Annotated in this window: 58 protein-coding genes and 1 tRNA gene (2 of these 59 running past the window's edge); 15 read left to right on the top strand and 44 right to left on the bottom strand. The window is 30.9% G+C overall.

The features are described from left to right. The 8 genes from GQS57_RS03710 to GQS57_RS03675 form a co-directional block, all read right to left on the bottom strand. On the bottom strand, window positions 1-1,112 hold the 5' portion of the coding sequence (locus GQS57_RS03710) for a multidrug effflux MFS transporter (RefSeq protein WP_165731218.1). Its footprint begins 82 nt before the window's first position; the window shows 1,112 of its 1,194 coding nt (coding positions 1-1,112); its start codon is at window positions 1,110-1,112; its stop codon lies off the left edge, out of view. Window positions 1,113-1,215: 103 nt separating this feature from the next. Continuing rightward, complete coding sequence (locus GQS57_RS03705) at window positions 1,216-1,620, bottom strand: DUF805 domain-containing protein (protein ID WP_165731217.1); 405 nt, start codon at window positions 1,618-1,620, stop codon at window positions 1,216-1,218. Window positions 1,621-1,643: 23 nt separating this feature from the next. Continuing rightward, window positions 1,644-2,027 carry a DUF805 domain-containing protein gene (locus GQS57_RS03700; protein ID WP_165731216.1) on the bottom strand — a complete coding sequence of 128 codons (384 nt, stop codon included), beginning with the start codon at window positions 2,025-2,027 and terminating at the stop codon, window positions 1,644-1,646. 248 nt (window positions 2,028-2,275) lie between these two features. Further along, window positions 2,276-3,610: a DUF58 domain-containing protein gene (locus GQS57_RS03695; RefSeq protein WP_205860185.1), complete on the bottom strand. Its 1,335-nt coding sequence runs from the start codon at window positions 3,608-3,610 to the stop codon at window positions 2,276-2,278. A 148-nt stretch (window positions 3,611-3,758) separates the two neighbouring features. Continuing rightward, the gene (locus GQS57_RS03690; protein ID WP_165731215.1) at window positions 3,759-4,763 is read right to left on the bottom strand and encodes a MoxR family ATPase; all 1,005 of its coding nucleotides are present in this window, start codon (window positions 4,761-4,763) and stop codon (window positions 3,759-3,761) included. A 3-nt stretch (window positions 4,764-4,766) separates the two neighbouring features. Beyond that, window positions 4,767-5,975, bottom strand: a complete 1,209-nt coding sequence (locus tag GQS57_RS03685; RefSeq protein ID WP_165731214.1) for a DUF4350 domain-containing protein — start codon at window positions 5,973-5,975, stop codon at window positions 4,767-4,769. Next, complete coding sequence (locus tag GQS57_RS03680) at window positions 5,975-6,691, bottom strand: DUF4129 domain-containing protein (protein ID WP_165731213.1); 717 nt, start codon at window positions 6,689-6,691, stop codon at window positions 5,975-5,977. The genes GQS57_RS03685 and GQS57_RS03680 overlap by 1 nt, the downstream gene beginning before the upstream one ends. Then, window positions 6,691-7,656, bottom strand: coding sequence for a stage II sporulation protein M (locus GQS57_RS03675; RefSeq protein ID WP_165731212.1), 966 nt, complete (start codon window positions 7,654-7,656; stop codon window positions 6,691-6,693). The genes GQS57_RS03680 and GQS57_RS03675 overlap by 1 nt, the downstream gene beginning before the upstream one ends. A gap of 22 nt (window positions 7,657-7,678) precedes the next feature. Between GQS57_RS03675 and GQS57_RS03670 the strand changes: the two genes are divergently transcribed. Continuing rightward, window positions 7,679-8,491: an RDD family protein gene (locus tag GQS57_RS03670; RefSeq protein ID WP_165731211.1), complete on the top strand. Its 813-nt coding sequence runs from the start codon at window positions 7,679-7,681 to the stop codon at window positions 8,489-8,491. Between the two features lie 1,302 nt (window positions 8,492-9,793). Here the strand turns inward: GQS57_RS03670 and GQS57_RS03665 are convergent. Continuing rightward, window positions 9,794-10,462, bottom strand: coding sequence for an alpha/beta fold hydrolase (locus tag GQS57_RS03665; RefSeq protein ID WP_165731210.1), 669 nt, complete (start codon window positions 10,460-10,462; stop codon window positions 9,794-9,796). A 23-nt stretch (window positions 10,463-10,485) separates the two neighbouring features. Next, window positions 10,486-11,139 (bottom strand): oxygen-insensitive NAD(P)H nitroreductase, encoded by a 654-nt coding sequence (nfsB, locus tag GQS57_RS03660; protein ID WP_165731209.1) that lies wholly within the window; start codon window positions 11,137-11,139, stop codon window positions 10,486-10,488. 259 nt (window positions 11,140-11,398) lie between these two features. On the opposite strand from nfsB (GQS57_RS03660), the gene GQS57_RS03655 reads away from it, so the two are divergent. Next, the gene (locus GQS57_RS03655) at window positions 11,399-11,788 is read left to right on the top strand and encodes a helix-turn-helix domain-containing protein (RefSeq protein WP_165731208.1); all 390 of its coding nucleotides are present in this window, start codon (window positions 11,399-11,401) and stop codon (window positions 11,786-11,788) included. A gap of 54 nt (window positions 11,789-11,842) precedes the next feature. On the opposite strand, the gene GQS57_RS03650 is transcribed toward GQS57_RS03655, so the two are convergent. Next, a complete protein-coding gene (locus tag GQS57_RS03650; protein ID WP_165731207.1) occupies window positions 11,843-12,004 on the bottom strand; it encodes a hypothetical protein in 162 nt (53 codons plus the stop codon). 201 nt (window positions 12,005-12,205) lie between these two features. Then, a complete protein-coding gene (locus tag GQS57_RS03645; protein ID WP_165731206.1) occupies window positions 12,206-13,108 on the bottom strand; it encodes a LysR family transcriptional regulator in 903 nt (300 codons plus the stop codon). A 93-nt stretch (window positions 13,109-13,201) separates the two neighbouring features. Between GQS57_RS03645 and GQS57_RS03640 the strand changes: the two genes are divergently transcribed. Then, window positions 13,202-13,798 (top strand): NAD(P)H-dependent oxidoreductase, encoded by a 597-nt coding sequence (locus GQS57_RS03640; protein ID WP_165731205.1) that lies wholly within the window; start codon window positions 13,202-13,204, stop codon window positions 13,796-13,798. A 167-nt stretch (window positions 13,799-13,965) separates the two neighbouring features. Here GQS57_RS03640 and GQS57_RS03635 read toward each other — a convergent pair whose 3' ends face one another. The 9 genes from GQS57_RS03635 to GQS57_RS03595 all read right to left on the bottom strand — a co-directional run bounded on the left by GQS57_RS03635 (window position 13,966) and on the right by GQS57_RS03595 (window position 22,923). Then, window positions 13,966-15,906 carry a DUF3732 domain-containing protein gene (locus GQS57_RS03635; protein ID WP_165731204.1) on the bottom strand — a complete coding sequence of 647 codons (1,941 nt, stop codon included), beginning with the start codon at window positions 15,904-15,906 and terminating at the stop codon, window positions 13,966-13,968. After that, complete coding sequence (locus GQS57_RS03630) at window positions 15,903-16,379, bottom strand: three component ABC system middle component (protein WP_165731203.1); 477 nt, start codon at window positions 16,377-16,379, stop codon at window positions 15,903-15,905. The genes GQS57_RS03635 and GQS57_RS03630 overlap by 4 nt, the downstream gene beginning before the upstream one ends. Next, window positions 16,366-17,478, bottom strand: coding sequence for a hypothetical protein (locus tag GQS57_RS03625; RefSeq protein ID WP_165731202.1), 1,113 nt, complete (start codon window positions 17,476-17,478; stop codon window positions 16,366-16,368). The genes GQS57_RS03630 and GQS57_RS03625 overlap by 14 nt, the downstream gene beginning before the upstream one ends. A 388-nt stretch (window positions 17,479-17,866) precedes the next feature. Further along, window positions 17,867-18,157: a putative quinol monooxygenase gene (locus tag GQS57_RS03620; RefSeq protein WP_165731201.1), complete on the bottom strand. Its 291-nt coding sequence runs from the start codon at window positions 18,155-18,157 to the stop codon at window positions 17,867-17,869. A 121-nt stretch (window positions 18,158-18,278) separates the two neighbouring features. Then, window positions 18,279-18,755: a cupin domain-containing protein gene (locus GQS57_RS03615; RefSeq protein ID WP_165731200.1), complete on the bottom strand. Its 477-nt coding sequence runs from the start codon at window positions 18,753-18,755 to the stop codon at window positions 18,279-18,281. A 30-nt stretch (window positions 18,756-18,785) separates the two neighbouring features. Continuing rightward, window positions 18,786-19,793 carry a zinc-binding alcohol dehydrogenase family protein gene (locus GQS57_RS03610; protein ID WP_165731199.1) on the bottom strand — a complete coding sequence of 336 codons (1,008 nt, stop codon included), beginning with the start codon at window positions 19,791-19,793 and terminating at the stop codon, window positions 18,786-18,788. 11 nt (window positions 19,794-19,804) lie between these two features. Then, window positions 19,805-20,464: an oxygen-insensitive NAD(P)H nitroreductase gene (gene nfsB, locus GQS57_RS03605; protein WP_165731198.1), complete on the bottom strand. Its 660-nt coding sequence runs from the start codon at window positions 20,462-20,464 to the stop codon at window positions 19,805-19,807. A gap of 267 nt (window positions 20,465-20,731) precedes the next feature. After that, window positions 20,732-21,361, bottom strand: a complete 630-nt coding sequence (locus GQS57_RS03600) for an alpha-ketoglutarate-dependent dioxygenase AlkB (protein ID WP_165731197.1) — start codon at window positions 21,359-21,361, stop codon at window positions 20,732-20,734. Between the two features lie 50 nt (window positions 21,362-21,411). Beyond that, complete coding sequence (locus GQS57_RS03595; RefSeq protein ID WP_205860184.1) at window positions 21,412-22,923, bottom strand: BCCT family transporter; 1,512 nt, start codon at window positions 22,921-22,923, stop codon at window positions 21,412-21,414. A gap of 669 nt (window positions 22,924-23,592) precedes the next feature. On the opposite strand from GQS57_RS03595, the gene GQS57_RS03590 reads away from it, so the two are divergent. Next, complete coding sequence (locus GQS57_RS03590) at window positions 23,593-24,300, top strand: ZIP family metal transporter (protein ID WP_165731196.1); 708 nt, start codon at window positions 23,593-23,595, stop codon at window positions 24,298-24,300. Between the two features lie 247 nt (window positions 24,301-24,547). Here the strand turns inward: GQS57_RS03590 and GQS57_RS03585 are convergent, their stop codons facing one another. Then, window positions 24,548-25,600, bottom strand: coding sequence for a hypothetical protein (locus GQS57_RS03585; protein WP_165731195.1), 1,053 nt, complete (start codon window positions 25,598-25,600; stop codon window positions 24,548-24,550). A 270-nt stretch (window positions 25,601-25,870) separates the two neighbouring features. Here GQS57_RS03585 and GQS57_RS03580 point away from each other — a divergent pair, with 270 nt between their 5' ends. Then, window positions 25,871-26,332, top strand: a complete 462-nt coding sequence (locus tag GQS57_RS03580) for a hypothetical protein (RefSeq protein WP_165731194.1) — start codon at window positions 25,871-25,873, stop codon at window positions 26,330-26,332. A gap of 331 nt (window positions 26,333-26,663) precedes the next feature. Here the strand turns inward: GQS57_RS03580 and GQS57_RS03575 are convergent. From GQS57_RS03575 to GQS57_RS03545, 8 genes are all read right to left on the bottom strand, one after another. Beyond that, a tRNA-Tyr gene (locus GQS57_RS03575) sits at window positions 26,664-26,745 on the bottom strand. Window positions 26,746-26,995: 250 nt separating this feature from the next. After that, entirely contained in the window at window positions 26,996-27,910 is a 915-nt protein-coding gene (locus tag GQS57_RS03570) for a bifunctional UDP-sugar hydrolase/5'-nucleotidase (RefSeq protein WP_165731193.1), read from the bottom strand. Next, a complete protein-coding gene (locus GQS57_RS03565; RefSeq protein WP_165731192.1) occupies window positions 27,910-28,656 on the bottom strand; it encodes a 5'-nucleotidase C-terminal domain-containing protein in 747 nt (248 codons plus the stop codon). The genes GQS57_RS03570 and GQS57_RS03565 overlap by 1 nt, the downstream gene beginning before the upstream one ends. Window positions 28,657-28,806: 150 nt before the next feature. After that, complete coding sequence (locus tag GQS57_RS03560) at window positions 28,807-29,718, bottom strand: GTP-binding protein (RefSeq protein WP_165731191.1); 912 nt, start codon at window positions 29,716-29,718, stop codon at window positions 28,807-28,809. A gap of 23 nt (window positions 29,719-29,741) precedes the next feature. Beyond that, window positions 29,742-30,275 (bottom strand): PhoX family phosphatase, encoded by a 534-nt coding sequence (locus GQS57_RS19110; RefSeq protein WP_368855178.1) that lies wholly within the window; start codon window positions 30,273-30,275, stop codon window positions 29,742-29,744. 23 nt (window positions 30,276-30,298) lie between these two features. Further along, window positions 30,299-31,417 (bottom strand): PhoX family phosphatase, encoded by a 1,119-nt coding sequence (locus tag GQS57_RS19105; protein WP_262887611.1) that lies wholly within the window; start codon window positions 31,415-31,417, stop codon window positions 30,299-30,301. 52 nt (window positions 31,418-31,469) lie between these two features. Then, window positions 31,470-32,135, bottom strand: coding sequence for a GTP cyclohydrolase I FolE (gene folE, locus GQS57_RS03550; RefSeq protein WP_165731190.1), 666 nt, complete (start codon window positions 32,133-32,135; stop codon window positions 31,470-31,472). After that, window positions 32,125-32,529 (bottom strand): MerC domain-containing protein, encoded by a 405-nt coding sequence (locus tag GQS57_RS03545; RefSeq protein ID WP_165731189.1) that lies wholly within the window; start codon window positions 32,527-32,529, stop codon window positions 32,125-32,127. Before GQS57_RS03545 ends, folE begins: the two co-directional genes overlap by 11 nt. An 80-nt stretch (window positions 32,530-32,609) precedes the next feature. On the opposite strand from GQS57_RS03545, the gene GQS57_RS03540 reads away from it, so the two are divergent. Beyond that, on the top strand, window positions 32,610-32,990 hold the full coding sequence (locus tag GQS57_RS03540) for a Fur family transcriptional regulator (RefSeq protein WP_165731188.1): 381 nt from the start codon (window positions 32,610-32,612) through the stop codon (window positions 32,988-32,990). Between the two features lie 244 nt (window positions 32,991-33,234). On the opposite strand, the gene nfsB (GQS57_RS03535) is transcribed toward GQS57_RS03540, so the two are convergent. Continuing rightward, on the bottom strand, window positions 33,235-33,900 hold the full coding sequence (nfsB, locus tag GQS57_RS03535) for an oxygen-insensitive NAD(P)H nitroreductase (protein WP_165731187.1): 666 nt from the start codon (window positions 33,898-33,900) through the stop codon (window positions 33,235-33,237). A gap of 231 nt (window positions 33,901-34,131) precedes the next feature. Between nfsB (GQS57_RS03535) and GQS57_RS03530 the strand changes: the two genes are divergently transcribed. Next, a complete protein-coding gene (locus tag GQS57_RS03530) occupies window positions 34,132-34,482 on the top strand; it encodes a helix-turn-helix domain-containing protein (RefSeq protein WP_165731186.1) in 351 nt (116 codons plus the stop codon). Between the two features lie 230 nt (window positions 34,483-34,712). On the opposite strand, the gene GQS57_RS03525 is transcribed toward GQS57_RS03530, so the two are convergent. The 5 genes from GQS57_RS03525 to GQS57_RS03505 form a co-directional block, all read right to left on the bottom strand. Further along, complete coding sequence (locus GQS57_RS03525) at window positions 34,713-36,002, bottom strand: APC family permease (RefSeq protein WP_165731185.1); 1,290 nt, start codon at window positions 36,000-36,002, stop codon at window positions 34,713-34,715. 34 nt (window positions 36,003-36,036) lie between these two features. Further along, window positions 36,037-38,661 (bottom strand): TonB-dependent receptor, encoded by a 2,625-nt coding sequence (locus GQS57_RS03520; protein ID WP_165731184.1) that lies wholly within the window; start codon window positions 38,659-38,661, stop codon window positions 36,037-36,039. Between the two features lie 104 nt (window positions 38,662-38,765). Beyond that, on the bottom strand, window positions 38,766-40,148 hold the full coding sequence (locus GQS57_RS03515; protein WP_165731183.1) for a YgcG family protein: 1,383 nt from the start codon (window positions 40,146-40,148) through the stop codon (window positions 38,766-38,768). 143 nt (window positions 40,149-40,291) lie between these two features. Continuing rightward, window positions 40,292-42,784 (bottom strand): FtsX-like permease family protein, encoded by a 2,493-nt coding sequence (locus GQS57_RS03510; RefSeq protein ID WP_165731286.1) that lies wholly within the window; start codon window positions 42,782-42,784, stop codon window positions 40,292-40,294. A gap of 37 nt (window positions 42,785-42,821) precedes the next feature. Continuing rightward, the gene (locus GQS57_RS03505) at window positions 42,822-43,517 is read right to left on the bottom strand and encodes an ABC transporter ATP-binding protein (protein WP_165731182.1); all 696 of its coding nucleotides are present in this window, start codon (window positions 43,515-43,517) and stop codon (window positions 42,822-42,824) included. 111 nt (window positions 43,518-43,628) lie between these two features. On the opposite strand from GQS57_RS03505, the gene GQS57_RS03500 reads away from it, so the two are divergent. From GQS57_RS03500 to pepT, 3 genes are read left to right on the top strand one after another with little or no spacing between them, the layout of a single operon-like run. Further along, entirely contained in the window at window positions 43,629-44,288 is a 660-nt protein-coding gene (locus tag GQS57_RS03500) for an arylesterase (RefSeq protein ID WP_240915417.1), read from the top strand. Between the two features lie 42 nt (window positions 44,289-44,330). Beyond that, window positions 44,331-44,888, top strand: a complete 558-nt coding sequence (locus tag GQS57_RS03495; protein ID WP_165731180.1) for a hypothetical protein — start codon at window positions 44,331-44,333, stop codon at window positions 44,886-44,888. 1 nt (window position 44,889) lies between these two features. After that, a complete protein-coding gene (gene pepT, locus GQS57_RS03490; RefSeq protein WP_165731179.1) occupies window positions 44,890-46,131 on the top strand; it encodes a peptidase T in 1,242 nt (413 codons plus the stop codon). A gap of 148 nt (window positions 46,132-46,279) precedes the next feature. Here pepT and GQS57_RS03485 read toward each other — a convergent pair whose 3' ends face one another. Next, window positions 46,280-46,819, bottom strand: a complete 540-nt coding sequence (locus tag GQS57_RS03485; RefSeq protein WP_165731178.1) for a 1-acyl-sn-glycerol-3-phosphate acyltransferase — start codon at window positions 46,817-46,819, stop codon at window positions 46,280-46,282. 85 nt (window positions 46,820-46,904) lie between these two features. Here GQS57_RS03485 and rmuC point away from each other — a divergent pair, with 85 nt between their 5' ends. The 3 genes from rmuC (at window position 46,905) to GQS57_RS03470 (ending at window position 48,858) form a co-directional block, all read left to right on the top strand. Next, complete coding sequence (rmuC, locus tag GQS57_RS03480; protein WP_165731285.1) at window positions 46,905-48,251, top strand: DNA recombination protein RmuC; 1,347 nt, start codon at window positions 46,905-46,907, stop codon at window positions 48,249-48,251. Between the two features lie 92 nt (window positions 48,252-48,343). Then, on the top strand, window positions 48,344-48,559 hold the full coding sequence (locus GQS57_RS03475) for a hypothetical protein (protein WP_165731177.1): 216 nt from the start codon (window positions 48,344-48,346) through the stop codon (window positions 48,557-48,559). A 113-nt stretch (window positions 48,560-48,672) separates the two neighbouring features. Next, entirely contained in the window at window positions 48,673-48,858 is a 186-nt protein-coding gene (locus GQS57_RS03470) for a CsbD family protein (protein WP_165731176.1), read from the top strand. A gap of 144 nt (window positions 48,859-49,002) precedes the next feature. Here GQS57_RS03470 and glyA read toward each other — a convergent pair whose 3' ends face one another. Further along, complete coding sequence (gene glyA / locus GQS57_RS03465) at window positions 49,003-50,277, bottom strand: serine hydroxymethyltransferase (protein ID WP_165731175.1); 1,275 nt, start codon at window positions 50,275-50,277, stop codon at window positions 49,003-49,005. Between the two features lie 196 nt (window positions 50,278-50,473). On the opposite strand from glyA, the gene fahA reads away from it, so the two are divergent. Then, window positions 50,474-51,751 (top strand): fumarylacetoacetase, encoded by a 1,278-nt coding sequence (gene fahA, locus GQS57_RS03460; protein WP_165731174.1) that lies wholly within the window; start codon window positions 50,474-50,476, stop codon window positions 51,749-51,751. A 58-nt stretch (window positions 51,752-51,809) separates the two neighbouring features. Here the strand turns inward: fahA and GQS57_RS03455 are convergent, their stop codons facing one another. The 3 genes from GQS57_RS03455 to GQS57_RS03445 are packed head-to-tail and all read right to left on the bottom strand — an operon-like array spanning window position 51,810 to window position 54,356. Further along, window positions 51,810-52,139 (bottom strand): hypothetical protein, encoded by a 330-nt coding sequence (locus tag GQS57_RS03455; RefSeq protein ID WP_165731173.1) that lies wholly within the window; start codon window positions 52,137-52,139, stop codon window positions 51,810-51,812. 8 nt (window positions 52,140-52,147) lie between these two features. Continuing rightward, window positions 52,148-52,996, bottom strand: coding sequence for a sulfurtransferase (locus tag GQS57_RS03450; protein ID WP_165731172.1), 849 nt, complete (start codon window positions 52,994-52,996; stop codon window positions 52,148-52,150). Between the two features lie 31 nt (window positions 52,997-53,027). Next, window positions 53,028-54,356, bottom strand: a complete 1,329-nt coding sequence (locus GQS57_RS03445) for a dicarboxylate/amino acid:cation symporter (protein ID WP_165731171.1) — start codon at window positions 54,354-54,356, stop codon at window positions 53,028-53,030. A gap of 120 nt (window positions 54,357-54,476) precedes the next feature. On the opposite strand from GQS57_RS03445, the gene GQS57_RS03440 reads away from it, so the two are divergent. Continuing rightward, window positions 54,477-55,115 (top strand): DUF937 domain-containing protein, encoded by a 639-nt coding sequence (locus GQS57_RS03440; RefSeq protein ID WP_165731170.1) that lies wholly within the window; start codon window positions 54,477-54,479, stop codon window positions 55,113-55,115. Between the two features lie 58 nt (window positions 55,116-55,173). On the opposite strand, the gene bshA is transcribed toward GQS57_RS03440, so the two are convergent. From bshA to GQS57_RS03425, 3 genes are all read right to left on the bottom strand, one after another. Beyond that, on the bottom strand, window positions 55,174-56,310 hold the full coding sequence (gene bshA, locus GQS57_RS03435) for an N-acetyl-alpha-D-glucosaminyl L-malate synthase BshA (RefSeq protein ID WP_165731169.1): 1,137 nt from the start codon (window positions 56,308-56,310) through the stop codon (window positions 55,174-55,176). Window positions 56,311-56,486: 176 nt separating this feature from the next. Further along, window positions 56,487-57,332 (bottom strand): transketolase, encoded by an 846-nt coding sequence (locus tag GQS57_RS03430; RefSeq protein WP_165731168.1) that lies wholly within the window; start codon window positions 57,330-57,332, stop codon window positions 56,487-56,489. Window positions 57,333-57,462: 130 nt separating this feature from the next. Beyond that, window positions 57,463-57,671, bottom strand: the end of a protein-coding gene (locus GQS57_RS03425) for an asparagine synthetase B (protein ID WP_165731167.1). The gene runs 976 nt beyond the window's last position; 209 of the gene's 1,185 nt are visible here — the last part of the coding sequence; the start codon falls outside the window, past its right edge — the gene reads right to left on this strand; it ends in the stop codon at window positions 57,463-57,465.

Below are 57,671 nucleotides of genomic sequence, written 5' to 3'. Positions count from 1 at the left end.
GCGGTGTCTGTAATATAACTACCAATAAAAGTTGCAATTGGCACTGCCATAATAGTAGAAACAAAACCATTAATAGCCGCTCCAACACCTGCAATATGGCCTATAGGTTCCATTGCTAAAGCTCTAGTATTACCAAATAAAAATCCGATTGAAAAGAATTGCAAACCAAAAAATATCAATAAGACATAAATATTCGGATTCGTATCTCCATAAAAAAAGAGAATGTAGATTAGTGAAACTACCGTAAACATTATTGTAAAAAAGGAAACTAGTTTAAACATTCCCATTTTTACGACAAGCTTTCCATTTAAAAAAGTAGCCATTCCAATACTAATTGCCAAACAAGCAAAAATAAAAGGAAACTCTTCTTCTAAGTGATACTGTTCTACAAAGATATGTTGACTAGCACTTAAATACACCATAAAAGACCCTGTAATAAAACCAGAGAATATGGTGAAAATTACAGCGTATTTATACTTTACAAATTCTTTAATTCCTTCTACAAATAGTGCTAACTTAAATTTCTTTCTTTTTTCTACCACTAAAGTTTCAGGTTGTCTTTTCCAGACCCAAAGCATAATGAAAACACCTATAATTAACTGACTGTAAAAAATAGATTTCCATCCGTAAGCATCTAATAATATTTTACCTAAAGCAGGAGCAATAACAGGCACTAAAAGAAAGATTACCGTAATAAAAGACATAACTCTCGCCATATAATTACCGCTAAAACGGTCTCTAACCATAGCAATACTTATGGTTCTTGGGGCAGATAAGCCTATTCCTTGTAAAAACCGACCAACAATCATCATTTCTAAATTAGTGGCAAAAAGACAAATAAAACTAGCGAGTACAAAAACACTAAAACCAACATAGATAATAGGTTTTCGACCAAAACTATCAGATAATGGACCTGAAATAAGCTGCCCAAAACCAATTCCTAAAAAAATCATGGTTATAAATAACTGATTGTTTTTTGGGTCTATAATATGAATTGTTTCACTAATATCTGAAATAGCCGGTAATAATGCATCAATTGCAAAAGCAACTAAAGACATTAATGAAGCCATTACAATAATAAATTCCGATTCTGATTTTTGTCTAATTTTCACAAGGCAAAAGTAGTTTTATTTAGGGGTTAAAGTTGAGAAAAATAAACAAAAAAAAAGGTTGCTAAATAAGCAACCTTCTATTGTATTTTAATATTTGAAAGAGTTATTCTCTACCTATTTCATTTATAGCAGAATTATTTCCAATTCCCTTAGGATTTTCACCCCATTTATTTGCACCAGAAACACTATCTGTACACAATACTACCAATAACCAAATAGAACCAATTAACGGTATTAGAACTATAAAAAAGAACCAACCACTTTTTCCTGTATCATGTAATCTTCTTACAAGAACAGCTAAACTTGGTACTAAAACTGCCAAAGTATAAATATAGCTTAACCCGCCTAATAAAGGCGACTCTAAAGCGATACCAATCCCCGCAAACACAAAAGTTATTACAATAGAAATTATTGCATTAAATAATGTAAACATCCAATACTCTTCTCTTCTTGCTCTACCGTTAAAATCTGCGTAATGCTCTTTTACTGCTTTTAAATACCAATTCATTTTTTTAATTTTTAATAATTATACTATTCTTGACCTATTTGATTAATTTCTGAACTATTTCCTTCACCTTTTGGGTTTTCTCCCCATTTATTTTCACCATTCTCACTATTTGAACAAGCTAAAATTAAATTATAGATTGGTATTAACATATACCAACCACTTTTTCCAACATCATGCATTCTTCTTGCTGTAACAGCTAAGTATGGCACTAAAACAGCTAAACTATAGAATGTTTCAAGGTAACCGTCTTCACCAAATTCTCCGTAATTTGTACCAAAAATTTTGTCCATAAACATAAAACCGATGGAAATAATCGTGTTTATTAAAACAAACATCCAATATTCTTGACGTCTTGCTCTTCCTTTAAAGTCTGAATACTGTTTTATTACTTTTATATACCAATTCATTCTCTAATGTTTCGTTTTTTTAATAAGCGCACAAATATATTATTTATTCTTTACCAACAGCATTAATCTAATTATTTTTACACTTGTTTTAAGTGTTAGGCCTTATGAATTATGCATAACTGTTTTCCTTAATATAATTTTCTACTAAAATAAAGCTCATAGAAGTGATGAATTTCACAAACGATAATTACTTGATTTACTTAACCCATATCTTTCCTATTCATCGTTTTCCTTTACGATATCTTATTCTAAAATAATCCTCTAGATTTTAACTCCAAATACTTGTTAATGGTATCACCAGTTAAGTTTTCTGGTTTTGTTAAAACAGCCTGAATTCCGTATTTTTTGAGTTCTTTTACAATACTTTTCTTTTCGTACATGAATTTTTCTGCAATAATACTATCATAAACCCCTAGAACATCTTCACTTTGTGTTGTGGTTAAAGCTTCTAATGCAGTATTTTCAAAAAAGACCACCAAAACCAAATGGTTTTTAGCCAACGCCCGTAAATAGGGGAGTTGCCTCTTTAAACCATCCATAGTTTCAAAATTTGTATAAAGAATAAGTAAACTTCTTTGTGTAATTTTTCTTTTAACAACGGCATATAGAGTACTAAAATCCGACTCTGAGAAATCTGTTTTAATATTGTGTAATGCTTCCGAAATTAAACTCATCTGAGAGTTTCTTTTTTCTGCAACTACCCAATCTTCCAACTTTGTTGAAAACGATAACATGCCAGCTTTGTCTTGTTTTCTTAAAATAACATTGCTAATTGCCAACGTAGAATTGATTGCATAATCTAACAGACTTAAATTATTGAAATGCATTTGCATAGCACGACCTTTATCGATAATAGCATAAACAGGTTGCGATTTTTCTTCTACATATTGATTGATCATCAACTGGTTTCTCTTTGCAGTGGCTTTCCAGTTTAAAGACCGAATATCATCACCAGAAACATATTCTTTAATTTGTTCAAATTCTAAGGAATGACCAATTCTTCTTACTTTTTTTGTTCCGTAAGAAACAGCATCATTGTTAAAAGCTTTAAAATCGAATTCTCTTAACTTTAGGAATGAAGGATAGCATTTCACCTCTTTTTCTTCTCCTAAAACGTGTTTTTTAGTTGCTAATTGCAACGGAGAACTTGCGTACACATTGATGTATCCGAATAAATAAACACCTCTTTCTGTCGGAATTAAATCGTAATGAATGGTTTTTTCTTCTTTTTTTGATAGGATAATATTGAAGATAAAATCTCTTTTTTGAAATTGAAACGGAATTTCTTCTATAATAGAAAGATGAGCTTTAAAACCGTATAAGCTTTGCAATTGCATCGATATTTTATTTACATCTCCATTAGACAATCGCTCTGGTAAATAGCGATTCACCGTAATTGCATTTTTGGTGTTGTATAAAATAAAAACATCAACCAATAGTAACACCACTAAAACAAAAAGCAATACTTTTGAAACCACAAAAAAGAAAGGAATGAAAAATCCAACCACAAAAAGAGCTGCGATGGTTCCTAAAATGTAGAAAAATCGATTGTTTAAGAATAAAGTGTTGTAAAAATGTTTCAATATTTTGTGTAATTGTGTTTTTTATTTGTTTTGTCATTTCGACCTTTTGGGAGAAATCTCATAACAGTGAGAACATAAAAGTGAGCTACTTTATGTGATTTCTCCTAGCGTCGAAATGACAAAAGATAGTGAAATTAAAAGCATATTTTTACCTCGGAATTTCCACTGCCTCAATAATTTGCTCTATAATCTGCTTGCTTGTTAAACCTTCCATTTCTCTTTCTGGCGTTACAATAACTCTGTGTTGCAATACCGGTATTGTGGCTCTTTTAATATCTTCTGGAGTCACAAAATCTCTACCTTCAATGGCTGCAAACGCTTTTGAAGCTCCTAAAATAGCAATACTTGCTCTTGGAGAAGCGCCTAAATATAAAAAGGAATTCGTTCGTGTATTCACTACAATATTCGCAATGTATTTTAGTAAATTTTCTTCAATTTTTATCTGATTGACTAAATTTCTAAATTCATTTATTTTAGCTCCAGAAATTACTGTTTCAATTTTACTTGCTTTTGTGGTGTTTTCTAAAGCTTGCTCTTTTAAAAGAATTTGTAATTCTTCATCTGCATTTGGGTAATCGACATTAATTTTGAATAAAAAACGGTCTAATTGTGCTTCCGGCAAACGATACGTTCCTTCTTGTTCTATAGGGTTTTGCGTTGCTAAAACTACAAAAGGTTCTTGTAATTGAAACGTTTGTCCGTCTATAGTAATTTGTTTTTCTTCCATCACTTCAAACAAAGCAGCTTGTGTTTTTGCAGGTGCTCTGTTTATTTCATCGATTAAAATCATGCTCGAAAAAATAGGCCCTTTTTTAAACTCAAATTCAGATGTTTTTACATTAAAAACTGAAGTTCCTAAGATATCTGAAGGCATTAAGTCTGGCGTAAACTGTATTCTACTAAAGCCAACATCTATAGTTCTTGCTAGCAATTTAGCAGTAATCGTTTTAGCAACTCCAGGTACACCTTCTATTAAAACATGACCATCTGCAAGCAGTGCAACAATCAATAAATCCATCATGTCTTTTTGACCTACAATTACTTTTTGTAGTTCTTTTTTTATCTTAAAAACACTCTCTTGTAATTCAGATAAATCAATTCTATTTTCAAAAGAGATACCTTGTTGTACTTCTTCGTTATTTGGTGCTTCCATATCTTATTTATTTAAGAAATTTTCTATCATTTTATGTAAGACAATCAATTCTTCCTCAAGGCATTCTACCTTCTTATTTAAAGTAATAATTGTATTTACTAAATATTTTGTTCTCTGCAAATCATTACCAGATTTAGCCGCTAATTTCTCTATAAAATCAGCATTTAAATTACTGGTATCTAAAAGGTATTTAGAACGAACCTTCTCTAAAAAGTAGGCTATTTTTTTATCAACTAAATTCTTATGATCTTGTTCTTTTAAATACAAATTGGCAATGGTCTGAGTAAATTCTACTGTCGAATTTTGTAAGGGTTTTATAATAGGAATCGGACGTTGTTTTCTTCTTGCATTGAAAAGCATAAACAATAATAATCCTATGAATGAAACAAATAAAAACCAGGTTAACGTTGGATGCTCTAAAAAGAATTTAAACACATTATTATCATCCTCTTTTTTATCTTCATATTTACTAGATTTTATCTGCGGATCCCAAATTACGTCTGCATTTGGTAAATACGAAAATACATTGGCTGCATATTCCTCATTACCGTTTAACAAATAATAATTGGTAAAGGCAATGGGTTGTGTGTGTAAATAAAAAGCTCCTTCTCCATAATGAATTTTGATAAAATTAGGCACTTTTTCTCCATCAACAGCAAAGGTTCCTAAAATACTGGTGGTGTTTTCATTGTATTGTAAAAAGTAGTTTCTTCTAATATTTCTATCAAATGAAAATGACGTTTTAGAAAAAGCTTTGTTATTCAATTCAAAAGTTCCTTCTAACTTTTTTAAACCCTTTACATCATATACATCTTTATCTAAATTATTGGTGGTAAACCTTAAAGAGGATTTTAAACTGTCTTTAAAACTATTAAATGCTAAAAATACGTTATTTCCTTTAGAGACAAAGTCTAAAAGCTCGGTAACACCAGTATTTGTCAGTTTATAAGCACCATGTTTTATCGCAACATAATTGTGCGTTTTTGTGCTATCATACGCTGAATTAAAGGCTAAATAGTCATAAATATTTTCCTTTAACAAGTTTACTTTTTGATTCTTAAACAGCGTTCCAGCTTCATTATAAATAATATAATTGCCAAACGGACTTTTCTCTTTCTCTTTAAAATTCTCACTCCAATCTGTTTTATCACAACCAATTAGTAGAAACAAGAGCAGGAGAGGAGCGTATTTTTTTAAATGTTGTAGTATCATTATTTTAAAGTGTTTTTAAAAGATTGATACTTGCTTTCTGCCAATTTAAAATTGGTTTCATCTATCGGGAAATCTCCATACCATACATAAGAATAAACGTACGATAAATACGAAAAATCAGTTCTTGTAGTGGTGTTTTCTATTTCAAAAAGGTATTCTGAATTGGTTTTATCTTTATGATAATCAATTAGTTTCTTATCTGATAGCGTTTTTAAAACTGATAAATAATAATAACGAATTGCCAATCGATATTCCTTATTTTGAATAGCATTTTGTAACAATCCGTCAATATCTGTTTCATGAATATCTTCATCTTCATAAATCAGTTTTTTTGCCACTTTCTTTTTAGACTTTTTAAAATTCCAGAAATTGGTTTCTGTGCCTAAAAAGGTTTTTAAAATAATAAATATGATAATTCCCCCTAATATGAAAGGAAAAATATTACTGATAAAAAACAAAAATGCTCCAACAAATGCAGATTCTCCTACAGAAGGTTTTAATGGCTCTGCCTCTTCAATTTCTTCTTCTGTATATTGAAACTCTTTGTCGTTATATTTTTCTTTTATATTTTCTGTAAACGCTCTTTTTTGCGCATAATCAATAGACTTCTCATAATGAACAGTGTCTTTCTCTAACAAAAGAAGACTATCGTTTTCAACCAGTCCATAACTAATGGAAGTAAAAAATAAGACGAAAAGAAATACCTTTTTTTGCATTAACGTAAATGATGTTTATTAGCTACCTTAAAAGGTAAAATTAAGTAGTAATAACTAATAGTAGCTAAACTAAAACCAATGATTGCAAAACACAAAACGGTAGGCATAATATTAGAATATCGGGTAATATAACCTTCTAAAAAAGCGGCTGCTAAGGTAAACGGAATCGTACTTATAAAAATATAAAACGCTGCTTTCATCCCTATTTTAAAGGATTCGAAGCGTTTGTATGCTCCTGGAAACAAAATACTAGCTCCAATAATATAACCAGCTGCTGCTTCTATGATCATACTAAAAATCTCGTAGGTTCCATGAATCCAAATTCCTTTTAAACTGTCGAACAAACTATTATTTTGATAAAAGAATGCTTGAAAAACAGCTACCATAATGGCATTATATACTACGTAAAAACCGGTACCAATACCTATAAATAAACCAGATAAGAACATTTTTAAGCCAACGCGTTGGTTATTGTCGTAAATACCAATAAAAGTTCCCCAATTGCTGCCTCCTTTATAAATTGCCATGGCATCGCCACTTTCTATGTTTTCTAGCGTTTGATCTATATAATTGTTCCCTAAAATCTGTCTTGCAAAAGAAGTATCGTTTAATGTTGATAACAAACCGATGAAAAAACAAGCAAAAAAGACAATAAAAGACAAATAAATATATTTTCTGTATTGGTAGGCGAGTAGTGGTACTTTGTCAAAAAAGAAATATAATAAAACATTTTTGTTGCGTCTTTTTGAGTGATATACCTTGTCAAAACTAGACTTTGCCAACTTATTTAAATACTGAGTAACTTTACTTTTAGGGTAATAGGTTTGCGCATATACCAAATCATTCATGATTTTTATATGCAGGTTTGCAATGTCGTCTGGACTTTTTTTCTCTTTATTTGAAAAACCTTGTTCAAATTCGAGCCATTTTTCTTTATTTTGCTTTATAAAAGCGACCTCTCTCATACAGAGCGAATTTAACCATTGCATGAAAAGACTCCAAATAAAAACAGCACAAAATGTAAACATCAATTTTACCCTTGCAAATGTTGGCCAAAGGCTATTTGCATTTGGCGTAGATAATGTTATAAAATTTGCATATCTCTATTTTGCCATTGAAATTTTAGACTTTAGAATGTTTCAAACTGCACTAGAAGGAGATTCTTGGTCTTTACGTGCCATAGATGTATTAATCTTTCTACCGGTTACTTTTTATTCTTTGTATTCGGAAATACTCTTAAACGGACAAACAGTTGGTAAAAAATTATTGCATTTAAAAGTTATTAATATTGATGGTTTTAAACCTTCTACAACAGATTTCATTATCCGTTGGTTTTTAAGAGTGGTAGATTTTAACCTTTTTACATTACTATTTGTTTATGTGGCTTCATTAGGATTAGACGATGAAATAGCTTTATTAATGTTGCTTTTTTTCTTTGGAAAAATGATTGGTTTTTTATTGATATTATTCACCGATAATCAACAACGTTTTGGAGATATCATTGCCAATACGGTTGTTGTTTACCTAAAGGATGATGTACAGTTTTCTGAAACTATCTTAGAAAATATTTCCAACGCATACGTACCAACATATCCGAATGTTATTAAACTGTCTGATAACGATGTGCGTATTATTAAAAACACGTTTAATTCAGCAAAAAAATATAATGACTTTAAAACCTTGATAAAACTAAGGTCTAAAGTTTTGGAAGTAACCGGAATTAAATCTATTCATAAAACAGATAAAGAGTTTATAGATGTTGTTTTAAAGGATTATAATTTTTACACTCAGAATATGTAATAGGATGTATTATTTCTTGAAAAAGAGTAAGAGGTGTTGTTTGTTAAAAACTCTATTTAACATAATATAAATTATAATACACTTGTATAATAATTTCTGTATAGCCGTTTTTCACGGATTTTTACACATAATATAAGATATAACACCTTTAGGTTTAAATCGTCCGATATTATGTTAAAAGAAATTATGGGTTAATTTACTTCTAAGATTTAATTGATAGATATCTTTCTCTATAATTATTAACATTACAAAAATATTCCTTTAGATGTGTTTTATAATTCTTCAACACTTTTTTATTTTAATTCCGTAGAATCTATTATTTGGTACTATGTAGAAATATTTTTTAAATACACGATTCTCAGAAACCGCATTTTTAGTTAGAAAACAGATTGCCAGTTCGAGTGATTTCGATTTTTTATAGAAATTGTATCGAGAACCTTTTTTTATGCAATGTTACTTATGGAAAAAAATTCTCCGTCATTCTATCAATATAAATGTTGCTGTATATTTGTTAATAATAAAACATTCTTCTATTTCTCTGCTTTTTATAATATAGCGTTTACTCTAGTGTTAACTTTATTATGTTAAATACAAAATAATTGATAAAGTTAATCAAATATAGGATTAAGCTATTTCAAATAGTAATTCAAAATTGTAACTATTAATTTTTTATTATTTTCTTTTTTTTCTTGACCTTTCGACTTCGCTCAAGATAAATTCAAAAGAAGCAAAAAAATCAAGATACACATATAATTTTGGAAACAATAACGGCTCGTTTCTCTATGTTTTAGGTTATTTAGCGTTCAAAAAATGTACACAAAGTACATTTTTAGTTAAATATTATTTTAGTTAATTTTTATAAATAACTACAATCATCAACTGGATAATTATATTTATGTAGTCTAAAATATTACGTTCCACTCCCCTATGGTTTTGTTAAAATTATAATAGGTCCAGTAAAATTTAATAAACTAAATATACTTTTTCATATAATTTTCTAATTCTTTAAAAGCTAAAGGAAACTTCTTTTTTCTTTCCGAAAATTCATATGGAATTATTGGGTCATCTCCTAAATATCGTTCTAAAATTCTATCAAAAATCTTATTTTTCGCTGTTTTGTGAATAATTGGTGATTCTCTTATAAAATTAACTATTGGATATTTGTTAAGGAATTCAGTACTAATTGAGCTTTCGACTGGTTTACCGATTTTTATTGAAACCCAAGCTTTATATTCATTTTCTTTGACATAAATATTATAAATATATCTAGAAAATCTATTTGTTTTATTTATAAATAAATGATTAAATTTTACTGTTATTCACGGTCGCAATCATATAGTTCGCTATTGGCCCTGGAAGGTTTGGTACTTTGTAAAAAACACGTTGAAGCACAACATTTAACTCTTCTTTATTTTCGATTTTTTTACCAAAACCACCATACACAACGTGGCCATCTATTTTTATACCCGCAGCATCTAATAATATTAAATTTTTAACATCATTAGGGTATTTTATAGTGTAGGCAGCAGCTGTATGTCCGCCCATTGAATTACCTATTAGATTAAAGTTTGTTACGCCAAGTTTAGTTAAAAACGATTTTAGAAAAGTGGCTTGTCCATTAATAGAATAGTCCAGTCCCTGTTTTCTTTCATTATCGCCGTGTCCAGCTAAATCAGGAAGAATTAGATGATAATCACTCGATAAGAATTTAGCAGTTTGTAAAAAGCTACTTTTATCATCTGCCATTCCGTGAAGCATTACAAAGTCCGGTTTATCTTCATTCGCTTTACTCTCGTAAAAATGTACGGTGTATCCATTTATTTCCACCGTTTTCTTTTCTAAGTTTGCTGCATTGGCATAACTAACATTTGTTTGATCTACCAACACTTTTGGAAAAAAGAAAAATACAATAACTCCAATTACTATTAAGCCAGCGATAATACCTCCAATTATTTTAAAGAATTTTTTCATAAGTTATATGATTTTTATAAGGTTTATAATTTGGTAATAATGGTCTCTTCTGAAAATCTAGATTTTGGAAGTTTAGAATTGAAATCGGTGTCTTTTCTGTATCCTAAAGACACTAAAGCTAAAGCCGTATATCCTTTTTCGTGTAAGCCAAACTCTTTATCTAAAGCTTTTACATCTACGCCTTCCATTGGGCAAGCATCTATACCTAAAACTGCAGCTCCTGTTAGCAATGACCCCATATTAAGGTATACTTGTTTTTCTATCCAAGGTTGTACATCCTTTAGGTCATATCGATGCAGGTTTGCAAACATCATACGTCCTGCATAAGCTTGGTCTTTATATTCTTGTTTTGCATAACGCCCGTCTTCGTCCTCTTTATCTTGAATGCTTTTTATATAATTCTCATCGACATTTGTTCTTGCTGCAATTACAATTACGTGAGAAGCATCCAAAACCTTTGGTGTATTAAAAGGAAAGGTTTCTTCCGTGCCTTTTGCAATACGCTTTTTTCCAGCTGCCGTATCAGCAATTATAAAATGCCAAGGCTGTAGGTTTATACTTGATGGACTTAAACGTAATAAAGATTTGATTTGATTAAAGTCTTTATCCGATATTTTTTTTGTCGCATCAAATTCTTTTACGGTATAGCGGCTGTTTAAAATCTCACTTAAATTCATCTTTTTATATTTAGTTGGTAAATTATACTATCAAAATTATAGTTACAAAAGTATGTGTAGTTTCATTGCTGTGCAATAACGGTCATAAAGTATAGTATAAAGTAATTTTATAACACACTTTTAATCAATTTTTTAAATATAAATATTTTTACTATATAAAATATAGTTGCATACTAAATTAAAGTCCATTAAATTTGCAGAAGAATCTATTAAAAAGAGAGTATATATTCGTATGTTACTTTCATAAATATATATCATTATGGACAGAAAAGAACTGTTTGAAAAAAAGCCAAAGATTAAAATAAACGATAAAATATCCTTCTGCCCAACAAGTGCAGCAATGGAATTGATTGGCGGAAAATGGAAAAGCGTAATCCTTACCCACTTAATTGGCGATAAAAAACGTTACAACGAATTGAGAAAGGAAATTCCAGGTATTACAGAGCGTACTTTAAGTTTACAATTGAAGCAATTAGAAGCCGATGGTATGGTTAGCAGAAAAGTCTTTACAAAAAAACCACCTTTAAAAGTAGAATATAAGCTTACCGAATTTGGTGAAACCCTTACACCTATTTTAACCCTAATTACTGAATGGGGTTTACACGCTGCAGAAACAAAAGGTGAGTTTATTTTTGAGGATGCGAAGTAAATTAAATAAGGCTATCCAAATTGGTAGTCTTATTATTTTTTTAAACTAAAGCGTTTAGAATAAACTATCCGTTAGTACTAATAATTTTTCAATTTTAGCTCCATCATAAGCATCTGGATATGCTTGCGAAAAATAGCCTTTTGGATCTCCTTTATCATTATCAAAATACTTTCCTGAATCGTCTTTATAAGTTTTAGAAGTCACTAAATCATACAAAATATCCGCACCTTTTTCTGCCGGAGACCAATAACAAGCTCTGCAAAGTGTTCTGAAAAATCTAAGTGCTGCTATGCGAGTGTCTCTGACTTCGTACCCACAACAATGAGCAAACAATAATATACAAACAAAAAGCACAGCGAGAGTTGTGCTTTATTTATTGTTAATGATAATAAGCGGGTGCATTTTGTTTATTTGGTATTACTTCATCTTTGCTGTAAATATATTTCGAAGCACCTCTAGTTCTTTCTTGTATTTCAAATCTGTTCTTGAGGCAAAATACAAGGTGTTTTCGGTTTTTACTTTTCCTTGCCAAACTAAATTGATCTCTTTATTCGAAATCTCCTTTTGACATAGAAAATCTGGCACTAATGCCAATCCGTTTTCATTAGATAAACATCGAATGATAGAAGTGATATTAGGCAAAATATAGTTGGGTTTAAAAGAAGGTTTTTTATTGAAATTCTCAAACCAAAAACGTCTAAAATGCTCCATTTCGTTGGAGGAACTATACCAACTATTTTTCAATAATTCCGCTTCTAAGGCATTCAAATTATTAGCTTCGATGTGCTTTTTTATCTCGGTCGTATCCGTTTTATTTCCTGCAATGAGAATAATTCTTTCTTTCGAAAAAGGGACATACTCCACCAGCGATTTTTTATCATTTTGTTTTTTGGGCGTAATCACTAAATCTAAAATGCCATTATTCAAGTCTTTTATTAAATCGGTATGCGCACCAAATCGTGCCACTAGGTCAAAATCCAACTTCGGAATTTCGGGTTCAATAATGAGTTGGAACATCTCAGAACACATACCAATGTTTATAGAAGGATTTGTTTCTTGCGTTGTTCTTTTAAAATGCTGTTCGGCAATTTCCAACTTGTTCAGCGATTCTATAATGTATTCGTATAAAAATTTTCCATCCTCCGTAGGAATCATTTTTCTGGAAGTGCGTTCAAATAATTTTTTCCCAATATAGGCTTCTAAGGCATTCAAGTGCAAGCTAACACCAGGTTGAGATGAATATAAAGCAATTGACGCTTTCGTTAAAGTGCCGTTTTCATATACTTCTTTAAATGTTCTATACCACTCTAAATTGACCATAACTATTAATATTATAATACAAAGGTATGATTTGTATTATTTTTACAATACAAAAAGTCAACTTAATTTTGTCCCATAATTAAACAAAGAAAGATGAAAAATATATTTATAATAAATGGAAGTCATCCATTTGCACATTCTGGAGGTCGATTTAACGAAACACTTTTCAATAATACAATTGGTTACTTTGATTCAAGTGAGAATTTTGCTGTAAAATCTACTCAGGTTGGTGACGATTATGATGCAAAGGAAGAAGTAGAAAAATTTAAATGGGCAGATATCGTTATTTACCACACCCCTATTTGGTGGTTTCAGATTCCATTTGGTTTCAAAAAATATATCGATGAAGTTTTTACCGAAGGTCATCAAAACGGAATTTATAAAAGCGACGGAAGAAGCAGAACAAATCCAGATATCAACTACGGAACTGGTGGATTGATGCACGGAAAAAAATACATACTCACCACTAGTTGGAACGCACCCAAAACAGCTTTTACCTTAGAAAATGAGTTTTTCGATCAAAAAAGTGTTGATGAAGGGGTTATGTTTGGGTTTCACAGAATGAATGCTTTTACAGGTATGGAATTGATAGGTACACACCATTTTCACGATATGGAAAAAAATGCAGATGTACCTCTGGAGTTAGAAAATTACAGTGGCTTTTTAAACAAAATTACTTTGAAGATGTAATTACTATGACTTTCTAAAAGTTGATTTTTAGATCTATAAAACAATCTATTAGTATACAATCGAGCGAAGCCGAAATCTATTATTGATTATTGACTTCGCTCGATTTTGCAACTGTACTATTTTGTAAATCGGATGGATTTTAATTTAACTGATTTCCGCGTCATTTTTTATATTAGCCCACCACCTTCACTTTTAACCCAATCTTTAATTATAAACTCTTCAAATTCATCTTCTTTAGCATGTTCCAACACGATTATTTGAGGTTTAACTTTTGTATTTTTAAATATCAATTCAATTTCTTCATTTAGAACTTTAAAAATATCTTTAACTCGTTCAATATTAACATCAAATTCAACTTTTTCTTCTGGATCATTTAATTCAGTCTTCTTAGCTGTTCTAGGGAAGTAGACTTGACTAGGTTGGTCTATCATTAAGAATGATGGAATTATTGATTTAGGATTACTACAAGATAAATGTAAGAAAGATAAAAATAAGGAAAGGTGACAGGCTAGCCAATTTGCACCACTTCCCATTTCGTATAATCTTATTTTTTCTGATTTATGTTTATGATAAAAACTAAAATCATCAATATTAAAATGAAAGTCAATAGGTTTTAGTTCTTTTTCAAAATCTAATTTGCTAGCAATTCTATCCATTTGTTCTTTTATGAATAATTCTGTTTCAGATTTGAATTGCTTTAAATCTTTATACTTCAAAAATTCTTTATTATATAATGCTAGTTGTTCTTTTAAGGTTACTAAGTCGGAATTAAACTTAGATAAATCGTTAGACTCCAAAAGGTGTTTGATTGTTGTTTCTAAAATACCTTTTTGGTATATTATTGATTCTCGTTTTCCTTTTATTTTTTCTATGTCAACATTTTCTTTTGTAAGTATTTCAATGTTGTTAGAAATTGATTTTATTTTAGTGTTTATTGCTTTTTTATCTATTCTAAATTTCTGAATTATTTGAGTACTGTCTTTTGAAAATGTATTAACTTTTGTAAGTTCTTCAATTAGTTTATTTTTTGATTCATTTAGTTTATCAATGTTCTCATTAATATGTGAAACTGAATTGTCACAAAGTGGGCAAGTTAACTTGACTATTGTTGTATTATATTTTTGTTTGGCTTTAGTTTGTCTTAAATGTTTTGCATAATCTAAACTATCATCTGAATTAGATAATAAACTAGAAATAGCATTTTCAATTTCATTTTTCTCAACATAAAGTAATTCTCTTTCATTTTCTAATTGTGCTACTTTAGTATATGATTTTGTTTGGTCTGTAAGTATTTTTGGAGGAATAGGCAGATTAAGACCTATCCTCTTTAATTCACCTAATGAAAGCTCTTTTTCAAGAGTTAGGTCTAGCATTGTGTAATAAATTTGTATTTGATTTCTAATATTATCTTGTTGACTAGATGTTTTCTGTTGAATTCGTTTTAAAACTTTTTCTTCAGCTGTTATTTGCCTTTCAGTATCCTTAATCAATTTCACTAATTGATAATATTCACTATTAGCTACACCTAATAAAACAGGTAAAGCTTGAATAACTCTTTTACGCTTTACCAAATCATCAAAACGGTAGAATAATGCGTGTTTATTAGCAATTAAATTTTGATGTTGAAATAAAAAGGAAACAGCATCTCTAATAGATAATTTTCCTGTGTTCCATTCATTATAATCCGACTCAAATTTTTTAAATGACAAACCTAATAATTCTTCAAAATCATTTTGTACATCATTTTTTATTGGCTTTAGTGAAATGTCATTAAAATACTCATATTTAAAATCTTCAATTATTTTATAGTCAGTTTCTATTTTCAAGTATGCACTACTCATTTTTCCCGTTTTTGGTGCAGGACGACCAATAACAATATAAAAATCATTGACTTTATAAACGACTACAAATAATTCTGCAAAATCAGTTATTTTTCCAACAGGAACACTTGACCTTGATGAAAATAGACAATAATCAATTATTTCAATAAGTGCACTTTTTCCAGTCTTTGAATCTCCGGTTATGATATTTAAACCATCTTCAAAAGGTACAAATCGTTTACTTCCTGTATTGCTAAAAACAGCAATTTGTTTTATTGTTGTACTCATAATTCTGTAATTCTAAGTTTTTTAAATACTGATAAATATTGCTCTTTACCCAAAATAATACCTAGATTATATGATGATTTATAGATAGGTCTTAAGTAAATATCTTTTTCATCATTGAAATGAATTTCTGTACTAGCTACTAAATATTTATCTATCTCTAAATCAATTTCATTAGCAAGAAGAATAATAGCAGTATTTGTTGTTTTACGGTAATCATTCATTCTTTGGTTTAAAGAACTGACGAAGACATCAAAATCTGTATTGACAATAAATGCATTAAATTTTGAATTTGTTTTTAAATTTTTTAATTTACTCTGAATTTGATTATTATAAATAAAAGGTAATAAAAGATATACTAATTCGGTCTTTATACATTTTGAATTAACAGATTTGGCACCACTTAAAAAGTGATGTAAAATTTTACTAGTATGAAATGGTGAAAACACCAATCTTTCTATATCACTCGCTTTCATTTTCTAGTTTTAGATTAATACTTATGGTTTTATTTTCTATATTATATAATAACCGGCCTTTAGGGTAATATGATCTTGTATTTGTTATTCCTTCTATTTTTGTTTTTGATGAAATTTGAATATTACTATCGTCAAAAAAACGTCTTGATTTCTCGTTTAAGTCGCATTTTTCGGTGAGTTGGTCTAAATGACTATCTTTAAGGTCTAAAATATCTTCTTTGATATCTTCATCATAATTATCAAGATTTTCAGATAAGCTAGTTCTTGCTTCAATCATTTTTATTTGACTTTCATAAGCTTTTAAATAATTATTCATAGCAGGACCAATTTTCTTTGGATATTGGATTTTCTCTAACTCTTTTACAAAATGAAAATTTTCTTTTGTAGAAATATCAGCAGTTACTTTAGAAATAGGAAAACTTAAATCTTCTATTTTATACCTATTTGCAAAAGTCCGAGAATTTTCTCGAAAAGAATCTATTACAATTTCCCAAATATAGTCTGTTGTATTAATTAGCTGAAGTGAAATGTATCCAAATAAATAACAAATAAATTCCTCTCTATTTTTTAATTCTATATGACTTGTTACAGCTGGATGTTCTAATAAAATATCTTTATAATATTCTTTAGCTGATTCTTGATTATCTTTTATTTCAAATTTATCGAGAAGGTTTTCTAATTCCTTTTTATCAAATGTTTTTACATTATCATAGTATGCTTTTATTGTGTCATTTGATTTTACGGCAATTATTTTCTTTTTTTTGTCAGATTTATTTAAATCTTTCCACTTTTCAAATATCGAGCCTGTTTTTATTTCTGCTGTAGTATGAAGTATGAACTTGTCATAAAAACGAAATGTATCATATTCTTTTATTATATTGGAAAGAGTTTTCCAGAAGTCAAGATGGGTATCAATTAATTTTTTATCAACATCAATAGAATGTTTAACTTCAGTTGATATCTTTTCATCTGAAACATCTCCCAAACACTCTAAATAAATCTTTGTGCCATCTTTTGCTTCAAAACATTCCTTTAAAGCAACCATTTCTTGATATTTAAATCCTAATATTTTAGTAGATGCATCAGATTTTGAACTCATAGTTTATTTTTCTTAAATGGCATACAAATCATTTATTTGCATCACGACACAAAGTCACCTATTTCTAGGTGTACATGTGTCATAAGTATGATACTTTATTCATTAAGCTAATGTAAGATAAAACAATGAAAATTATTACGTATATCAAAGCAAAGCAAACATATATAAAAAATATTCTTGGTATCTCAAAATCCCTAGCCCAGATAGAAGTGTAGCTCTTTTTAATCTTGCCTTTTTTGGCAAGATTAAAAAAGCGGGAACGGATAGCTGGAAATAGCTCCAAAAAAAAACTACTATCATCAAATTTCACCGAACAAAAAAAGAGCTTTTGAACCATGTTTTCACATTGGTCGCAAAAGCTCCTTTTTCAAATTAAATCTTGTATTATTTAGGCAAGCATAGTCATTTTATTCACTGCAAATTCGGCAATAGCATCTTTGGCCGCAGTTTGGAACGCTACATAATGAGGCGTTGTAGCGTGTAAAGTAAGTGCCTCAGCATCTTTCCAATTCTCATACATTGTAAATGTATTGGCATCGTCATTGTCTTGAAGGCAGTTGTAGTTGATACAACCAGCTTCTTTAACACTACTGGCAACTAATTTTAGTAATTCGGTTTTAACCAATTCTCTATTTTCTTCTTTGGCTACAATTTTAGCCACAACAGTTATTTTACTCATGATTTGTCTATTTTTAGTGTCACAAAATTACAGCTTTCAGATGGCTTTACTGCCTAATTTAACGTTCTCTTCTCCCTTAAATTTGGTTTAAAAAGCCAACCAATCTGCTAAATTATGATCTCTATTTTTTAGTTTTCTTTAAATAGTCAGGAAGCTCTTTAGACAACCAATCTTGACGCACAGGTACGTGCACATCTAAGTCTACAGTTTCTTCTAAAGCCCAAAACTCGTGTGGTACATTTTCTGGAAAAACAATTACTTCTCCTGCTCCAACTTCTACAAATGTTTCTTTACCATCAATAATAGTCTTGATTTTTACTTTACCAGACATTATATAAGTAATCTGTTCATTTGGATGCTGATGCCAAGGAATATGCGCATCTTTCTCTAAATTGAAAATAGTCATTTGTCCTTTTTCTCCATGAAACCACTTACGCTTGATACCTTTTCCAATAGTTTCCGATGCCATATCATCAAAATTGAAATGTTGTACTTTTGATGTTGCTACAGAATCTATGGTGTTTACTTGTGCATTTGCTGTATTGCTAACAAAAAATGCTGTTATAGCTACTGCTATTATAATTGATTTGAAATTCATTTTATGTATATATAATTTGACTCATTGAGTCTAAAATCCTTCTAAAACTATTTTACCTTTTGCTTTTCCTGTTTCTAAAAAAGCGTGTGCTTTACGCAAGTTTTTAGCATTAATATTTCCGAAATTTTCACCTAAAGTGGTTCTAATGGTTCCGTTGTCTATTAATTGAGAAACGTTGTTTAAAATGTTGTGTTGCTCAATCATATCTTCTGTTTGAAACATAGCACGCGTAAACATTAACTCGATGTGTGTAGATACAGCTTTTCCTTTAAAAGGCATCACATTCATCACTTTTGGATCATCAATAAATCCGAATTTCCCTTGTGGTTTAATCAACTTTACAATTTCATCTACGTGTTGTTCCGTAGCATTTAAACTTACCACATATTCTGGCGCAGGAAGACTGTATTTCTCAAACTCTTCGCTCAATTTATTTCTATGATTGATAACCGTATCTGCACCCAATTCTTTTAACCAATCTGTAGTTTCCTCACGAGAAGCAGTCGCAATAATGTTCAATTTTGTAAGCTTTTTAGCCAATTGAACCATTATAGAACCAACGCCTCCAGCTGCTCCTATTATTAAAATAGATTTATTGGCATCGTCTTTAGACACCTCTAATCTATCAAACAACATTTCATACGCTGTTAATGTTGTTAATGGCAACGCGGCAGCTTCTGCATACGATAAACTTGTTGGTTTTTTCCCAACAATGCGTTCATCTACTACTTGATATTGCGCATAACTTCCTTGACGCGTAAAATCGCCAGCATACCAAACTTCATCACCTACCTTAAAAAGAGTAACGTCGTCACCAATTGCTGTTACAATTCCGGTAGCATCCCAACCAATAATTTTCCAATCGTCACCTTGTACAGGCATATTTGCACGTACTTTGTAATCTGCAGGATTTACTGAAATGGCTTTAATCTCCACTAAAACATCTCTACCTGTTGCTTTTGGAGTCTCTATCTCTATGTCTTGTAGCGAATTTACATTGTCTATTGGTAAATTCTCTTTGTATCCTATTGCTTTCATCTGAATCAAAATTATATTACAGTGATAATTTCGCTTTCTGCTAATCTAGATTTTGGAGTTTTGTTCGTCGAATTAAAATCAGATGCTGCTCTATATCCTAAAGATACCGCTACTAAAGACGTAAATCCTTTTGCTCTTAATCCGAATTCTTCATCTAACGCTTTCACATCAATACCTTCCATTGGTGTTGCATCGATACCTAAACTAGCAACTCCTAATAAAAAACTACCAATGTTAAGATAAACTTGTTTTTCCATCCAATGTTGGAGGTCTTTTAAATCAAATTTATGAATATCAGCAAATGCTTTTACAGCACCTAAAAATCCATTTTTAATATCTTCATTTGGGAATCTACCATTTTTGTCATCTATATCTGCTATATGCTTGTAATTGTCTTCATCAACATCTACTTTAGAACAAAACAATACAACTGCTGATGCGTTCGTTATTTTTGGTTCGTTAAAATGAAAAAAGCCTTGTGTTCCTTTTGCCATACGTGCTTTTCCTTCTGTACTTTCTGCAACTATAAAATGCCAAGGTTGCAAGTTTACGCTTGATGGACTCATTCTTAATAAATTTTTAACCTGTGCCATATCTTCTCCAGATATTTTCTTGGAAGTGTCAAATTCTTTAGTGGTGTATCTCCAGTTTAATGTTTCTTGTAAATTCATCTTTATATATTTTTTATTAACTATCATTTTTATAGTGACAAAAGTAAGTATAGTATTAATACCTCACAATAACGGTCATAAATGATAGTACAAAATAAATAGAAAACCGACCCAAATGGATGTACAAAAAAAGGGAATATTGGTATAATCAAAGGTGAATTAAAGGCTACTTCTTAAATTTTTCATAAAAAAGACAATAAACATGCTTTTAAAACAATAAAACGTACCTTAAGTTTAGGTAAATCCTTTATTGATACTTTTTTTGCTTTATTCAACCCATCTAAAGGTCAAGTTTATTCGTGGTCTAATTTTTTTTGTGGTCTTCGGAATTTTGTGTTTCCAATTTTCTTGTGTAGCACCTTGCATTATTAGCAAGCTACCATGAGTTAATGGAATTTCAATACGTTTTAAATCCTTACGAGTGGCGTGTTTTAACTGAAACGGTCTTGTTTCACCAAAAGTAGCAGAACCAATAACCGTATTTTTTCGTTTACCAACTTCATAATCTTGATGCCAATCTACACTATCCTTACCATCACGATAATAATTAAGTAAGCAGCGTGTAAATTTGACATCCACTTCCTTCTCTATGCGCTCCTTAATTTTTATTAACTCCTCAGTCCAAGGTCGTAACTTTGTTGTTTTCCCAACATAGGCCACTTCTAAATCCGTATCGCCATACCAAGCTGTAAGTCTGGGTAAGTCTATTTGTTTACCGTATATAGCCATTTGATCTTGCTCCCAAGTTGTATTATTTAATAGACTTGTATATAGAGCATTACTTTCTTCTATGCTGAAAAAACTTTCGAACAAGGTAACATGAGCACCTGGTAAGTCAAATACTGTTTTTATGACCTGATCTGTAGAAAATAAGTTAGGTTGATTAAACACATCCATACTTTTATTGTTTATATATTAATCGAAAAAAGACTAAAAAATTACAGCTATTACGGCTTTGTTTTACTAACTATTGCTTTGTTTTTTCTGAGGTCTTTAACAAAAAGAAAAAACATAATTATAATAAAGAAAGAGAACGGTAACGACGTAATTATTAGTAAACGCTGTACAGCTCCCAAAACATTAATATCTGCCTTAATATTACCTAATAACACCAAAGCTATCGTTGCTAATAAAATAAAAACAGACCAGATGACACGATGTGATTTACTTGGATTTTTATCACCTTTATCAGTAAACATGCTTAATACAAATACTGCCGAATCTACAGAAGTGATCAAAAAACTAATTAATAAAAACAGGGAGGTTATATTTAAAAATGTAGCGAACGGATAGTGTTCAAAAAACACAAAAATGGAAGAAAACACATTGCTAAATTCATTATTATAAATTCCCCATTGTTCTATTAATTGAAAGGCAGACGTTCCGAAAACAGAAAACCAAAAAAAAGTTCCCAAAGACGGAATAATTAAAACACCCAATAGTAATTGTCTTATAGTCCGACCTTTAGAGATACGAGCTATAAATATACCTGTAAATGGTGCCCATGCCAACCAAAATGCCCAATAATAAAAAGTCCAACCGGTTAAAAATTCTAAACCTGGATTATAATTACCAATGGCTAAACTCATTGGTATAAAGTCGATTATATAATGATAAGTAGATGTAAAAAACGCAATTAAAATACGTTTCATATCACTAGTGAAAAAGATAAACAACAAAATACCAAGGGTGACAATGATATTTAAGTTAGAGAATATTTTAATCCCTTTATTAACACCTTGCCAAGCAGAATAACAAGCCACTGTAGAAATAAAGACACAAAGTAAAATTGTAGTAATCAATCCAAAATCTTGGTTTAACAGATGATTTAAGCCACCATTAATTTGCGTAGTTCCTAAACCGATTGCTGCCACTAACCCGAAAACAGTAGTAATAATAGTTATAATATCTACACTATTTTTTAGTGTATTACTTTTAACGCTGTCTTCTATAGTTGCACTAATTCTTACCTTCTTTTTATTGACATGTAATGCATAGCCAACAATTACTGCAAAAAGTCCATAAAAAGCCCACGCCGTAAGTCCCCATTGGTAAAACGTAAACTCTAAAGCTACCGTTTGCGCAGGTAAACTAGAGTTAAAAGGCGGGTTTTGCTGCATAAAAACAGGTTCTTGCACTGCTCTTAATAAAATACCAGATCCCATTCCTGCGCTATAAAGCATAGCAGTCCAAGACCATAAAGAGTACTCGGGATTAGATGATGGTTTTCCTAGTTTTATCCTTCCATATTTTGAAAAGGCAAGTAGTAAAAGCGCTATAACACATCCAAAACCTAAGTATAAATAAAAATATCCAAAATAATTGCGTACCCACAACGAAGCACTTTCAATAGCATTATAACTTGCTTCAGTAGCAAAAAACACGATTAAAGTGCAAATAAATATGATGCTTACTGATATTGATAAAATGGAATGTTTTTTTATTTTTTCTCTAATCAAACTACTAATTTTTACGTAAAAATAGGAATTAGAATTTAAATCCTAATCCCTATTTATACTTACTATGGTAAATGTTGTCCTTTAGTTATCGATCGAATAACTTAATTAAACTACTTATGTTAGTGAGTTTTTAAAAAAACAAGTTAGTATGCCTTTGCGCAAATATATTATTAAACCATCTGTTTAAATTTATTAGTTTAATACCTGCCCATATATCATGTGCTATTAAATCCATGCATCTATCTTTAACTGTGTATATATAATTCGCTGGATCTACTGGTAAACAGAATTTTGTCATTAAAAATTTATTTAATTATTCAAATACAAGGTGTCAATAAATTTTATAAACACACAAATGTTTTTTTTTATGTTTGATAGATATAAATTAAGGCTAATGATATTTAATTCCACTTCTCTCCTATTCCTTCGAAAAACTCAGCAAAGGCTAATTTTCGTAAAAAGTCTATTTATTCTCTTTTATTGTTTTTTAATTGTATGCTCAGGTGGATAAATCATAATTTAAAGCCATTTAAAAGGAAAAATAATATTAGCTATAATTCTAAGTATTAAAAGGAAAATAGCACTTCTTCTTTTTTTTATCTAGTAATAGTCGTTTATTGTATCAAGTTAGAGAAGTCTAAATTAAGAATAATATTATCGTTTAAAAATATGTTACAAAACTTACTCTTATTTTCAGGATTTGCAGGAATTACAGTTTTTATTGGTGGTTTATTAGCTAATTTTTTCAATCACCACATTCGTGAAACTCCTGTAAAATATGAAATTACACACACAATGATGTCTTTTGGTGCAGGTATTATATTGTCTGCAATTGCTTTGGTATTAATTCCAAAAGGTTTAGAAGAATTGGCTGTTTTACCAATGGCAATTTCCTTTACTGCTGGTGTTTTAATTTTTCTTTATATCGATCAATATTTAGCTAAAAATGGTAGTAAAAATGCTACTTTGCTAGCAATGATGATGGATTTTATTCCAGAATCAATAGCTTTAGGAGCTACGTTTGCAGTTGATCCTAAAATGGCAACTTTATTAGCCGTTTTTATAGGTCTTCAGAATTTACCAGAAGCTTTTAATTCTTATAGAGATATGGTGGGAAGTGGTTTTACAGCACAAAAAACATTAATTATATTTTTCGTTTTAAGTTTTTTCGGAATTGGAGGTGCTTTAATTGGACATTATTTTTTAACAGATTCTCCAATTTTAACGGCACATTTAATGACTTTTGCAAGTGGAGGAATTCTATATTTATTAATAAACGATATTATTCCTGAAAGCAAATTAAAAAACAACTATTTAACTTCTTTAGGTGCTGCTTTTGGTTTTTTAGTCGGTATTATTGGTGAGAAACTAATTTAAAATAACGGTTGTTGTTTGTTCTAATTATGAAGTTAAAATGAGATTCCTCAATCGCCTAAAAAGGCTCATTTCGGAATGACGAGTTGTAGGTTATCTAAAAAAGCTCTTTTGGAATGAAGACTTGATCTACTCTAGAAAGGATTATTTAGGAGTGTTAAATTGTATGCTATCTAAAAAAACCTCGCAAGCTTTTACACTTACAAGGTTTTAACAACTACTTTACTCTCTTTCTTAAATTGTTTGTTCTTTATCTTATGGTAATTGTATTACCACAACCTGTGTTTTTACTGTATACTTTTGCATTGGTAGCTTTACCATTAACTTGTAAATATCCATCAGTATCACAATCCCATTTAGCTGTTCCCCTTGCAGAAATTTCTATTTCATGAGTATCCATACCTTTTGGGCACACATAAATAGTGCTTCCGCTAGTGTTTCTAAGCGTTACTTTATTTGCCTTTTGTGCACCTTGGTAATTGGCTTCGTTCAGTTTTTTTCTTCTCTCTAAGTCTTGCCATTCTGGTGTTGCTTTCACAGAATCATTGTATCTTTTAGCTTCTGCCCATGATGCATCACTTGCAGCTTTTTCTTTTGCTAATTTATCTATAGTAAGTTTTGCAACGTTTATATCAGATTGCTTTTGTTTTGCTGTTCTACCATCTTGTTTTGCTTTCATGGCAACTAAATAATCTGTAATTATTTTATCTAAATTCTTCTTTTTGAATTCTTTATATTCAGGTCCAAAAACGCCGACAGATCCTAATGCTTCCTTTTTTAACGCTTTCATTTTCGCGAAAAAAGAGTTCTTCTTTTTAGTCTTTTGCTCCTTTTTCTCAGCATCAGCCTTTACAGGTGCAGTTCCTGCTTTTATATAGACAGCGTAAATACTTTTAAAAGTAGCAAATTTTGTTGAAACTCCTTCAAGAGCAAAAACATAATCATCAACAGATACATAGTAACTATTAGAGCTCCAACCTTCTATTGTAATAACAGACTCATATGGATACCCAGAACACGTTCTTTTTTCATCTGAAAGATCAATTGTCATTTTAGTTTCTCCTTTTTTTGGACCTTCTTGTATAATCGTAGAAAATTTATACCCTTCTCCTGTTGGTAAATATTCCTTTTTAAATTTAACCGAACTTGCTTTTTCTTCTGCCTTATAAGTTCCATCTCCCACTTTTGACACCTTTATATATAGGTTGTAAGTTTCTGTTTCAGAAATGTTCTCAAAAAAGCTTTTTTGTGCTTGTGTTGCAGTAGTTATTAATAGTACAACTGCTAAAATTAAATGTTTCATTGGTTTCATTGTTTTGGTTTTCAAATTGATGTTTCTTTCTTTTTTATAACAGGTCAAAATTAGAACTAAACACGGTTTTACATCATTCAAAAAATGACTATTTAAGTCAGAAAGCAACCATTTGATTCAAAAAGCTACTATTTGGGTCAAAGCAGTTATACGCCCAAATAATTACATAATTAAAGTATACATTTGAGTGTTATTTAGCTTAAAATGAGCTAAAAAGCTACACTTAAATTGAATGTAAATACTAATTAATTAAAATTAAAAATGATGAAATTAAAAGGATTATTACTCGTATTATTTGTTTGTGCTTTAAATGCAAAGGCTCAAGATTATTTCCCTAAAAGTGATGTGTTTGACGGTAAATATTATTCATTAAATAAAATGGGGAATCCAGGGCAAGAAGTAAAAGAGGTCTTTCTTGCAGCAGGTTCACCTGGTACCACAAAAATGATGACACTTAGTCTTACGGAAGGTGGCATGCCAGCCTATTTTGTGTTTGATGAAGCAATATCTAAAAAAGTAAAAAAAGCGGTATTTCGTAACAGAATGTCAATGGTTTTTATGTACGATAAAAATAGTTTAGTGATGGTTCGTGAAAAAAAGGAAAGAAACCAAGCTGAAGGAGAAACCTTGGTAGATTTTTTTAGTAAAGACAAAGCCAAAGTAGCTGCTATGACAAAAGAAAAAGCAATGGAGTACGCAACGCAATATGCAGGAGAGTTTTAAAAACAGTAATGATGTGTTTTTATAAACTAATTATTTTAAACTTATAATTCCCCTGTGTTCATTTAGAATGAGCAAAAAAGTTGTGCATCTTAAATAATCATAATTTTAAGTTGCACAACTTTACTATAAATAGAATCCTTTAAAGACAAGAATATCAATTGTATAAAATAGAATTTTACGAGCATCATGTAAATGATTACAGTTCTTGTAAAGTTATTTTTTTAGTCCTTTTTAATTGTAAAAAAAACTAAGAATAAGAGGATTAATATGTGAATTTTTGAAGTATGAATTAAGAAGGCATTTAATTCATTTTAAAGTAGAAAGTAAATTGTGGGGAGAGCAGGATTCGAACCTGCGAAGACGTAGTCAACGGAGTTACAGTCCGTCCTCGTTGGCCGCTTGAGTATCTCCCCTTTATTTACTTTTTCCTACAAATCTGTTGTAAAAGTTAACCAAATAACATCAGATTTTGTTGTAAAGAACTACCTTGTTTTCTTAAGGTGTGCGAATATACAAAGTTTTCATAAATGACCTAAAAATATTTTGTTTTTTTTTCACTTTTATGCTTTAATTTAATCTTCAGAACTTGTTACTTTGTTAGACTTGCAAACCTTTACAAGAGTAACAATCTGAAAATAAAGTACTTCGGGTTTTTAGCATTAATTACACCAAAATAGTAGTTCCTTTTGCTGTTTTAGTTGCATCTTCATCAAAGTAAAAATCAATACGTCCTAAGTTTACGCCATAAGCTCCTACTTGGTTGACCAAGGTATTTTTTCCGTCGGCATTTTTTACAATAGTTGGTTTTGGTAAAAAAGTATGGGTATGGCCACCAATAATTAAGTCGATGTCTTTAGTAGCCTTTGCTAGGGTTAAATCTGAAACTTTATCTGGATTGCTTTTATAGTAGTATCCTAAATGCGATAAACAAATAATCAAATCGCATTGTTCTTCTTGTTTTAATTGACGGGTAATATCTTGTGTAATTTCAATCGGATTTAAATAACCGGTTTCTTTGTACATCTTCTTACCTACCAAACCTTCTAACTCAATACCCAGACCAAAAACACCTATTTTAAGTCCGTCTTTATGCAGTATTTTATAAGGTTTTACATGCGTATCTAACACCGTGTTTTTAAAATCGTAATTGGCAGAAACAAAATCGAACTTTGCGTTTGGTAATTGTTTGTACAACCCTTCTATAGAATTGTCAAAATCATGATTCCCAATAGTAGCAACATCATATTTAAGAATACTCATCAACTTAAACTCTAATTCTCCTCCAAAATAATTAAAATAAGGCGTTCCCTGAAAAATATCACCAGCATCTAATAACAAGGTGTTTTCATTTTCTTGTCGTATTTGTTCTATCAAAGTAGCACGTCTTGCCACTCCTCCTCCATTCGGAAATCTGTTGTGGTTGGCTTTAAAAGGTTCTATATGACTGTGCGTATCATTGGTGTGTAAAATAGTAATATGTCTTTGTTTTTTAGCAATAAAAGACGGTAATGTAATACCACCCACTAAGGCCATTGTAGAAAAGGCTCCTGTACGTTTTATAAAATCTCTTCTTTTCATTAGTTCAGTTTTACACGGTTATCGATGGTGGTTTGTAAAGTATCTACTTTTTGAAAGTAATCTATAATAGCATCTCTCATTTTATAATCTAATACGGTTAATGCTACAGGATTTTTAAAAAAGTTCATTTTATCGCCTCCATCTTGTAAATAATCAGAAGTTAAAACAGTATAAGTCTTATTTTCATCCAATGGTTTACCATTAATTAGCAGTGTATACGTATCTCCTGTAATGGTCAATTCTATATTTTTAGACAAAGGATGTGCAGCTTTGTTTTTTATAAAATAGGCAACCAATTCTTTTACTTTATCGCCTGTTAGGGTGGCAACGACCAATTCATTGTCAAATGGCATTAATTTAAATGCGTGTTCTTTGGTGATGTTTCCTGCCGGAATGCTAGCACGGATTCCTCCACTATTAAACATCGAAAAATCGATGGAATTATTAGTTTTCTCTTTAAAAAGTGGATTTGCCACTGCTACACACATATCTGCCAATAGGTTTCCTAAAGTACTTTGTCTGTCAATATTTTGCTTGGTTAACTTTATAGGTGTATAAGTTAAGGTTTCTTGCATATCACCGGTAAGTTGTTCTTTATAAGGCGCTATGAGGTTTGTTATTTTTGTAGATGCCACAAAGGTACTATCTATAGCAATATTTTTAGCCGTTATTTTTGTGAGTTGCTGATCGGCTTTTTTACAAGAAACTACAAGGAGTAGACAGCAAATAAAATGTGATAATTTCATGGTTTTCATATGAGGCCGAAAGCTAATAATTTAAAAAATAGTATCCTTTTTTTTATTCTATTAATTTACCTGTACATTCTGTTAAAATATAATTAAAATGCTCCACATCGTCTCTATTTAACTTTAAAACACCTGTATTTATGTAAATTATTATAATTCATTGTGAGTTTTAAGGCTATCTGCAATCGCTTTTTCTAAAACAGCTGGTTCACTACCAGCACCAATAGTTAGTAATTTAGTTCCTGTTATTGGCACGCCTTTAAAAGGTCTTACAAATACTTTTCCGTCTGGAGTTCTTTCAAAATAAGTGTAATTTGCTTCTTTAGCTATTTGTACGCAACCTTTAACTCTAAGTATACTCTTAGGTAGCTGGTTACAAATAAGGTCTATGCAGTCTTTAGATGGTAAAACAGGTAAATCAATAGAACAAGAAGACCAATGTGCTTTTTGATGCGCTAATTTATCAACCACATTTTTAGAAGGTAAAAGAATGGGTAACAACTCCACATCTAGCTTCTCCATAGTGATAATTTTAGCAAAAGGGTTGTGTTTTTTTAAATCTTTAATTACCAATACTGTTCTATCTTCTGAAGCTCCATCAAGATGTGTCAACACAATTAAAGACGAAACCTGTATTTGATTCGCTTCTAATTCATCATGTTCTCCTCGTTTTTGCCAATTTTGTACATCTACTACAGAAATTTGTATGGGTGGTAAAAATCGATCGTTTACGCCTACTCCTAAAAACTCCATTAATGCACAAGCATCAGATGTACCGTTGGCTTCAATTAAAGTAATTCCTTTTTTTCTAACAGGAATTCCGTTTACATAATTTCTGAGTTCATGTATGCCACTACAACAAATACAACTTCCAGTAAGCGCTTTTACATGTTTGTTATCCACTTTTTCCAGAAACTGCTGTACATCCATATTGGCATTTTCATAATCATTTAAAATGACAAAAGGGTTCCATTTTTTTTCAGAAAAACGATCTATTAAATAATTTAATAAAGTAGTTTTTCCTGATCCTAAAAAGCCGACAATGGTAATTATTGCTTCCATATTGTAAAAATGCTTATGCTGATTTATGCTTCTTCTAGTAGATTTAATTTATTCATTTTTTCTATTAAATCTCCTGTAATTGCAACTACGGCAGGTTTAGGAATATTATCTTTATCAAAAGGCCAAGTACTCGTTGGATTGCTTAAATCTTTTGTTTGTTCACCTGGGTGTTGCACGCTTAAAAACAGTGTTTTACCATCAGGCGAAAACCAAGGACCTGTTAACTCTGCATCTCTTGGTGCTGTGGCAACTCTAATTACTTTTCCGGCGTCTTTTCCGTATCTCGGAATAACAAATAAACTGTTGTTTTTAAATGATAAATACGGTGTATCGACTTTATTCATTGCGCTACCAGACATGTCTGATGTCATCCAAAGGTTTCCTACTAAATCAAATGCTAAGTTGTCCGGACAAGAAAAACCTGAAGCCTCTCCTCCTGCTTTGTACGTTTCTGCTTTAAAAGTTAGCGCATCAAAAGCACCATCTTTTTCTTCAATTTTTAAAATTGAACCATGGTAATCACCTTTAGGTTTGTTATTTGTTAAGGAGACAAAAATGTTTCCTGTAATAGGATCTATTTCTATATCTTCTGTCTATTTAATGCAGTAGCTCCAATTAGTTTTGCTGCTTCTCTAGCTCTAATTAAAACTTCTGTTTGGTCTTTGAATTTACTTTTTAAAATCGGTTGATTTTCCCAGTCCATAGGCAACCATTTTCCGTTGATGGTATCCGCCACATAAAGTGTTCCTTCTTTTAAAGAACCTGGTTTAGAAGAGATAAATTTATACAGATGTTCATCATTATGATCATCACCAGTATATGCAACTACACGCTTATCTTCTAGTTCGTAAAGTGTACAACATTCGTGTGCAAAACGCCCTAAAGCAATGTGTTTTTGTGCAGTTCCGTCTTTTGGGTTTATTTCTACTACCCAACCATAATGTTCTGGTGGATATTTATAAAAGGCTTCCCATCCATACTCACTTGCACGGTGTGTAGGATTGTTATTTTCATCATATTCTGTTTCTCCAAAACAAGCATCATAGTTTTCTTCACAGGTAATAAATGTTTTCCATGGCGTAATTCCTCCAGAACAATTACTATTCGTTCCAAATACGGTAGAAGCTTCTTTAATTGGAGTATCCCAATTTAAAGTCATGGGTGTATTGGCTGTAATACGTCTGTTATAGGCATCGTTTTCAACAATGTTCCAAATGCCATTTTCCTCTTTAATTCGCACAATACTTCCGCCAACATTGTACATTTCTTTATCTACTTGCTCTTTTGTTTTTGGAGTTTTGTTTTCTTCGGATTCGTTATAATCAGAGACAAAAAACGGATTTATATACTCATGATTTACCCATAATAAACCGTCTTTAGGATTGTTATCATCCAAAGGAATAAAACAGATAAAATCATTATTGAATCCAAAAGTATCGGCATTATTAATCTTTTCTCCCCATTTAATGATGGAATGATATTCTAATCCATTGGCTAATAATAAATCGTCTTTATCTGAAGGATTCAATCCTTCTAAAACTAAGTTTTTTAAAGTTTTAAACCTGTCATCAGACATTACATCAATTCCCTTTGCAGGAGTTGTTGTATTACCACAACTTACTAAAAACTGAGGAGCAACTGCTAGTCCTAGTCCTGCTTTACCAATAAAAGATATAAATTTTCTTCGATTATATTCCATATTATATATTTGCTTTAAATAATTATTAATAGGTAATTAAGTAAATGCTAAATTATATTTTTTCTTGAGCGATGATCTTTAAGAAATCGTTACGTTTTTCTACTTCAGTAAAACAACCTCCATACTCTAAAGTCGTTGTAAAACTGCTTTGATCTTTGATACCTCTAGATGAAACACAAAGGTGTTTTGCTGTCACCGAAACAATTACATCTTTAGTACCTAAAATGGTTTGTAAATCGTTCAAAATTTGAAGTACAAGCCTTTCTTGCACTTGCGGACGGCGTGCATAATAATCTACCAAACGATTTATTTTGGACAAACCGATTACTTTGTCTTTAGGAATATAGGCCACATTTGCATACCCTATTATTGGCAAAAAGTGATGTTCGCAAGCAGAATCTATCGTAATATTTTGTTCTACTAACATTTTATTATACCCATATTTGTTTTCAAAAGTGGATAGTTTAGGTTTATTTACTGGGTTTAACCCATAAAATAATTCTTTTACATACATTTTAGCAACACGATATGGAGTACCAGATAAACTATCATCAGTTAAATCTAATCCCATTTCTTCCATGATCTTTTTAAAATGATACTGGATGTTTTTTATTTTTTCTTCATCACTTTTATCAAAAGCATCTGCACGTAAAGGTGTTCTTATACTTGATGAGAAATGATTGTCACCTACAATTTCTATTTCTTTTTTATTTTTCATTTGTACAACATTTATCGGTTTTACACTGGCAATATTTTCTATTATATGTGTGTAAAATAATTAGGGCAATTGCTGGTATATAGATTGCGCTTTCTGGTATAGAAAGCAATGCTATTTTTTCATTGATAATTACAACAAACAGTAGCAACCAACTAAACCACAAAGCAGGTTTCATCCAGGTATTCGTAGTAGTTTCTGTAGATCTATAAATGGCAAAAAATGAGATTACTAAAAAGAAATAGTCTATAAATTTCCACCAAACAGGTGTCGTACTGCAACAAGCTGATGCGCCTGCTTGCACTATAAACAATAAGGGAGTAGCAGCACAATGTATAAGACAAAGAGAACTTGCTATAGCACCGATACTATCGGATTTTTGTTTTGAAATGATCATTACTTATTTATTAATACAACTGAGTTGCAAATTTAAATAATAAATTTGTTATTACAACTAAGTTGCACTATATTTGTTATATGGGAATTATTAGAAAAACAAAGGCTGTAGAAGTATTACTTAATGAATTTAAAAACAGCTCTGTAGCTATTTCTGCAAAAATGCTAATAAATCAATTAGATACTGAATTTAACAAAACAACGATATATCGTATTTTAGACAAGCTAGAAGATGATGGTGTTTTGCATTCTTTTCTTGGTAAAGATGGTCTTAAATGGTATGCCAAATGTACCGGATGTTCAGCAACGGAACACAAAGATGTGCATCCGCATTTTCAATGTCTAAGTTGTGGTAAAGTAGATTGCTTGGAAGTAAAAGTTGTTATTCCTAAAATAGAGAACAGACAAATAGCTTTTTCTCAGGTGCTTATACAAGGGAAATGTGAAGAATGTATTGGATAAAAAAAAACCAACTAAATAAATTGTAATTTATTTAATTGGTTTTAGAATAACTTGTACTTTAATTTATGATCAAAAGATTTTATTAAATAAAAAGCAGATATTTATACTGTTTATTTGACATTAAATTAGCGTTATTCCCTATATAAATAATGGTTTCTGTATCTGTAGAAACTTTTGAATGGAATTTTAAATAGCTTCAAAAAAAAATACCTGTAGATTTCTTTTTTGTACAATCTCCCAAACTTTATATTACTGTAAAAATTTCACTTTCGGCCAATCTAGATTTTGGTGTTTTTTCTGTTGAATTAAAATCAGATTCAGTTCTATACCCCAAAGAAACAGCTACTAAAGAAGTAAAACCTTTTTCTCTTAATCCGAATTCTTCATCCAAAGCTTTTACATCAATACCCTCCATTGCTGTTGCATCTATTTCTAAACTTGCAACTCCTAATAAAAAGTTTCCAATGTTTAAGTATACTTGTTTTTCCATCCAATGTTGATAATCTTTTAAGTCATATTTATGAATGTTTGCAAAAGCGTTCATTCCTCCATACATCCCATTTTTGACATCTTCATTTGGGAATCTTCCATCTTTATCTTGCACATCTAAAAGGTGTTTAAAATAAGCATCATCTGCACCTTCACTGGTTCTTGAACAGAATAATACTACTGCAGAAGCATTTATCACTTTTGGTTCATTAAAATTAAAAAAACCTTTTGTTCCCTTTGCCATACGCGCTTTCCCTTCGGTAGTTTCTGCAATAATAAAATGCCAAGGTTGAAGGTTTACACTTGAGGGACTCATTCTTAGTAAATTTTTAACTTGTACCATATCTTCATCAGATATTTTCTTGGTTGGGTCAAATTCCTTAGTAGTGTATCTCCAGTTTAATGTTTCTTGTAAATTCATATTATATTTTTTTATTTTACTATCATTTTTATAGTGACAAAAGTATACAGAGCATTTGTATCTCGCAAGAACGGTCAAAAAGGATAGTATCCAAACCATCTGATGAAACATACTTAAATAATTAAAATACAGCTATTTAAATTAAATGTTAAATTTACTATAAAAAGTATAGTTGTATACCTTAATATAGTAACATATCTTTGTAGGTTAAAAAACAAAAATTATAATCTTATGTACACATATAAAGGAAAAGAATATCCTTGTTGCGCAAGTTTAACCATGGGAATGATTGGTGGTAAATGGAAAACGGTTATTTTATTTCATTTACGAAATACCACACTTCGCTATAATGAATTAAGAAAGCAAATGCCAACAGTTACGGAAAGAACACTAAGTTTACAATTAAAAGCACTGGAAGAAGATGGTATTATTAAGAGGACGGTTTTTACCTCTAAACCTCCTTTAAAAGTAGCATATTCATTAACCGATTTTGGTAAAACTTTAATTCCGGTTGTACAATCTATAGCGGATTGGGGTTTTTCTGTGCTTGAAAAAGATAAAAGTGTTGGTGTTAATATTTAAATACTAAGACTTACAAACACGCATTAAATACTCAATAATCTTTAACTTATTTAACAAGTTTTATAAAGTTAGAATTCTTAAAACTGATGAATACATAGTAACTTATATTATTAAACTAACGCTTTAAGTTAAATTATATAAACACAATATTAGATGGTGTTTATATGTATTATTTTCACGTAAATTAATGGAAGGTATTTGAGTTTTAATCAACTCTTTTACGATAAGAATTACTGTTTATTTGTTCGGTTAGAAAAGAAATACGTTACAATACCAGTTAATACAAATAACAACCCGATAGCACTTTCTTTCGGTTTTTCCATTAACATATATCCTAATATCCAAATACTAAAAACCACAAAAACAATTTGTAGAAATGGTTTTAACGGACTCTTAAAAGCTCCCTTTCTTCCTTTTAACCAAAATATAGAAGCAACGGTTAATGTTCCCATTAATTGTAATAAAAAACTAGCATATAAAAGCACTTGTTCAAAAGTACCTGTAAGCGTTAATACAATACTTATTCCTGCTTGTAACCACAAAGCTCTCACTGGTATTCCATTTTTGTTTTTAACGGCTATTTTCCTCCAAAAAGAATGATCTTTAGCCATGGCAAATGTAATTCTAGATCCAATCCAAAGATAACCGCTTACGGTTGCAATAAGCTGTATGGCAATTAAATAACTCACCCAGTTCCCTCCTTCTGTACCAAAGATATTTTTAAAGGAAATAAAAGCGACTTCCACCTTACCAGAAAGTTGATCTACAGATGCATGTTTTAAAAATACAATTTGTAAAAGCACATAAATTATAGTGACTAATGCAGTTCCAAATAGTAAGGCTTTTGGTAAATTTCTTCTTGCATCATCAATCTCATCCACAATGTATGCGGCAGAATTCCAACCTGTATAAGCATACGTTACGTATAATAATGAAACAGCAAAACCGGGTAATAATATTTCGTCTTGCCAAGAATTACTAAGATCTATAGCGGTTACATCTTGTGTAGGTACAAAACTAAAACCGAGTATAATTAAAATCAGTACAAAACCAATTTTAACACCTGTAGAAATATTTTGAAACTTTCCGCTTTGTCCAACACTTATAGAGTGAACTGCAGTCAATATTAAAATCACTAAGATACCGAACCAATCGTTAAATATGGTTGGATTTATAGGGTTTAAATAACTTTTCATCGCCATTACAGAAATAGCAATCGGAGCTGAAAAACCAACGGTTAAGGAAACCCAAGCGTAAATATACCCAACAATTGGATGAATTAATTTTGATAGAAATACATAATCTCCACCAGAATCATCAAAATTTGTACCTAATTCGGCATACGTTAATGCACCAATTAAGGCGAATAAACCTCCTAATAACCAAATTAGCACAATACTCCATGTATTCTGAATATCAGTTAATTGATACCCTAAACTGGTAAAAACTCCTGTACCAATCATATTGGAAATAACCAAAGCTGCTGCCGTCTTCCACCCTATTTTGTGTTTACCTTTCATGAACCTTGGTTATTTCCTTTTCAGAAATATCTAATTATATTTTGTAGTTTAATCTCGCAAAATAAAACGCTCCTGTTGTTCCCATTTGAACAGATGCGTATTTGAATACACCAAAATAACTGTTGTCATAAATTTGTTCATCTGGCAATACATCAAATAAATTATTTGCGCCAACTGTTAAAGAAAGATTATCATTTATATTGTAAGAACCTGTTAAATCTGTAGTCAGTTTTCCTGAATGTAATTGAGCGCCTCCAAAAGGAAAACCATTTCTAGTTATTTCTCCCCAATACGTGTTTCTTAACATTACTCCAAACTTGTTTTTTGTTAAATCAACTGTAAATATTGCTTTGTCCTGAGGATTATTAGATTCAATTAAACTTTTTTCTTGAGCACCAAAATACACATCTTCTTGACCTACAAAAATGTCAGGAACATTATTTAATGTATCGTCTACTTCAGTTTCATTATGATTGTATAATAAAGAAAAGTTTAAAGCACCTTCATTTAAAGGAACTTTATAATTCATTACTAAATCTACACCTGCGGTGGAAGTGTTAATAGCATTCGTAAAAAAACGAGCAGAAGATACGCCTAAGGGCTGCAATATGGCTTGTAATTCTGGTATTTCATCACCATAAACATCATTACCTAAACTACCAGTGTAGATAATTCTATCATCAATATCTACTTTATAAGCATCTAAAGTAATTTGAAAATTATTAGTAACCTTAGCTGTTAAACCAACACTAATACTTGTAGATGTTTCTTCTTTTAATTCAGGAATACCTAAAGTCTGAGCAATTTCACTATCGTTTCTAAATGTACCTCCGTTAATAAGGTTTCCATCAACCAAATCGGTAGCAATATTGTTAAAATATTGTTGTTGTAAAGATGGCGCTCTAAAACCAGTACCAAACGCTCCTCTTAACACAACAGCATCCGTTAATTTATATCTTGCTGCTATTTTTCCGTTGATGGTATTTCCAAAATCACTATAATTTTCGAATCTACCAGCTACATCAACTAAAAATTTATCAGTAAAATTAAGTTCAACATCTGCATATATTCCTACAGAAGATCTTTGCTCATCCACCTCATTACTTGGTGCAAAACCTGGGAATGAATTTGCTCCGTTACCAATATAAGAACCTTCTTCACCTGCATAAATCGTATAGTTTTCGTATCTGTATTCAGCTCCAAAAGCCAAACCAAGTCCGCTCATGATAGTATCATCAAATTTAGAAAAGTCTAAGTTTACGGTATTTTGTAAAAAAGTATGTCCACCTGCATCAAAAGAAGTCGGACTGTTAATTCCCAATGCATCGTTTACCGTGTTAGAAATTCCGTAATCAAATTGATTATAACCATTTGTATTACTCAAATCAAAATCCCATTCTCCCAATTTGGCTCTATACCCTGCAATTAAAGAAAGGTCGATTATTGTAGATTCTAAAATGGGTTGAAAACCATTTGGAAAAATTTCTAAAACATGTCCTTCCGAAGGTAATCTTCTAAAACCAAAACCATTACCGGTTCTATAATTTCCACCACCGGCGGCATAAAAAGTTCCATTTTTACTTGTAGGAAGCTCAAGATTCACAAAAAGTTGTGTGTTCGTAATTGCAGCATCACCTACTTGAAAGTTAAAATCATCACGAGTTAAACCCGCAGCATTTATCAACTCATCATCACGTTCTCTTGCGCCATCATTAGAAAAATCATACGCAAAGAAATTACCTAAATCAGACTGGTCATAAATAACCAAATTATGATTTTGGCTTCTACTTGTTTTACCTCTATCATTAAATTCTGCCGTAAGGTTTATAAATCCACCTTTAGTACCTAATTCAGTACCATAATTTACATTTAAATTAAACGTTTCTCCATCACCTTCCGAAGTTAAACCATAAGTTGTACCAACCTCTAAACCTGTGTTTTTCTTTAAAATAATATTGATGACTCCTGCAATAGCATCCGAACCATATTGAGCAGCAGCTCCATCTCTAAGAACTTCAATTCTATCAATAGCAGCTGAAGGGATTGAAGATAAATCTGTACCAACAGATCCGTTTCCAACCGTATTTTGATTATTTAATAATGAGGTAGTATGTCTTCTTTTTCCGTTGATAAGTACCAAAACTTGATCTGGACCTAAACCTCTTAAAGAAGCAGGATCTACATGTTCTGTTCCGTCCGAAGAAGATTGTCGGTTAGAATTAAAAGACGGCACTAAATTCGCTAGTAAATCATTCGCCGTAGTTTGTGCACTTGTTAATTTAATTTTAGACACATCAACAATATCTACCGCTACCGGTGTTTCTAATTTTGTTTGTCTAGGATTTCTTGTTCCTACCAGTACAACTTCCGAAAGAATCTCTGAAGATTCTTGCAAAACAATCGTTAAATTGCTTCCTCCTTCTTGTTTTTGAGTTTTAAACCCTAATGCAGAAAACACTAAAATTGCGTTTTCATTATTGCTAGAAACAGAAAAATTACCACTGTTATTGGTAATAGTTCCTGTTGATGTACCTTCGATAATAACATTTACGTCTTCTAGTGGTGAGTTGTTGGTGTCAACAACTTTTCCGTTGTATATTTTCTGAGCTGATAAACAGAATGTTGTACTTAGAAATATAAATAATAAAAAGGACCTCATAAATTTTAATTTAAACTGATTTTGATTGAATTAAAGCATGTAATTAAAACCGTGCAAGATAACAAAAATCGAAATATTTGCCCCCTTTTTTATGATGTAAATGATTACCAACTAACACCTGCTCCACCACCACCAGAACTACCGCCTCCAAAACTTGATGACGAAGAAAAAGATGATGAAGAACCAGAAGAAGAGGAAGTCTGTCTTACTTTTTTAGGAAGAACTACTATCTTTTCATCTTGATAATTACAATTTTTACATTCATAATAATCAACTCTTTCACCTGCAGATGCATACGTTGCAGATTTTAATAGTTTAGATGATTTTTTTCCGTACGTTTTATAACCACATTTGGTGCAATCACTGTATTTTCTGCTATTAATACCTTCATATTCTAAAATTAGAATATCGCTTTCATCTTCTGTTACCCAAACATCATAGCGAGTTGATTTGAGCCTTTCTTCTAAAATTTGAGCAGCTTCTAAAAATTTATTTTCTCTCCATTCATCTTTAAGAGTTAACAGCTTGCCATTTACTTTACTATAACGAGGAGCTGTTCGATATTTTTGCAGGCGTTTTTTTACCTTTTTTGAAATAAAAAATAAAGGAAATGGTAACAAAAAAATAAGACATCCTAATTTTAATTCGTCCAATCGATTATACTTATCGTAAAAATCGTCTTTAGATATTTGGGTTTGATATAATACACCTTCATACCAAAACAGCATGAACGCGCAAATAATAGTGTACACCAATAAAAAATAATGATACCATTGATAATTGTCGTCTTTTTGATGTACAATACTAGTACCGTAAACTTCCTGAATAACCTGCGGATTGTCTAAAAACTCACGGATTCTAACCACCGAATTTATCAATCCCTCACCATAATTTCCATTCTTAAAATTAGGTACAATTTCATTTACACCAATTCGGTAGCAAACAGCGTCCGTTAAAATAGGTTCTAGACCATAACCAACCTCAAACTCTGTTCTGCGTTGGTCCATTACTGTTAAAATTAGTAATCCGTTGTCTGTATCTGCTTTACCGATACCCCATAATTCGAAAAGATCTACGGCAAATTGTTTAGGAATTTCTCTACCAATACTTGGGATTACCACTACGGCAACTTCAACAGACGATTTTTGCTCTAACTCAAATAATAATCGGTTTATTTGATTTTCTGAGGATGCATCTATCAAATCATTTGGATCGGATACATAGCCTATAATTCCAGTACCTCTTGGACTCGGAACTTCTTTAATTGAATAACTTTCTTTATCCTTATTATAAATTGGTGCTTTAAATCTTGGATAATTAATTGCTGGCTGCTCAATAGTTTTTTCAAGCAAAGCACCTTCTTCTGAAGCATCTGATACATCTTGACTAAAACCTGTTATTGATATACATAAACACCAAAACAACAAACTCGTTAACAGTCTTTTCTTATTGGTTTCAAGAAGATATTGGAAAGTAAACAGATTCATGTTTTTATTAATTATAATATAATGATTTCATTAAAGTCATTTTTAAAAATGTCAGTTCGAGTGATTTTTCTTTTTTGAAAAATTGTATCGAGAACTCGTTTAGAATCTAAAAACTAATAAACACAACTTCAACAAGTGACACACTATGCCTCTTTCCTCAATACCTCCAAAGGTGGACTTTTTAAAACCGATTTTAAATTACTCAAACCAATCACCACAACTAAAAATGTAATTCCTGGTAGAAAAACTAAAAACGGAATTGCAGATGGTATAAATGGTTCTTTAAATATAAAAGTAGCTAATAATTGACTACCAACTAAAGATAATAAAATACCAGTTAAACTACCCAAAATACCTAAATACACATATTCTAAAGCTGTAATTTGCAAAATCTGTTTGCTTTTTGCACCTAATGTTCTTAGTAAAACACTTTCTTTAATTCGTTGGTATTTACTATTTCTAACAGAACCAATCAGCACAATTAAACCAGTTAAAATGCTAAAAAATGCCATAAAATTAATAATCCAAGAGATTTTATCTAAAATATCTTCTACAAGTGTAAAAACCTGACGCAAATCTAAAATAGTAACATTTGGAAACTCTTGCACCAATGCTCTCTGTAAATCCGCAGAACCTTCTTTATTTGGCACGTGCGTCGTCATTACATTAAATTGAGGTGCATTTTCTAAAACTCCCGTTGGAAACAAAATCATAAAATTGACTTTCATGCTGCTCCAATCTACTTTTCTGATGCTTCCTACAATTGTTTCCATCAACACACCTTGAATGTTAAAAACAATTGGATCTCCTATTTTTAAATTGGCATCTTCAGCAAAATTATCGGATATAGAAATATTTATAGGATTTCCATTTATAAATTTTCCTATCCACTCACCTTCTACAATCTCTTCGGTTTCAGCTAATTCTTCTCTGTAGGTAACTCTAAATTCTCTGTTTAAAATCCATTTTTTCATTTTAACAGTAGAATCTTTCCGAATCTCATTTACTGTTTTACCCTGAATACTTTGCATGCGCATGGTAATAATTGGTATGTTATCAATTACTTCCAATCCTTTGCTGGTAAAAGTTTCTAAAATAGCTGTTTCTTGTTTTTGTTGAACATCCATTAGAATGATATTAGCATCATCCTTTTTATTTTCTATGGATGTTTTTGCTAATAAAATATCCTTCGTAAAGTATAACGTACTTATTAGAAAAGTTCCCAATCCGATGGCTAAAACAAGCACCATTGTTTGGTTATTCGGTCTAAATAAGTTCAATAAACTTTGACGCTTTGTATATCCCCAAGAACTTGGGAAGAATTTTTTAATCAATTTGATGAAAAGGTTAGCAACACCTGCCATAATTGCAAATGTGATAAAAATACCTGCGGTAAAAATCAATCCGTTTACGGCATCTTTTAACATCCAAAAAGAAAATAAATAGATAAAAAGTAGAATTAAGAATACTACTGCAATTCGTGCTTTTTTAGGTTTTTGTAAATTGTCTTCAGAACCTCTTAAAACCTCTAAAGGTGATACATACCAAGTGCCTAACAAAGGTAATAATGCAAATAAAACCGACATTAAAACACCTAAAGTAACTCCCATTAATATAGGTTGTGCAGAAATTGAAATAGCAACGTCAAAAGGTAAAAAATCTTGTAATAGATACGGAAAAGCATATTGTAAACTAACTCCAATAACAGCACCAATTAAACCGCCAATCAACCCAATTCCGATAATTTGGATCAAATAAATTAAAAAAGTTTGTTTTCTAGAAGCTCCTAAACATTTTAAAACGGCTACATTTTTAAGCTTTTCTTTAATGTAAATATGCACAGAACTTGCAATACCAATACAACCTAATAAAAGGGCAATAAAAGCAACTAAATTTAAAAAGCGACTCACATTATCGTACCTTCTGCCTAAGCGTTCACTGATACCTGTATGCGTATCTAAATCTGCATTTTCTGTTTTAAGAATAGGATCTATTTTGTTCTCTAAAGTAACTAAATCCATTGTAGGATCTTCGAAAAAATATTGGTATTCTTTTCTGCTTCCTAATTGTAATAACCCAGTTTCTTCAACAAAGCGAAACGGAATTAATACCGCTGGAGCTACAGAAGAAGAAATTGCTGTACTACCCGGAATTGATTTTAAAGCACCAATAATTTCAAACGTAGTTTTACCTAATTTAATAGAATCTCCTGGGTTTATATTATATTGTAAAAGCAAGGTAGCATCTACCAAAGCGCCTCCTAATTCTTGATATTTTGTACCAGCATTTTCAGGTTCGGTAGATAAATCTCCGTAAAACGGAAAATCACCTTCCATAGCCCTAACTTTCACTAATTTTGTCCCATCATTTTTAGGGAAAGCAGCCATAGAAACAAAGTTGACTTCAGATGCATCTGCGCCTAAAGAATCTATAATTGCTTGTACTTTTTCTGATGGTATTTGTTTGCTATCAATAATAAAATCGGCCCCCATTAAGGATTTCGACTGTAGCTTTATGTTTTGCTTTAAATTGTCACTAAATAACTGAATAGAAACCACGGCTGCAATACCTAAAATAATAGATGCCATAAAAAGCATTAACCTAGAAAGGCTTGCTTTTCCGTCTCTCCAAGCCATTTTTAATAGCCACTTAAAATTTAATTTTGAAGTCATTTTACGCATTAATAGTGTTGGTTTTTTCGTTAGAAATAATCTTACCACCTTTTAATCGTAAAATCTGTTGCGTTCTGTTTGCTAAATCTAAATCGTGTGTAATAATAATTAAAGTAGTGCCCGCTTCTTTGTTCAATTCAAACAATAATTGAATGACCTTTTCGCCAGTTTCTTCATCTAAATTACCAGTTGGTTCATCTGCAAATAAAATAGAAGGTCTGTTAGCAAACGCCCTTGCCAAAGCAACTCTTTGTTGCTCTCCACCAGACAATTGCGATGGATAATGATGTAAACGATCTCCCAAACCTACTTTCTCTAACAAAGCTGTTCCAAATTTTGCCGCATTTTTTTCACCTTGTAATTCTAAAGGAACAATCACATTTTCTAAAGCAGTTAACGTAGGTAATAATTGAAAATTCTGAAAAATAAATCCGACTTCTTTATTACGTAATGCCGCACGTTCATCTTCATTCAAATCTTGTAAAGAAGTGCCGCACAACTCAATAGTTCCAGCAGTTGGATAATCTAAACCTGCACACAAACCTAATAAAGTCGTTTTTCCACTTCCAGAAGGCCCAACAATAGAAAAAATACTTCCTTTTTCTACTTCAAACGAGATATTGCTAATTACTGTTAATTTTTTAGAACCGCTCGTATAAGTTTTCTCTAAATCATTAATCTTTAATATATTTGACATTACTTTTATTTAATTTTTTACTAAAATATTCCGATGTTGAAAAATAATCAATTGCTTATACATATCAACAATTTATCTCAAAAGGTTTTCTTAAAATTTTGTTGCATTTTTTTGCTTATATTCATATTCTCTTGCAAACAAGACGCTTCTAAAAAAGCAATAAATGCAGAAACAACGACTCCTGATACTGAAATTAATCAGACTGAAAATAGTAGTGTAAAAACAATTGTTTTTTTTGGTGATAGTTTAACAGCAGGTTATGGTTTAGAAGATGTAAACGATGCTTTCCCTGGAATTATTCAGCAGAAAATAGACTCTTTACAATTGAATTATAGCATTGTAAATTCTGGTGTAAGTGGAGAAACTACATCGGGTGGAAAAAATAGAATTGATTGGGTGCTGAATCAAAAACCTACTATTTTTATATTAGAATTAGGTGCAAATGATGGTTTAAGAGGTGTGCCGTTAAAGCAGTCTAAAGAAAATTTACAAGATATTATAGATGCTGTTAAAAAGAAGTATCCAGATACAATTATTGTGTTAGCAGGAATGCAAATTCCACCAAATATGGGACAAGATTATACCACTGAATTTAAAAATATGTTTCCTGATTTAGCAACAAAAAACGATTTGTATTTAATTCCTTTTTTATTAGAGGATGTTGGTGGTTTATCAGACTTAAATCAAAAAGATGGAATTCATCCTACAAAAGAAGGACATCAAATATTGGCTAAAAATGTTTGGAGTGTTTTAAAACCAATTTTAAAATAAAGTATCTCTAAAATATACATTTTAACATATCTTAATATTTTTATGAAGAATATCCTTTTAATACTAATTACTTCACTCCTCTTTGTTTCTTGTTCAAATCAAACAAAAATCAGTAAACATTTTAATTGTGAAACCACTAATTTTAAAAACTTAGAAGAAGTAAAAGATGTTAAGAATCTGTTTTCTATAGAAATACCAAAAACATGGAAAACGAATTTGTATTATGACGATATTCAATCTTCTATTTACACTGCAGACACTACAAAACAATTAACAGAATCTTTGCTTTTAGATGTTACATTTATCAATAAAAGCATTAATTTTGATACGTCTTTTAAACTAGAACGAGAGCAAGAAGATTTATCAAAGAGTCTTATCAAAATAAAATCTGAAGAGACTACTTTTTTAGAAAAGCCTTCTTATTACACAGTTTCAAAAGGAAAAAAAAGGAATTTTGAATACCAAGTTTGCCACTTATTTATCAAAATAAATGACCAAAACTTTATACTTGCAAAGGCGGAAGTTTATGGAGATTCTTTAGTTAACAAAAGATTATGTGACGCACTTGCATTGATGGAAAAAATTAAAAACATTCAATAAAATGATTGAAAAACAACATATTACCGATAGATTTATAAAATACGTAACGATTGACACAGAGTCAGACCCTAACAATCCTGCTTTTCCGAGTACTGAAAAACAATGGGATTTAGCCAATATTTTAGTTAAAGAACTTAAGGAAATTGGTATGAAAGAGGTCGATTTAGATGCCAATTGCTACATTATGGCAACCTTGCCTAGTAATTTAGATTATGAAGTGCCAACCATTGGTTTTGTTGCGCATATAGATACGAGTCCAGATTTTACAGGTAAAAATGTAAAACCTCAAATTGTAGAAAATTATCAAGGCAATAATATTATTTTAAATGTAGAGGAAAACATCGTTTTATCTCCAGATTATTTTGATGATTTATTACAATATAAAGGTCAAACCATTATTACAACGGATGGTACTACCCTTTTAGGTGCAGATGATAAAGCCGGAGTTACAGAAATTGTAACCGCGATGGAATATCTAATTCAGCATCCAGAAATTAAACACGGTAAAATTAGAATTTGTTTTACACCAGATGAAGAAGTTGGTAAAGGTGCGCACATGTTTGATGTGGATAAATTTGGTGCAGAATGGGCATATACCATGGATGGAAGTCAGATTGGAGAATTAGAATATGAGAATTTTAATGCTGCCGGAGCAATAGTAACCATTACTGGTAAAATTGTACATCCAGGATATGCAAAAGGTAAAATGATCAATTCTATGCTAATTGCTAATGAATTTATTACAGCGCTTCCAACAAACGAGATTCCGCAAAGAACAGAAGGTTATGAAGGTTTTTTCCATTTACATGATATCAATGGAAATGTAGAAAAAACTGTTTTAGAATACATTGTAAGAGATCATGATTTAGATTTATTTGAAAAGAGAAAAAGTTTAATGCATAAAATTGCGTTAGATTTTAATACCAGATACAATCAAGATTTAATTGAAGTAACTATTAAAGATCAGTACTTTAATATGAAAGAAAAAATTACTCCGGTTATGCATATTGTAGATATTGCAGAAGAAGTAATGACAGATTTAGGAATTACACCTTTAATTAAAGCGATTCGTGGTGGTACAGATGGTTCTCAGTTATCATTTAAAGGTTTGCCTTGTCCTAATATTTTTGCTGGTGGACATAATTTTCATGGTAGATATGAGTATGTACCAGTAGAATCTATGGTGAAAGCAACAGAAGTAATTATAGGAATTGTAGAGAAAATTTCGGTGAAGTTTGCATAAAAAAAAGAGTCTTCAGTATCCTGAAGACTCCATATCATAGCATGATACTATTTGCGTAACATATTTCTTAAAAATAAAGCCCCTAATCTCTATCAATAATTATATGTAACACACAAATATAATCTTTTTTATAAAACAAACCAAATAATTAAAATAATTCAGGGTTTTTCCCCTTTACGTCTTTAAAGAATGAGTGAAACACCTCAAAATCAGCATCTATACTTGCTGTTGTATAATAAGGATTAGATATTTTTATCTTCTTATTTTTAAAGTCTAAGGTTGCCATAACAATAGGAACATTTGCTCCTTTTGCAATATAATAGAACCCTGTTTTCCATTTATCTACTTTTTTTCTGGTTCCTTCAGGCGAAATTCCTAACCTGAATTCTTCCTTATTATTAAACACATCAATAACGGCATCTACCATATTTGTGCTTTTAGTTCTGTCTACAGGTGTTCCTCCTAACATTTTAAAGAAAAAGCCAAACGGACCTTTAAAAAGAGAAGATTTACCAATAAAGTGAACCATAGTTCCAGAAGACATTCTAGATAAAATTGCTATTGGAAAATCTAACCAACTTGTATGTGGTGCTGCAATAACAACATATTTTTTAGGTTCTTTAGGAAAATCGTTTTCTAGTTTCCATCCTAATATGGTAAATAATATAAACCTTGCAATTGTTTTCATATATAAAGATAGCATTAAAAAATGCTGATTTAGAAGTTTTTTGTTAGCGTTTAAAATGATAAATTTATGAACTTAATTTGATATGATGAACGAAATGATAATTTACTTCTTAATTGCACTGATATTTAGCCTTGTAGGATTCTTAATAGGCAAACTATTAACCAAATTAAAATTTGAAAAAGCAAAAGGAGATTCTGAAAAGGAAAAATCTCTATTAGAATTTGAAGTTTCTAAACTAAATGAAACACTTAAAAATACAGAAATTACAATTGATGATTTACAAGGTGAATTAAGACACGTTCAAAAAGAAAAAGAAATTTTAATTTCTGATAAAACACGTTTAGAAACAGAATTTAAAAATGTAGAAGAAAAGCTAGCGCATAATAAAAATGAGGTTGAAAAATTACAAGAAAAATTCACCAATAATTTTGAAGTATTAGCCAATAAAATTTTAGAAGAAAAATCATCAAAATTTACACAACAGAATCAAGAAAACTTAAAAATAATCTTAAATCCACTACAAGAAAAGATTAAAGTTTTTGAAGATAAAGTAGATAAAACACACAAAGAAAGTATCGATTATCACGCTGCTTTACGTCAGCAAATTTTAGGTTTAAAAGAGCTAAACCAACAAATGAGTAAAGAAACCTTAAACCTTACCAAAGCCTTAAAAGGCGATAATAAAATGCAAGGTAATTGGGGGGAATTAGTGTTAGAAAGAGTTTTAGAAAAATCTGGTTTAGAGAAAGATAGAGAGTACTATGTGCAGCAAAGCTTTACCAATGAAGATGGTAGGAGAATTCTACCGGATGTCGTGATTCATTTGCCAGATAATAAAAAAATGATTGTAGATTCTAAGGTTTCTTTAACAGCTTATGAGCAGTTTATAAATGAAGAAGATGAAACTTTAAAAGAACAGTTCTTAAAAGCACATGTGGCATCACTCCAACGACATGTACATCAATTATCAGAAAAAAAATATGAAGATATTTATAAAATTGAATCTCCAGATTTTGTCTTACTTTTTATACCGATAGAGCCTGCTTTTGCTGTTGCCCTAAATTATGATAATCATTTATATAATAAAGCATTTGAAAAAAATATTGTTATTGTAACTCCTACTACTCTTTTGGCCACTTTAAGAACCATAGATTCTATGTGGAATAATGAGAAGCAACAAAGAAATGCTTTAGAAATTGCAAGACAAGCCGGTGCTTTATATGACAAGTTTAATGGTTTATTAGGTGATTTAGTCGGAATTGGAAAACGAATCGACGACAGTAAAAACGAATACTCCAATGCAATGAACAAGCTTTTTGAAGGAAGAGGGAATTTAATTACTTCTGTAGAAAAGTTAAAGAAAATGGGAGCTAAAGCTAAAAAAGCTATCCCAGAAAACATTATTAAGCGTGCTAATGAAGTTGATGAATAGCTAATGCGTTATTATTTAACTGAATGTAGTTAAGCTGAAATTCACTTATTTTTTACTTTTGAAGTGAGTATTAACCTAAAAAACTAAAAAATATGTCAGTTATAAAACACGAAAGAGGTTTACATCCTTTAAAAGGAACCGTAAAAACAGATGAAAAGAATGAAAAAGATTCAGATAAGAAAAAAGAAAGTATCGTAGCAGAAATTGATAAGAAAAAAGAAAAAGGTGAATTAAAAAATCAAATACAGAGTGCGACTGATGATGCAGATGAAATTGCTGGAAAAATTAAAAGTTCAGAAAAAGAATAACTTTTATCTAATGAGTCAAAATTTTAATAGATAGCATTCATAAGCAATTATAAATCTTTCTAAATTTACACTATTATTAACTAGTACTATTGTAGTACATAAATGAAATGAATATGAACTCGGATACAACAAAAGGAAATTGGAAACAAATTAAAGGAGAATTTAAAGAAAAATATGGTCGTATTACCAATGATGAGAGTACGGAAGCAGAAGGTTCTTTTGATAAACTAGTTGGAGAAATCCAAGAAAAATATGGTGAAACTCGTGAAGCCATAGAAAAAGAAGTAAAAAGTTGGTAAACAACTTTTACAATATATTTAAAACTAAAAAAGCATCAAGAATTAACTTGATGCTTTTTTTATATGTATTCAAATAAGTTTTAGATACTATTTTGTACTCGAACTGATATGATCATTATATAACTTATTTGAAGGCATTGCCTTCTACATTACGAATAATCTTCTTGCACTCATCATGTGTGCAACACGCTCACCAATTTTGTGTAAAGCATCTTCATTTGCAGCGTTTATGATAGCTTCATCAATAAAATTAACAACAGCTTTCATATCTTCTTCTTCTAAACCACGAGTAGTAATTGCAGCAGTTCCAATACGGATTCCTGAAGTTACAAATGGGCTTTTATCATCAAAAGGAACCATGTTTTTGTTTACAGTAATATCTGCTTTTCCTAATGCAATTTCAGCATCTTTACCAGAAATGTTTTTATTACGTAAATCTATTAGCATACAGTGGTTATCTGTTCCGCCAGAGATAATATCATATCCTCTTGCAACAAATTCTTTCGCCATTTCTGCAGCATTTGCTTTTACTTGTAATTGATATTCTAAAAACTCATCTGTTAAAGCCTCTCCAAAAGCAACCGCTTTAGCAGCAATAACGTGCTCTAAAGGTCCACCTTGGTTTCCAGGGAAAACAGAAGAATTAATTAAAGTAGACATCTTTTTAGGATTTCCATTTTTTAAAGTCTCTCCAAAAGGATTGTCAAAATCTTTACCAATCATAATCATACCACCTCTTGGTCCACGTAAAGTTTTGTGGGTAGTTGTAGTAACAATATGACAATGAGGAATTGGATCATTTAAAATTCCTTTTGCAATTAACCCAGCAGGATGAGAAATGTCTGCCATTAAAATAGCACCTACACTATCTGCAACTTCTCTAAATTTCTTAAAATCGATATCTCTAGAATACGCAGAAGCACCAGCAATAATTAATTTTGGCTTGTGCTCTTTAGCTTGTGCAGCTAAATGATCGTAATCTATAATTCCAGTTTCTTTAACTACTCCATAAAAAACAGGATTGTATAATTTTCCAGAAAAGTTTACCGGAGAACCATGAGTTAAATGCCCACCATGAGATAAATCAAATCCTAAAACAGTATCACCTGGTTTTAAACAAGCAGCATAAACAGCTGTGTTTGCTTGAGAACCTGAATGTGGTTGAACATTTACATATTCTGCACCAAATAATTCTTTAGCTCTGTCTATAGCAATTTGCTCAATAACATCAACTACTTCACAACCTCCATAATATCTTTTACCAGGATATCCTTCAGCGTATTTATTAGTTAAAATAGAACCTTGGGCTCTCATAACATCATCACTTACAAAGTTTTCTGAAGCGATTAATTCTAATCCATTTAACTGTCTTTCTTTTTCTTCCTGTATAAGGTCAAAAATTTGGTTGTCTATTTGCATTGTTGTTGTTTTTAAAGAAGCATCAAAAATAATAAAATCAAATTTGTAAAAAACATGTTTTAACTATATTTTATCATTTTTTATTATAATTGTATATTTATTAAAAATGTACTGTTAAAAATGCGTTTTTAATTGTTTTTTTATTTTAAAATGAAAAAAAATTATGTAGGTTTGATGAAAAATAAATTTCAAAAGAATGATCATAACAGCAAATAATCCTAATAGAAAATCTTGGTTAAAAGTAGACAAAGATTCAGACTTCCCTATTCAAAACATTCCCTTTGGTGTTTTCATCACAAGAGATGATATAATTACGATTGGTAGTAGAATTGGAAATTTTGCTATAGATTTAGGAGCTTTTCATCAATTAGGTTATTTTGAAGGGATACCATTAACGGATGATATTTTTCTACAAGATAATTTAAATGATTTTATTGCGGATGGTCGTAAAACTTGGCGTTTGGTTAGAAACAGAATTGCTGAAGTTTTTGACGTTACCAATGGATCTTTAAGAGATAATGCCAATCATAAAGATAAAATAATCTTTAGAATGGACGAAGTAGAAATGTTGATACCTGTTGCTGTAGGTGATTATACAGATTTTTATGCGAGTAAAGAACACGCTACCAATGTAGGTTCTTTATTTAGAGATCCAGAAAATGCATTGTTACCAAATTGGTTGCACATACCTATTGGTTACCATGGTAGAAGTTCTTCTATTGTACCATCTGGAACAAAAATTAGAAGACCTTACGGACAAACAAAACCTGAAGAAGGAAGTAATACTCCTGGTTTTGGACCTTCTCAATTATTAGATTTTGAGCTAGAAATGGCATTTATTACCACAGATGCAAACGTTTTAGGTGATAGAATTCCGATTGAAGAAACGGAAGAATATATATTTGGATTGGTACAATTTAACGATTGGTCTGCAAGAGACATTCAAGCTTGGGAATATGTACCATTAGGTCCGTTTTTAGGAAAAAGTTTTGCATCTACCATATCTCCTTGGATTGTAACTTTAGATGCTTTAGAGCCTTTTAGAGTAGAAAGCCCTAAACAAGTGCATGAGCCATTACCGTATTTAAAACAAAAAGGAAAAGGAAGTTACGACATTCATTTACAAGTAGGTATACAACCAGAAAACGGAAAAGAAACCATTGTTTCTAATTCTAATTTTAAATATATGTACTGGACAATGGCACAGCAATTAGCACATCATACTGTGAATGGTTGTCCTGTAGAAGCTGGAGATTTAATGGGATCTGGTACTATTTCTGGTCCAACAAAAGATAGTTACGGTTCTATGTTAGAGTTAACTTGGCGAGGACAAAACCCTATTAAGTTAAACGATGGTACAGAACGTAAATTTATAAATGATAACGATACTGTAATTATGCGTGCACATTGTAAAAATGATAAAGTACGTATTGGTTTTGGAGAATGTGTAGGTAAAATTCTACCTGCTAAATAGATGATAAATCTTTATATAAAACTAAAAAAGCTTCACAATTTGTGAAGCTTTTTTAATTTTACGCTATAATTTTTTTCAATAAAAGAAATACATTTCGTTCTAAAACATCTACAGAACCATCGGCAAAAAAGACATTTTTTATATCTTTTAAAAGTTTTTCTTTTTCAATATGTGTGTACTCATTTTCAGCTAAGTACGTTTTAATTTTTTCCATGGCCTGGTAATCGTTATCGTGTACAATTTCTGTATGAATGCTATTAAATAAAGTTTCATTTACTTTCGATAAAATATACTCACTTTCAGATTCAGTTTCTATATAATTACTTTGTGCCGCGTATAACAATACGTAAGTTTGAAATTCTTCTTTTGTCCAATTGATGTTCATCATATTTTATTTTAAATTTCTATTGGTAAATTCTCCGTACTTCCCCACTCTGTCCAAGAACCGTCATAAACAGCATAGTTATTAGATCCTGATATTTCTGCACCTAAAGCCAATACCGAAGCAGTGATTCCTGTTCCACAAGAAAAAATAAAAGGTTTCTTTTCTCGGTTTATATCTTTGAAGATAAATTTTAATACTGCTTCAGATTTGAATGTTCCATTTTCTATAATCTCACTAAAAGGCAAACTTACAGAATTAGGTATATGACCTCCTTTTACATCACTTCTCGGTTCTGGTTCGGTACTATTAAAACGACCTTTGGAGCGTGCATCAGCAATTAAAATAGTTTCATTATTAATTGCATTCAAAACATCTTCTGTAAATTTAATTTTTTCTGGTTGATAATTCACCTTAAAATCACCTTTTGAACGTGAATTCTTTTGTTGATTTTCAATAGGAGATTTATTTGCAATCCATTTAGGGAAACCGCCATCTAAAACAGCAACGTTTGTAAAGCCCATTAATTGAAACATCCACCAAACTCTTGCTGAAGAATATATTCCTAAATCGTCATAACAAACAATAATACTGTCATTATTAAGGCCTAATTCTTGCGCTTTATTTTCAAATTCTTTCGGTGATAAAATGGTGTTCGGAAATTTTCCGTTTACATCAGAAAAAGTGTTTTTAATATCAAAAAAAATAGCGCCTTTAATCTGTGTTTTTTCATCAGATTTAACGGCATTGGACTTTTCTGTAACTTTTGGTATCGTACAATCTAAAATAATTAGATTTTTATGATCTAAATTATCTTGTAACCAAGCTACAGAAACTATCGGTTTTGTTATTTTTAAGGACATCCTATTAAAGAATTAGAAAAGTTATAGAAAACTACTTTACATCATCATAATTATCATCCCAATCTTTTGGTTTAGGGTCATCATGTAATTTATCTAACGACTTAGCAATTATCATAGCTACAGTGGCATCTCCTGTTACATTAACAGTAGTTCTCATCATATCTAAAGGTCTGTCTACAGCAAAAATAAGCGCCAATCCAATTGGTAGTAATTCCGCAGGAAAACCTATCGATTCTAAAACAATAACCAACATAACCATACCTGCACTAGGTACAGCTGCAGAACCAATGGAAGCTAATAAAGCAGTGGCTACAATAACAAGCTGATTAGAAAATGTAAGCCCTTCTGGCCATATTACTTGCATAATAAAAACTGCTGCAATGGCTTGGTATAAACTTGTACCATCCATATTAATGGTGGCTCCTACTGGTAAAACAAAACCTGCTACTTCTGGATCTACACCCAAATGTTCTTCTACCCTTTCCATAGTTACTGGTAAGGTTGCAGCGCTAGAACTTGTTGAAAATGCTAATAATTGTGCCGGACTTATTTGTTTTAAAAACCAAAGAGGCGATTTTTTTGTATAAACACTCACTAAAATTAGATAGAATCCTATCATTAGTAATAAACCTCCAACTACACAAAGTGCATAGACTAAAAGTTTTAAAAGAATTTCTGTATCATCAAAAGCAATAATAACATTTGCTAATAACGCAAATACGGCATACGGAGCAAAAAGCATAATTAAATCTACCATTTTCATGACAACTTCATTTAAGGAATCAAAGAAATTCATTAATGGTTTTGCTTTTTTCTCTGGAATTAACAATAAAGAAACTCCAACAAATAGTGCAAAAAAGATAATTTGAAGCATACTTGCATCACTTAATGATGTAAAAATATTACTCGGAAAGATATCTACTAAAGACTGTAGTGGTCCTGTATTACTTTGTGCACTCGCTTTTGTTAATTTGTCTACAACATCAGAAGATGTTTCATATTTAGCCTTTATCTTCTCTATTGTGTCTGCAGACATACCTACTCCTGGTTTTACCACATTTACAATACCTAAGCCAATTACAATAGCAACCAACGTGGTTAACATATATATAATCATAGTTCTAATTCCCATTTTTTTAATTTTAGAAATATCTTTTAAATCAGAAATTCCTTTAATTAAAGAAGCCAAAATTAGGGGTACTGCAATTAGTTTTAATAAGTTTATAAAAATGGTACCAAATGGTTTTATCCAATCTGTAACAAAACCTTTACCTCCTTCAACAGAGTTCATGATGAAACCGAAAAGAATTCCAAGAACCATACCAATTAAAATCTTCCAGTGTAATGCTAGTTTTTTCATTAAATAGTTTAAAAATTAAGATTTTGAAAGGTAAAAAAAAAATTAAAGTATATGTGACTTTATTTGTATATTGTGTCATAATTTTTAGAAAAGATTCATATTAATTATTAAAAACATAAAATGGCAGGTATTTTAGACTTATTAAATAGTGATTTAGGAAAACAAATAATCTCAGGAGTTTCTGGGTCAACAGGAAATGACACGAGCAAAACAAGTAGTGTTTTAACAATGGCTTTACCAGTGTTAATGAAAGCTATGGAAAGAAATTCTGCTACACCAGAAGGTGCTGCTGGATTAATGGGTGCTCTATCGGGTAAACATGATGGTAGTATCTTAGACAACCTTGGAGGTTTATTTGATGGTGGTGTAGATGAAAGTGTAAAACAAGATGGTGCTGGAATATTAGGACATATTTTAGGAAGTAAACAACAAGGTGTTGAGCAAGTTATTGGTCAGAAATCTGGCTTAGATGCTGGTTCTGTTGCAAATATTTTAAAAGTAGCTGCACCAATATTAATGGGTGTTTTAGCAAAACAATCTAAAGAAAACAACGTTACAGATTCTTCTGGACTAGGTGGTTTATTAGGCGGAATGTTAGGTGGTAATGATGCTGCTAACGAACAAAGCTTCTTAGAAAAAATACTAGATGCAGATGGAGACGGAAGTGTTGTAGATGATGTTGCAGGAATGTTTTTAGGTGGTGATAATAAAAACTCTGGAGGAATTGGAGGTTTATTAGGTGGTCTTTTTGGAAAATAAGATGCAATAAATTATAAAAGTTAAAAAGCTCAAACAAATGTTTGAGCTTTTTTTATATCTATATAACGTTACTTTTATAACAAGATTTATAAATTTCTTCATAAACTGGTAATATATTTTCTAAAGAAAATTGCTTGGTATGGTTTTTAGCATTTTTCTTAAACCTTTCTAAAGTAATATCATCTTTTACAATTGAGATCGCATTTTTTGCCATATCTGCTACATCACCCAAATTGCTTAAATAACCAGTTTCTCCATGAATATTTACTTCTGGTAAACCACCTGTATTAGTAGATATTACAGCTGTACCTGCTGCCATTGCTTCTAAAGCAGCTAAACCAAAACTTTCTGTTTGCGAAGGCAATAGAAAAACATCTGTATAACATAATATTTTAGCAACTTCTGTACTGTTTCCTAAAAAGAATACATCTTCTGTTAGTTTTAAGTCTTTTACAACTTTTTCTGCTTTTGCTCTTTCTGGCCCTTCACCAATCATTAATAATTTAGAAGGAATTTCTTTTCTTACTTCACTAAAAATTCTAACAACATCTTCTACTCTCTTTACAGGTCTAAAATTACTTACATGCGTAAAAATTCGTTCATTTGGTTTTGCTAATGCTATTCTTTTACACTCTTCTTTATGAGCATTATTATATTTCTCAACATCAATAAAATTATAAATTACTTTAATATCTTTTGTAATATTGAATAATGAATTTGTGGTTTCTTTTAAATTATTAGAAACAGCAGTAACTACATCAGAATTATTAATACTAAATTCTACAGCCGTTTTATAAGTAGGATGACTCCCTACCAAAGTAATATCTGTTCCGTGCAACGTAGTTACAACCCTAACATCTAAACCTTTTTCTTTTAACATTTGTTTTGCCATATATGCTGCATACGCATGTGGTATTGCATAATGTACATGTAAAACTTCTAAATCATGCTTTTTAACTACTTCTACCATTTTACTAGACAGCGCTAATTCATAAGGTTGGTATTCAAAAAGAGGGTATTCTTCTATTACAACTTGATGAAAATGTAGGTTATGAGATAGAAAGTCTAAACGAACTGGCTGGTTATAAGTAATAAAATGGACTTCATGTCCTTTATCTGCCAAAGCCATTCCCAATTCCGTAGCTACTACTCCACTTCCCCCAAATGTTGGGTAACAAACAATTCCTATTTTCATATAATTTTTTGAAATATTAAAAGATTTACAGTAAAGATCTATAAATATGATTCTTTAGTTGTAAATATACTTCTATTCTTACAGTCGAAATCAAAATAAAAGCATAAAAAAAGCTTTTCAATTAGATCGAAAAGCTTTTTTAATATATTAATTTTAGAATATAAAGACGCTAATTCTTAGTAATCTCCTAAAGTTGCAGGGTTTTGAGCCAATGCATTTTCTAACTGCTCATCACTAGGTGCTTTACCATGCCAAGCATGTGTATGCATCATAAAGTCTACACCATTCCCCATTTCTGTATGTAATAAAATACAAACTGGTTTTCCTTTTCCTGTCAATGCTTTTGCTTCAGCCAAACCAGCTAAAATTGCTTCAATATCATTCCCTTTTTCAACATCAATAACGTCCCAATCAAAAGCTTCAAATTTAGCTCTGATGCTTCCCATTGCTAAAACTTCATCAGTAGTTCCGTCAATTTGCTTTTCGTTTAAATCGATTGTACAAATAATATTGTCTACTTTTTTTGCTGATGCGTACATAATTGCTTCCCAGTTCTGTCCTTCTTGCAATTCACCATCACCATGTAAACTATATACTATTTTATCGTCTCCATTTAACTTTTTTGCTTGTGCAGCACCTAAAGCATTAGACATTCCTTGACCTAAAGACCCAGAAGCTATTCTTACACCAGGTAAACCTTCATGCGTAGTTGGGTGTCCTTGTAAACGAGAATTTAACAATCTAAATGTTGATAATTCTTCTACAGGGAAAAATCCACTATGCGCCAAAACACTATAAAATACTGGAGAAATATGTCCGTTTGAAAGGAAGAATAAATCTTCATTCTTTCCGTCCATTGTAAAATCTGTAGAATAGTCCATTACTTCTTGATATAAGCAAGTAATAAATTCTGCACATCCTAAAGATCCACCTGGGTGGCCAGAGTTAACTTTATGAACCATGCGTAATATATCTCTACGAACTTGTTGCGTAAAATCTTGTAATTGTTGTGTTGTTGGCATTTTGTTATTTTAATTTGGACAAAAGTAATTTTTTTAATAGCAACTTACAAGATTAATTGTAAGCAAAAACAGCTTTATGATCAATTAAAATGATATTTTATGAAAAGAAGAATTTTAAAATGATAAAAATCTATGTTTTTTGTTTCTTTTTCTTTGCTGCAGGAAACAACACATTATTTAAAATTAAGCGATAACCTGGTGAAGTTGGGTGTAAATCTAATTCCGTTTTTGGATCGTTTACTCTATGTGAATAATCTTCTGGATCATGACCACCATAAAAAGTAAACATTCCTTTTCCTTTGGTTCCATGAATATAACGAGCTTCTCTATTGGTTTTAT

The organism is Polaribacter sp. 20A6, assembly GCF_011378915.1.
GTDB classification, from domain to species: domain Bacteria; phylum Bacteroidota; class Bacteroidia; order Flavobacteriales; family Flavobacteriaceae; genus Polaribacter; species Polaribacter sejongensis.
This window is presented reverse-complemented; position numbering and strand designations above follow the sequence as displayed.

Excerpts from the sequence above, each read along its gene's own strand:
- GQS57_RS03680 (WP_165731213.1), bottom strand. The coding sequence starts at position 6,691 with ATGCAAAAAAAGGTATTTCTTTTCGTCTTATTTTTTACTTCCATTAGT.
- GQS57_RS03570 (WP_165731193.1), bottom strand. The coding sequence starts at position 27,910 with ATGAAAAGAAGAGATTTTATAAAACGTACAGGAGCCTTTTCTACAATG.
- GQS57_RS03430 (WP_165731168.1), bottom strand. The coding sequence starts at position 57,332 with ATGCCAACAACACAACAATTACAAGATTTTACGCAACAAGTTCGTAGA.
- GQS57_RS03645 (WP_165731206.1), bottom strand. The coding sequence starts at position 13,108 with ATGGTCAATTTAGAGTGGTATAGAACATTTAAAGAAGTATATGAAAAC.
- fahA (WP_165731174.1), top strand. The coding sequence starts at position 50,474 with ATGATCATAACAGCAAATAATCCTAATAGAAAATCTTGGTTAAAAGTA.
- GQS57_RS03705 (WP_165731217.1), bottom strand. The coding sequence starts at position 1,620 with ATGAATTGGTATTTAAAAGCAGTAAAAGAGCATTACGCAGATTTTAAC.
- GQS57_RS03520 (WP_165731184.1), bottom strand. The coding sequence starts at position 38,661 with ATGAGGTCCTTTTTATTATTTATATTTCTAAGTACAACATTCTGTTTA.
- GQS57_RS03635 (WP_165731204.1), bottom strand. The coding sequence starts at position 15,906 with ATGAGTACAACAATAAAACAAATTGCTGTTTTTAGCAATACAGGAAGT.
- GQS57_RS03615 (WP_165731200.1), bottom strand. The coding sequence starts at position 18,755 with ATGAATTTCAAATCAATTATAATAGCAGTAGCTATAACAGCATTTTTT.
- GQS57_RS03670 (WP_165731211.1), top strand. The coding sequence starts at position 7,679 with ATGAAAAGACTCCAAATAAAAACAGCACAAAATGTAAACATCAATTTT.
- GQS57_RS03590 (WP_165731196.1), top strand. The coding sequence starts at position 23,593 with ATGTTACAAAACTTACTCTTATTTTCAGGATTTGCAGGAATTACAGTT.
- GQS57_RS03445 (WP_165731171.1), bottom strand. The coding sequence starts at position 54,356 with ATGAAAAAACTAGCATTACACTGGAAGATTTTAATTGGTATGGTTCTT.
- GQS57_RS03540 (WP_165731188.1), top strand. The coding sequence starts at position 32,610 with ATGGGAATTATTAGAAAAACAAAGGCTGTAGAAGTATTACTTAATGAA.
- GQS57_RS19105 (WP_262887611.1), bottom strand. The coding sequence starts at position 31,417 with ATGGAATATAATCGAAGAAAATTTATATCTTTTATTGGTAAAGCAGGA.
- GQS57_RS03640 (WP_165731205.1), top strand. The coding sequence starts at position 13,202 with ATGAAAAATATATTTATAATAAATGGAAGTCATCCATTTGCACATTCT.
- GQS57_RS03565 (WP_165731192.1), bottom strand. The coding sequence starts at position 28,656 with ATGAAATTATCACATTTTATTTGCTGTCTACTCCTTGTAGTTTCTTGT.
- GQS57_RS03485 (WP_165731178.1), bottom strand. The coding sequence starts at position 46,819 with ATGAAAACAATTGCAAGGTTTATATTATTTACCATATTAGGATGGAAA.
- GQS57_RS03505 (WP_165731182.1), bottom strand. The coding sequence starts at position 43,517 with ATGTCAAATATATTAAAGATTAATGATTTAGAGAAAACTTATACGAGC.
- GQS57_RS03530 (WP_165731186.1), top strand. The coding sequence starts at position 34,132 with ATGTACACATATAAAGGAAAAGAATATCCTTGTTGCGCAAGTTTAACC.
- GQS57_RS03700 (WP_165731216.1), bottom strand. The coding sequence starts at position 2,027 with ATGAATTGGTATATAAAAGTAATAAAACAGTATTCAGACTTTAAAGGA.
- folE (WP_165731190.1), bottom strand. The coding sequence starts at position 32,135 with ATGAAAAATAAAAAAGAAATAGAAATTGTAGGTGACAATCATTTCTCA.
- GQS57_RS03655 (WP_165731208.1), top strand. The coding sequence starts at position 11,399 with ATGGACAGAAAAGAACTGTTTGAAAAAAAGCCAAAGATTAAAATAAAC.
- bshA (WP_165731169.1), bottom strand. The coding sequence starts at position 56,310 with ATGAAAATAGGAATTGTTTGTTACCCAACATTTGGGGGAAGTGGAGTA.
- GQS57_RS03440 (WP_165731170.1), top strand. The coding sequence starts at position 54,477 with ATGGCAGGTATTTTAGACTTATTAAATAGTGATTTAGGAAAACAAATA.
- GQS57_RS03620 (WP_165731201.1), bottom strand. The coding sequence starts at position 18,157 with ATGAGTAAAATAACTGTTGTGGCTAAAATTGTAGCCAAAGAAGAAAAT.
- GQS57_RS03585 (WP_165731195.1), bottom strand. The coding sequence starts at position 25,600 with ATGAAACATTTAATTTTAGCAGTTGTACTATTAATAACTACTGCAACA.
- GQS57_RS03690 (WP_165731215.1), bottom strand. The coding sequence starts at position 4,763 with ATGGAAGCACCAAATAACGAAGAAGTACAACAAGGTATCTCTTTTGAA.
- GQS57_RS03630 (WP_165731203.1), bottom strand. The coding sequence starts at position 16,379 with ATGAAAGCGAGTGATATAGAAAGATTGGTGTTTTCACCATTTCATACT.
- GQS57_RS03510 (WP_165731286.1), bottom strand. The coding sequence starts at position 42,784 with ATGGCTTGGAGAGACGGAAAAGCAAGCCTTTCTAGGTTAATGCTTTTT.
- GQS57_RS03525 (WP_165731185.1), bottom strand. The coding sequence starts at position 36,002 with ATGAAAGGTAAACACAAAATAGGGTGGAAGACGGCAGCAGCTTTGGTT.
- GQS57_RS03455 (WP_165731173.1), bottom strand. The coding sequence starts at position 52,139 with ATGATGAACATCAATTGGACAAAAGAAGAATTTCAAACTTACGTATTG.
- GQS57_RS03610 (WP_165731199.1), bottom strand. The coding sequence starts at position 19,793 with ATGAAAGCAATAGGATACAAAGAGAATTTACCAATAGACAATGTAAAT.
- GQS57_RS03515 (WP_165731183.1), bottom strand. The coding sequence starts at position 40,148 with ATGAATCTGTTTACTTTCCAATATCTTCTTGAAACCAATAAGAAAAGA.
- GQS57_RS03625 (WP_165731202.1), bottom strand. The coding sequence starts at position 17,478 with ATGAGTTCAAAATCTGATGCATCTACTAAAATATTAGGATTTAAATAT.
- GQS57_RS03495 (WP_165731180.1), top strand. The coding sequence starts at position 44,331 with ATGAAGAATATCCTTTTAATACTAATTACTTCACTCCTCTTTGTTTCT.
- rmuC (WP_165731285.1), top strand. The coding sequence starts at position 46,905 with ATGAACGAAATGATAATTTACTTCTTAATTGCACTGATATTTAGCCTT.
- GQS57_RS03470 (WP_165731176.1), top strand. The coding sequence starts at position 48,673 with ATGAACTCGGATACAACAAAAGGAAATTGGAAACAAATTAAAGGAGAA.
- nfsB (WP_165731187.1), bottom strand. The coding sequence starts at position 33,900 with ATGAATTTACAAGAAACATTAAACTGGAGATACACTACTAAGGAATTT.
- GQS57_RS03475 (WP_165731177.1), top strand. The coding sequence starts at position 48,344 with ATGTCAGTTATAAAACACGAAAGAGGTTTACATCCTTTAAAAGGAACC.
- GQS57_RS03685 (WP_165731214.1), bottom strand. The coding sequence starts at position 5,975 with ATGATACTACAACATTTAAAAAAATACGCTCCTCTCCTGCTCTTGTTT.
- GQS57_RS03450 (WP_165731172.1), bottom strand. The coding sequence starts at position 52,996 with ATGTCCTTAAAAATAACAAAACCGATAGTTTCTGTAGCTTGGTTACAA.
- glyA (WP_165731175.1), bottom strand. The coding sequence starts at position 50,277 with ATGCAAATAGACAACCAAATTTTTGACCTTATACAGGAAGAAAAAGAA.
- GQS57_RS03665 (WP_165731210.1), bottom strand. The coding sequence starts at position 10,462 with ATGAAAAAATTCTTTAAAATAATTGGAGGTATTATCGCTGGCTTAATA.
- nfsB (WP_165731209.1), bottom strand. The coding sequence starts at position 11,139 with ATGAATTTAAGTGAGATTTTAAACAGCCGCTATACCGTAAAAGAATTT.
- GQS57_RS03675 (WP_165731212.1), bottom strand. The coding sequence starts at position 7,656 with ATGAGAGAGGTCGCTTTTATAAAGCAAAATAAAGAAAAATGGCTCGAA.
- pepT (WP_165731179.1), top strand. The coding sequence starts at position 44,890 with ATGATTGAAAAACAACATATTACCGATAGATTTATAAAATACGTAACG.
- nfsB (WP_165731198.1), bottom strand. The coding sequence starts at position 20,464 with ATGAATTTACAAGAAACATTAAACTGGAGATACACCACTAAAGAATTT.
- GQS57_RS03580 (WP_165731194.1), top strand. The coding sequence starts at position 25,871 with ATGATGAAATTAAAAGGATTATTACTCGTATTATTTGTTTGTGCTTTA.
- GQS57_RS03560 (WP_165731191.1), bottom strand. The coding sequence starts at position 29,718 with ATGGAAGCAATAATTACCATTGTCGGCTTTTTAGGATCAGGAAAAACT.
- GQS57_RS03545 (WP_165731189.1), bottom strand. The coding sequence starts at position 32,529 with ATGATCATTTCAAAACAAAAATCCGATAGTATCGGTGCTATAGCAAGT.
- GQS57_RS03600 (WP_165731197.1), bottom strand. The coding sequence starts at position 21,361 with ATGGATGTGTTTAATCAACCTAACTTATTTTCTACAGATCAGGTCATA.